The 55386-nt window shown below is 72.5% G+C and carries 58 protein-coding genes, 1 tRNA gene and 1 pseudogene (2 of these 60 cut by a window edge); 22 read left to right on the top strand and 38 right to left on the bottom strand.

Annotation, left to right across the window (positions count from 1 at the left end; translation table 11 throughout):
- The 4 genes from ACYVID_RS05105 to ACYVID_RS05090 form a co-directional block, all read right to left on the bottom strand.
- On the bottom strand, window positions 1–469 hold the 5' portion of the coding sequence (locus tag ACYVID_RS05105; RefSeq protein ID WP_460735054.1) for a type IV toxin-antitoxin system AbiEi family antitoxin. It extends 536 nt beyond the left edge of the window; only the first 469 of its 1005 coding nucleotides appear in the window; its start codon is at window positions 467–469; its stop codon lies off the left edge, out of view.
- 117 nt (window positions 470–586) lie between these two features.
- Entirely contained in the window at window positions 587–886 is a 300-nt protein-coding gene (locus ACYVID_RS05100) for a DUF1416 domain-containing protein (protein ID WP_300643750.1), read from the bottom strand.
- A complete protein-coding gene (locus ACYVID_RS05095) occupies window positions 886–1740 on the bottom strand; it encodes a sulfurtransferase (protein WP_460735052.1) in 855 nt (284 codons plus the stop codon). Before ACYVID_RS05095 ends, ACYVID_RS05100 begins: the two co-directional genes overlap by 1 nt.
- Window positions 1741–1834: 94 nt before the next feature.
- Window positions 1835–2314 (bottom strand): DUF4395 domain-containing protein, encoded by a 480-nt coding sequence (locus ACYVID_RS05090; protein ID WP_460735050.1) that lies wholly within the window; start codon window positions 2312–2314, stop codon window positions 1835–1837.
- Window positions 2315–2667: 353 nt separating this feature from the next.
- On the opposite strand from ACYVID_RS05090, the gene ACYVID_RS05085 reads away from it, so the two are divergent.
- The 8 genes from ACYVID_RS05085 to ACYVID_RS05050 all read left to right on the top strand — a co-directional run bounded on the left by ACYVID_RS05085 (window position 2668) and on the right by ACYVID_RS05050 (window position 8933).
- Window positions 2668–3423, top strand: coding sequence for a hypothetical protein (locus ACYVID_RS05085; RefSeq protein ID WP_460735048.1), 756 nt, complete (start codon window positions 2668–2670; stop codon window positions 3421–3423).
- A complete protein-coding gene (locus ACYVID_RS05080) occupies window positions 3420–3857 on the top strand; it encodes a phage holin family protein (RefSeq protein ID WP_460735046.1) in 438 nt (145 codons plus the stop codon). Before ACYVID_RS05085 ends, ACYVID_RS05080 begins: the two co-directional genes overlap by 4 nt.
- Window positions 3833–4444, top strand: a complete 612-nt coding sequence (locus ACYVID_RS05075) for a DUF3618 domain-containing protein (RefSeq protein WP_460735044.1) — start codon at window positions 3833–3835, stop codon at window positions 4442–4444. The genes ACYVID_RS05080 and ACYVID_RS05075 overlap by 25 nt, the downstream gene beginning before the upstream one ends.
- 119 nt (window positions 4445–4563) lie before the next feature.
- Complete coding sequence (locus tag ACYVID_RS05070) at window positions 4564–5613, top strand: GDP-mannose 4,6-dehydratase (RefSeq protein WP_460735042.1); 1050 nt, start codon at window positions 4564–4566, stop codon at window positions 5611–5613.
- 96 nt (window positions 5614–5709) lie between these two features.
- Window positions 5710–6303: a DUF6318 family protein gene (locus tag ACYVID_RS05065; RefSeq protein WP_460735040.1), complete on the top strand. Its 594-nt coding sequence runs from the start codon at window positions 5710–5712 to the stop codon at window positions 6301–6303.
- 251 nt (window positions 6304–6554) lie between these two features.
- A complete protein-coding gene (locus ACYVID_RS05060) occupies window positions 6555–7127 on the top strand; it encodes a hypothetical protein (protein ID WP_460735038.1) in 573 nt (190 codons plus the stop codon).
- Between the two features lie 72 nt (window positions 7128–7199).
- Window positions 7200–7826: a flavodoxin family protein gene (locus ACYVID_RS05055; RefSeq protein WP_460735036.1), complete on the top strand. Its 627-nt coding sequence runs from the start codon at window positions 7200–7202 to the stop codon at window positions 7824–7826.
- 207 nt (window positions 7827–8033) lie between these two features.
- Window positions 8034–8933, top strand: coding sequence for an endonuclease domain-containing protein (locus ACYVID_RS05050; RefSeq protein WP_460735034.1), 900 nt, complete (start codon window positions 8034–8036; stop codon window positions 8931–8933).
- A 70-nt stretch (window positions 8934–9003) separates the two neighbouring features.
- On the opposite strand, the gene ACYVID_RS05045 is transcribed toward ACYVID_RS05050, so the two are convergent.
- Window positions 9004–9486 carry a TlpA family protein disulfide reductase gene (locus tag ACYVID_RS05045; RefSeq protein ID WP_460735032.1) on the bottom strand — a complete coding sequence of 161 codons (483 nt, stop codon included), beginning with the start codon at window positions 9484–9486 and terminating at the stop codon, window positions 9004–9006.
- 228 nt (window positions 9487–9714) lie between these two features.
- Window positions 9715–10029 (bottom strand): MerR family transcriptional regulator, encoded by a 315-nt coding sequence (locus ACYVID_RS05040; protein WP_460735030.1) that lies wholly within the window; start codon window positions 10027–10029, stop codon window positions 9715–9717.
- Window positions 10030–10157: 128 nt separating this feature from the next.
- Between ACYVID_RS05040 and ACYVID_RS05035 the strand changes: the two genes are divergently transcribed.
- On the top strand, window positions 10158–10586 hold the full coding sequence (locus ACYVID_RS05035) for an Hsp20/alpha crystallin family protein (protein ID WP_300642660.1): 429 nt from the start codon (window positions 10158–10160) through the stop codon (window positions 10584–10586).
- 163 nt (window positions 10587–10749) lie between these two features.
- Window positions 10750–10878: a hypothetical protein gene (locus ACYVID_RS05030; protein ID WP_460735028.1), complete on the top strand. Its 129-nt coding sequence runs from the start codon at window positions 10750–10752 to the stop codon at window positions 10876–10878.
- Window positions 10879–10916: 38 nt separating this feature from the next.
- Here ACYVID_RS05030 and ACYVID_RS05025 read toward each other — a convergent pair whose 3' ends face one another.
- Window positions 10917–11192 (bottom strand): MoaD/ThiS family protein, encoded by a 276-nt coding sequence (locus ACYVID_RS05025; protein WP_460735026.1) that lies wholly within the window; start codon window positions 11190–11192, stop codon window positions 10917–10919.
- Between the two features lie 121 nt (window positions 11193–11313).
- Between ACYVID_RS05025 and ACYVID_RS05020 the strand changes: the two genes are divergently transcribed.
- Together ACYVID_RS05020 and mshD are read left to right on the top strand one after the other, a co-directional pair.
- On the top strand, window positions 11314–12054 hold the full coding sequence (locus ACYVID_RS05020; RefSeq protein WP_460735024.1) for a response regulator transcription factor: 741 nt from the start codon (window positions 11314–11316) through the stop codon (window positions 12052–12054).
- A gap of 171 nt (window positions 12055–12225) precedes the next feature.
- Complete coding sequence (mshD, locus tag ACYVID_RS05015) at window positions 12226–13104, top strand: mycothiol synthase (protein WP_460735022.1); 879 nt, start codon at window positions 12226–12228, stop codon at window positions 13102–13104.
- Between the two features lie 116 nt (window positions 13105–13220).
- Here the strand turns inward: mshD and ygfZ are convergent, their stop codons facing one another.
- Window positions 13221–14189, bottom strand: coding sequence for a CAF17-like 4Fe-4S cluster assembly/insertion protein YgfZ (gene ygfZ, locus ACYVID_RS05010; protein ID WP_460735020.1), 969 nt, complete (start codon window positions 14187–14189; stop codon window positions 13221–13223).
- A gap of 1 nt (window position 14190) precedes the next feature.
- A complete protein-coding gene (locus tag ACYVID_RS05005) occupies window positions 14191–14685 on the bottom strand; it encodes a heme-binding beta-barrel domain-containing protein (protein ID WP_300642647.1) in 495 nt (164 codons plus the stop codon).
- Window positions 14686–14733: 48 nt separating this feature from the next.
- Here ACYVID_RS05005 and ACYVID_RS05000 point away from each other — a divergent pair, with 48 nt between their 5' ends.
- Together ACYVID_RS05000 and ACYVID_RS04995 are read left to right on the top strand one after the other, a co-directional pair.
- Window positions 14734–15096, top strand: coding sequence for a DsrE family protein (locus ACYVID_RS05000; RefSeq protein ID WP_300642645.1), 363 nt, complete (start codon window positions 14734–14736; stop codon window positions 15094–15096).
- 160 nt (window positions 15097–15256) lie between these two features.
- Window positions 15257–18127: a coiled-coil domain-containing protein gene (locus ACYVID_RS04995; RefSeq protein ID WP_460735017.1), complete on the top strand. Its 2871-nt coding sequence runs from the start codon at window positions 15257–15259 to the stop codon at window positions 18125–18127.
- Between the two features lie 91 nt (window positions 18128–18218).
- On the opposite strand, the gene ACYVID_RS04990 is transcribed toward ACYVID_RS04995, so the two are convergent.
- A complete protein-coding gene (locus ACYVID_RS04990; protein WP_460735015.1) occupies window positions 18219–19265 on the bottom strand; it encodes an alpha/beta hydrolase in 1047 nt (348 codons plus the stop codon).
- A 119-nt stretch (window positions 19266–19384) separates the two neighbouring features.
- On the opposite strand from ACYVID_RS04990, the gene ACYVID_RS04985 reads away from it, so the two are divergent.
- From ACYVID_RS04985 to ACYVID_RS04975, 3 genes are all read left to right on the top strand, one after another.
- A complete protein-coding gene (locus tag ACYVID_RS04985; protein WP_460735013.1) occupies window positions 19385–21553 on the top strand; it encodes an RNA degradosome polyphosphate kinase in 2169 nt (722 codons plus the stop codon).
- A 122-nt stretch (window positions 21554–21675) separates the two neighbouring features.
- Window positions 21676–22293, top strand: a complete 618-nt coding sequence (locus ACYVID_RS04980) for a DUF47 domain-containing protein (RefSeq protein WP_460735011.1) — start codon at window positions 21676–21678, stop codon at window positions 22291–22293.
- A gap of 2 nt (window positions 22294–22295) precedes the next feature.
- The gene (locus tag ACYVID_RS04975) at window positions 22296–23297 is read left to right on the top strand and encodes an inorganic phosphate transporter (RefSeq protein WP_460735008.1); all 1002 of its coding nucleotides are present in this window, start codon (window positions 22296–22298) and stop codon (window positions 23295–23297) included.
- A gap of 119 nt (window positions 23298–23416) precedes the next feature.
- On the opposite strand, the gene ACYVID_RS04970 is transcribed toward ACYVID_RS04975, so the two are convergent.
- The 6 genes from ACYVID_RS04970 to ACYVID_RS04945 all read right to left on the bottom strand — a co-directional run bounded on the left by ACYVID_RS04970 (window position 23417) and on the right by ACYVID_RS04945 (window position 29951).
- Window positions 23417–24160 carry a hypothetical protein gene (locus ACYVID_RS04970; RefSeq protein ID WP_460735006.1) on the bottom strand — a complete coding sequence of 248 codons (744 nt, stop codon included), beginning with the start codon at window positions 24158–24160 and terminating at the stop codon, window positions 23417–23419.
- 561 nt (window positions 24161–24721) lie between these two features.
- Window positions 24722–25501, bottom strand: coding sequence for a phosphate ABC transporter ATP-binding protein PstB (gene pstB / locus ACYVID_RS04965; protein ID WP_460735004.1), 780 nt, complete (start codon window positions 25499–25501; stop codon window positions 24722–24724).
- A 47-nt stretch (window positions 25502–25548) separates the two neighbouring features.
- Entirely contained in the window at window positions 25549–26646 is a 1098-nt protein-coding gene (gene pstA, locus ACYVID_RS04960) for a phosphate ABC transporter permease PstA (protein WP_460735002.1), read from the bottom strand.
- 9 nt (window positions 26647–26655) lie between these two features.
- Window positions 26656–27609: a phosphate ABC transporter permease subunit PstC gene (gene pstC / locus ACYVID_RS04955; RefSeq protein WP_460735000.1), complete on the bottom strand. Its 954-nt coding sequence runs from the start codon at window positions 27607–27609 to the stop codon at window positions 26656–26658.
- A 136-nt stretch (window positions 27610–27745) separates the two neighbouring features.
- Entirely contained in the window at window positions 27746–28864 is a 1119-nt protein-coding gene (locus ACYVID_RS04950; protein WP_460734998.1) for a phosphate ABC transporter substrate-binding protein PstS, read from the bottom strand.
- A gap of 202 nt (window positions 28865–29066) precedes the next feature.
- Window positions 29067–29951 carry an NUDIX hydrolase gene (locus ACYVID_RS04945; protein ID WP_460734995.1) on the bottom strand — a complete coding sequence of 295 codons (885 nt, stop codon included), beginning with the start codon at window positions 29949–29951 and terminating at the stop codon, window positions 29067–29069.
- A gap of 47 nt (window positions 29952–29998) precedes the next feature.
- Here ACYVID_RS04945 and ACYVID_RS04940 point away from each other — a divergent pair, with 47 nt between their 5' ends.
- Window positions 29999–31042 (top strand): hypothetical protein, encoded by a 1044-nt coding sequence (locus ACYVID_RS04940; RefSeq protein WP_460734993.1) that lies wholly within the window; start codon window positions 29999–30001, stop codon window positions 31040–31042.
- Between the two features lie 178 nt (window positions 31043–31220).
- Here ACYVID_RS04940 and ACYVID_RS04935 read toward each other — a convergent pair whose 3' ends face one another.
- The 5 genes from ACYVID_RS04935 to ACYVID_RS04915 form a co-directional block, all read right to left on the bottom strand.
- Window positions 31221–33425: a heavy metal translocating P-type ATPase gene (locus ACYVID_RS04935; protein WP_460735088.1), complete on the bottom strand. Its 2205-nt coding sequence runs from the start codon at window positions 33423–33425 to the stop codon at window positions 31221–31223.
- Between the two features lie 53 nt (window positions 33426–33478).
- Window positions 33479–33685, bottom strand: a complete 207-nt coding sequence (locus ACYVID_RS04930) for a heavy-metal-associated domain-containing protein (RefSeq protein WP_460734991.1) — start codon at window positions 33683–33685, stop codon at window positions 33479–33481.
- Between the two features lie 24 nt (window positions 33686–33709).
- The gene (locus tag ACYVID_RS04925) at window positions 33710–34009 is read right to left on the bottom strand and encodes a metal-sensitive transcriptional regulator (protein ID WP_300640378.1); all 300 of its coding nucleotides are present in this window, start codon (window positions 34007–34009) and stop codon (window positions 33710–33712) included.
- 58 nt (window positions 34010–34067) lie between these two features.
- On the bottom strand, window positions 34068–34262 hold the full coding sequence (locus ACYVID_RS04920) for a hypothetical protein (RefSeq protein WP_300640375.1): 195 nt from the start codon (window positions 34260–34262) through the stop codon (window positions 34068–34070).
- 260 nt (window positions 34263–34522) lie between these two features.
- Window positions 34523–34726 (bottom strand): cold-shock protein, encoded by a 204-nt coding sequence (locus ACYVID_RS04915; RefSeq protein WP_300640371.1) that lies wholly within the window; start codon window positions 34724–34726, stop codon window positions 34523–34525.
- Window positions 34727–35063: 337 nt separating this feature from the next.
- Between ACYVID_RS04915 and ACYVID_RS04910 the strand changes: the two genes are divergently transcribed.
- A tRNA-Lys gene (locus ACYVID_RS04910) sits at window positions 35064–35136 on the top strand.
- Window positions 35137–35270: 134 nt separating this feature from the next.
- Here ACYVID_RS04910 and ACYVID_RS04905 read toward each other — a convergent pair.
- From ACYVID_RS04905 to ACYVID_RS04895, 3 genes are all read right to left on the bottom strand, one after another.
- Window positions 35271–35918 carry a response regulator transcription factor gene (locus tag ACYVID_RS04905; protein ID WP_460734987.1) on the bottom strand — a complete coding sequence of 216 codons (648 nt, stop codon included), beginning with the start codon at window positions 35916–35918 and terminating at the stop codon, window positions 35271–35273.
- A 182-nt stretch (window positions 35919–36100) separates the two neighbouring features.
- Window positions 36101–36769, bottom strand: a complete 669-nt coding sequence (locus ACYVID_RS04900; RefSeq protein ID WP_460734985.1) for a helix-turn-helix transcriptional regulator — start codon at window positions 36767–36769, stop codon at window positions 36101–36103.
- Window positions 36770–36786: 17 nt separating this feature from the next.
- A complete protein-coding gene (locus ACYVID_RS04895; RefSeq protein ID WP_460734983.1) occupies window positions 36787–37059 on the bottom strand; it encodes a DUF7218 family protein in 273 nt (90 codons plus the stop codon).
- Window positions 37060–37216: 157 nt separating this feature from the next.
- On the opposite strand from ACYVID_RS04895, the gene ACYVID_RS04890 reads away from it, so the two are divergent.
- Entirely contained in the window at window positions 37217–37822 is a 606-nt protein-coding gene (locus tag ACYVID_RS04890; RefSeq protein ID WP_460734981.1) for a TetR/AcrR family transcriptional regulator, read from the top strand.
- Here the strand turns inward: ACYVID_RS04890 and ACYVID_RS04885 are convergent.
- Window positions 37819–38604, bottom strand: a complete 786-nt coding sequence (locus ACYVID_RS04885; RefSeq protein ID WP_460734979.1) for a hypothetical protein — start codon at window positions 38602–38604, stop codon at window positions 37819–37821. The two genes, ACYVID_RS04890 and ACYVID_RS04885, sit on opposite strands and share 4 nt — an antisense overlap.
- A gap of 83 nt (window positions 38605–38687) precedes the next feature.
- Here ACYVID_RS04885 and ACYVID_RS04880 point away from each other — a divergent pair, with 83 nt between their 5' ends.
- Window positions 38688–39560, top strand: coding sequence for an HhH-GPD family protein (locus ACYVID_RS04880; RefSeq protein WP_460734977.1), 873 nt, complete (start codon window positions 38688–38690; stop codon window positions 39558–39560).
- 106 nt (window positions 39561–39666) lie between these two features.
- On the opposite strand, the gene ACYVID_RS04875 is transcribed toward ACYVID_RS04880, so the two are convergent.
- From ACYVID_RS04875 to ACYVID_RS04820, 12 genes and pseudogenes are all read right to left on the bottom strand, one after another.
- On the bottom strand, window positions 39667–42234 hold the full coding sequence (locus tag ACYVID_RS04875; RefSeq protein WP_460734975.1) for an ATP-dependent Clp protease ATP-binding subunit: 2568 nt from the start codon (window positions 42232–42234) through the stop codon (window positions 39667–39669).
- Window positions 42235–42499: 265 nt separating this feature from the next.
- Window positions 42500–43191: pseudogene (locus ACYVID_RS04870) on the bottom strand (response regulator).
- Window positions 43184–44443: a sensor histidine kinase gene (locus tag ACYVID_RS04865; protein ID WP_460734973.1), complete on the bottom strand. Its 1260-nt coding sequence runs from the start codon at window positions 44441–44443 to the stop codon at window positions 43184–43186. The pseudogene ACYVID_RS04870 and the gene ACYVID_RS04865 overlap by 8 nt, the downstream one beginning before the upstream one ends.
- 169 nt (window positions 44444–44612) lie before the next feature.
- On the bottom strand, window positions 44613–44951 hold the full coding sequence (locus ACYVID_RS04860) for a histone-like nucleoid-structuring protein Lsr2 (RefSeq protein WP_460734971.1): 339 nt from the start codon (window positions 44949–44951) through the stop codon (window positions 44613–44615).
- A 192-nt stretch (window positions 44952–45143) separates the two neighbouring features.
- A complete protein-coding gene (locus tag ACYVID_RS04855; protein ID WP_460734969.1) occupies window positions 45144–45956 on the bottom strand; it encodes a type III pantothenate kinase in 813 nt (270 codons plus the stop codon).
- A 3-nt stretch (window positions 45957–45959) separates the two neighbouring features.
- Window positions 45960–46886 carry a carboxylating nicotinate-nucleotide diphosphorylase gene (nadC, locus tag ACYVID_RS04850; RefSeq protein WP_460734967.1) on the bottom strand — a complete coding sequence of 309 codons (927 nt, stop codon included), beginning with the start codon at window positions 46884–46886 and terminating at the stop codon, window positions 45960–45962.
- The gene (locus ACYVID_RS04845) at window positions 46883–48637 is read right to left on the bottom strand and encodes an L-aspartate oxidase (RefSeq protein ID WP_460734965.1); all 1755 of its coding nucleotides are present in this window, start codon (window positions 48635–48637) and stop codon (window positions 46883–46885) included. The genes nadC and ACYVID_RS04845 overlap by 4 nt, the downstream gene beginning before the upstream one ends.
- A 50-nt stretch (window positions 48638–48687) precedes the next feature.
- Complete coding sequence (gene panD / locus ACYVID_RS04840; protein ID WP_460734963.1) at window positions 48688–49122, bottom strand: aspartate 1-decarboxylase; 435 nt, start codon at window positions 49120–49122, stop codon at window positions 48688–48690.
- 24 nt (window positions 49123–49146) lie between these two features.
- The gene (gene panC, locus ACYVID_RS04835) at window positions 49147–50031 is read right to left on the bottom strand and encodes a pantoate--beta-alanine ligase (protein ID WP_460734961.1); all 885 of its coding nucleotides are present in this window, start codon (window positions 50029–50031) and stop codon (window positions 49147–49149) included.
- On the bottom strand, window positions 50028–50984 hold the full coding sequence (locus tag ACYVID_RS04830) for a Rossmann-like and DUF2520 domain-containing protein (RefSeq protein ID WP_460734959.1): 957 nt from the start codon (window positions 50982–50984) through the stop codon (window positions 50028–50030). Before ACYVID_RS04830 ends, panC begins: the two co-directional genes overlap by 4 nt.
- Before the next feature lie 236 nt (window positions 50985–51220).
- Entirely contained in the window at window positions 51221–52135 is a 915-nt protein-coding gene (locus ACYVID_RS04825) for a hypothetical protein (RefSeq protein ID WP_460734958.1), read from the bottom strand.
- A gap of 15 nt (window positions 52136–52150) precedes the next feature.
- A complete protein-coding gene (locus ACYVID_RS04820) occupies window positions 52151–53272 on the bottom strand; it encodes a sulfotransferase family protein (protein ID WP_460734957.1) in 1122 nt (373 codons plus the stop codon).
- 67 nt (window positions 53273–53339) lie between these two features.
- Between ACYVID_RS04820 and ACYVID_RS04815 the strand changes: the two genes are divergently transcribed.
- A complete protein-coding gene (locus ACYVID_RS04815; protein ID WP_460734955.1) occupies window positions 53340–54461 on the top strand; it encodes a glycosyltransferase family 2 protein in 1122 nt (373 codons plus the stop codon).
- A 200-nt stretch (window positions 54462–54661) separates the two neighbouring features.
- Here ACYVID_RS04815 and ACYVID_RS04810 read toward each other — a convergent pair whose 3' ends face one another.
- A protein-coding gene (locus ACYVID_RS04810) for an ABC transporter substrate-binding protein (protein WP_300640312.1) crosses the window boundary here: on the bottom strand, window positions 54662–55386 show its 3' portion. It continues 244 nt past the right edge of the window; the window shows 725 of its 969 coding nt (coding positions 245–969); its start codon lies off the right edge, out of view — the gene reads right to left on this strand; its stop codon occupies window positions 54662–54664.

Below are 55386 nucleotides of genomic sequence, written 5' to 3'. Positions count from 1 at the left end.
AGGACAAGAGAACTGCGAGGACCTGGGCTCGTCCAGCACTGTAGAGGTTGGTCGTCGGCGCGCCGGAGGCTCCTGTTCGCCCCGACTTCAGAGGCGTGCGCGGCGTACCGGTTCCACTCAAGGCGACCACCACTTCATCGAAGGCGATGCTGGCGCCGCCGCACGAGTCGACGTAGTCGATGCCCGCGCGCCGCAACATCGAGCCTGTCTTCGTGGTGATCTTGTCGCTGATGAGGAGGAGGGGGGTGCCGAGCGCAGCACCGCTCGTCGGCAGATGCTTGGCCTGGGCTGCAGGCATCACGACGGCGTCGTACACGCGGCTGTGCTGGCGAACTGCGAGGCGGGCTTGGCCGTGCCCTGTGTCCTGCAGCTGCGGCGACGCCTCGATCCGCACCTGCCAATCCGTCAGCTGCGCGGTGACCTCGCCCCAGAACTCGGGCGAAGCATGCACGCCGTTCAAGAAAGTCATTTGTTCAAGATAACTGAACGTCGACGTTAGTTGAACAAGGTTGCCGCCCTCTGGCAGCAATGGCACTGGGCCGACCCGTTGTCCACGGGTCGGCCCAGTTTAGTCACTCAACAGGCGTCAGCCGACGGAGATCTCGACCTCCGCGACGGAGCCGGTCTGCGCGGTGACCTTGCGGTCGACGGGGTCGGCCTTCGGGGCCAGGGTGCGCAGGGTCCACTCACCGTCGCCGGCGAAGAACCGGAAGTGGCCGGTGGCGGAGGTGGGGACCTCGGCGGTGAACTCGCCGGACTTGTCGAGCAGACGCACGTAGGCGCTGCCGACCGGCTCGCCGTCGCGGACCACCCGGCCTTGGATCACGGCCTCCTTGGCGACGTTGACGCCGTCGAGGGAGAGTCCGCCCTCGGTCGCGCCGCACATCAGGCGTCCGCCGATCCGGCGTCGTCACCGAGGACGACCGGGACGCCGACGAGCGAGCCGTACTCGGTCCACGAGCCGTCGTAGTTCTTCACGTTCTTCTCGCCCAGCAGCTCCTTGAGGACGAACCAGGTGTGGCTCGAGCGCTCGCCGATGCGGCAGTAGGCGATGGTGTCCTTGCTCCAGTCGACGCCGGCCTCGGTGTAGATCTGGCGCAGCTCCTCGTCGGACTTGAAGGTGCCGTCGTCGTTGGCCGCCTTGCTCCACGGGACGTTGGCCGCGGTCGGGATGTGGCCGGCGCGCTGGGCCTGCTCCTGGGGCAGGTGGGCGGGGGCCATCAGGCGACCGGCGTACTCGTCGGGGCTGCGGACGTCGACCAGGTTCTGCGTGCCGATCGCGGCCACGACCTCGTCACGGAACGCGCGGATGCTCGAGTCCTGCTCGGTCGCGGTGTAGGAGGTCTTCTCGCGGGTGGGGAGCTCGTCGGTGAGCTCGCGGGAGTCCAGCTCCCACTTCTTGCGGCCGCCGTCGAGGAGCTTGACGTCCTGGTGCCCGTAGAGCTTGAAGTACCAGTAGGCGTAGGCGGCGAACCAGTTGTTGTTGCCGCCGTAGAGCACGACGGTGTCGTCGTTGGCGACGCCGCGGTCGGAGAGCAGCGCCTCGAACTGGGCCTTGTTGACGAAGTCGCGGCGGACCTGGTCCTGAAGGTCGGTCGTCCAGTCGAGCTTGATGGCGCCCTTGATGTGGCCCTTGTCGTAGGCCGCGGTGTCCTCGTCGACCTCGATCAGCACCACCTTCGGGTCGTCGAGGTGGTCCTCCACCCACTGGGCGGAGACGAGGGTGTTCTCGCGGGTCATCGGTTGAGCCTTTCGTCGGGTACGGCGGTACGTCGGTGATGTCTGGTCGGTCGGCCCGGGTGTGGGCCTGGTCGAGGTGGGGTGCGGCGGTCGCTCAGGCGGCGGCGCGGCGGAACAGGAGGAACATCTCGCAGCCGAGGCAGAAGCGGAACACGGCGTTGAGCAGCGCGGCGACCAGGGCGAACCCGATCGCGGTCTGGGCCACGACGACCCCGCCGGCGGCGCTGAGCCCGATCGAGTAGCCGACGAGGGCGACGAGCGTGAAGCCGAGACCGACCGCCTGGGCGAAGCGCGGCGGGGCCGGGTCCTCGAGCTCGGTCGGGGCCGAGAGCCGCGGCCGCACGAGGGTCTTGAACAGCCAGGCGTGCGGGGTGCGCTGGACACCGCGGGTGGCACCGAGCGCGAAGAGCGCCGCCTGGACGGCGGTCAGCACGAGCGCCGCGGCCGGGGGCAGCAGCAGCACCGCGACGAGCACGACGGCGGTCAGGCTCGCGGCGAACTGCGGGCCGCGGGGGTCGATGCCGGCGGGCGCCTGCTGGGCGGCCTGGGCCTGGGGGTCGAACGTGGTGGTCATGTCTCTCCTGGGCGACTCGTCGTGGGTGCGTCGGAGGACGCGACGAGGCGGTCGAACGGCTGGACGGGGAAGGGTCAGCGCATCGACGTACGACACAGGCTGGAGCGGGAGCGGCAGTAGTCGACTGCGCGCCGCTTCGTGAGCCAGGTCGTGGACATGACAGGAACAGTAGGTTCGGCGGCCGATCTATTCCCAATCCATGTCCCACATCGTGGAACGTGCATCCACCATGTGGGATGGCGGTCCGCCGCTCCTCCGTCGTCCGGCGCCCGTCGGGGTGAAGTCGGCCCTTGCCGCGCATGGACCCCGCCGATCCGGTCACCTGCAGCGGGTTCCCGACAGCAGGAGGTTCCATGACCACCACGCACGAGACCGGCCCCAGCGCCGGCGCCACCGGCGCGGGCACCACCGACCAGGCCAAGCAGGCTGCGTCGACCGCCGCCGAGCGGGCCCAGGACGTCGCCGGCACCGCCACCCAGGAGCTCGGCTCGGTCGCCGGCGAGGCCACCGCCCACGCCCAGGACCTCCTCGGCGAGGTGCGCGGCCAGGCCGGCCAGCTCCTCGGCGAGCAGGCAGGCACCCAGCGCGACAACCTCGTCTCGACCCTGTCCAGCGTCAGCTCCGACCTCCGCTCGATGTCCGAGGGCGAGGGTGGCGCCGGGCTCGCCGGCACCCTGGCGCGCGAGGTCGCCGACCGCGCCCAGCAGCTCCAGCACCGCCTCGACGGCCGTGACCCCGCCGAGCTGCTCGACGACGTACGCCGCTTCGCGCGGCAGCGTCCAGGGCTGTTCCTCGCCGGGGCGCTCGTCGCCGGCATCGCCGCCGGGCGGCTGGCGCGCGGCGCGCAGAGCGCGTCGAGCAGCGGGCCTACCAGCGGCACACCGACCTCCGGCACCACGCCGGCCCAGGTCCCGGCTCCCCGCGGCACCGCCGACGGCCTCCCGGTCCCGACCACGCCCACCCCGCCGGTGACGCCGGCCGTGGGTGGCCACGGTGACCCGCTGACCGACCCGCTGAACGACCCGCTCAGCGACCCGATGGCCGACCCCGCCGGCGGCGGGCCGCTCGGCGAGCCGGGCCACGGCCTGCGGAGGGGGCCGCAGGGATGACCACGACACCCGCAGGCACCAGCGCCACCGACGTACCCACCCCTCGTGGGGCCGAGGACGAGCGCAGCCTCGGCGAGATCGTCCAGGCGCTGACCCAGGACACCACCACCCTGCTCAAGCAGGAGCTGGAGCTGGCCAAGGTCGAGCTCAAGGCGGAGGCGACTCGCGCCGGCAAGGGCGCGGGGATGCTCGGGGGCGCCGGCCTGGCCGGCTACCTCGTGCTCCTCTTCCTCTCGTTCACGTTGATGTTCGGCCTCGACACGGTGCTGCCCCTGTGGGCCGCCGCGCTCATCACGGCGGGGGTCTGGGCGGTCGTCGCCGCCCTGCTCGCCGTCACCGGCCGCACCGCCCTGAAGAAGGCCAACCCGCAGCTGCCGAAGACGCAGCAGACCCTCAAGGAGGATGCACAGTGGGCACGAGCACAGAAGAGCTGAACCGCGAGATCGAGGCCACCCGCACGCGGATGACCCAGGATGTCGACGCCCTGCAGGACCGGGTGAGCCCCTCGGCGATCGTCGAGCGCCGCAAGGCCGCCGCCAAGGGCCGGCTGTCCTCGATCAAGGACTCCGTCATGGGCACCGCCGGTGACGCCGCCACCAGCGTGCGCCACGCGGGGGGCTCGGTGGGAGGCTCTGTGAGCGGGACGGCCAGCGGTGCCGGCGACAGCATCGCCTCCGCCGCCGGGTCGACCGTGGACTCGGGTCGGGACGCCGTCCAGGGCAGCCCCCTGGCGGCCGGCCTGGTCGCCTTCGGCGCCGGGTTGATCGTCTCCGCCCTCGTGCCGGCCACGCAGAAGGAGGCCGAGGTCTCCCAGCAGGTCGTGCAGACAGCCAAGGAGAAGGCGAAGCCGGTGCTCGAGGACGCTGCCACCAGCGCCCAGGAGGCCGGTTCGAACCTCAAGGACGAGGTCGCCCGCGTCGCCGGGGAGGTCAAGGACAGCGCAGCGGAGTCCTCGCAGCGGGTCCGCGACGAGGCCGCCTCGTCGGTCGAGGAGGTGCGCGACCAGGCCCCGGGGACCTGAGTCGACGCCACGTCCCGGCCGGACCGTACCGAGACCGTCCGGCGGGACGCTGGGAGCAGAGCGAGGGCCCGTCGTGATCGCACGACGGGCCCTCGACCGTCTCCCGCTAGGGTGCGGCGGTGGTCACGACACCTGCGCCCGGCGCGGCCGGCCCCCGGCGTACGGCGCTGATCACGGGGGTGGCCGGCCAGGACGGTGTGTACCTGGCGCGGCACCTGCTGTCGCTGGGGTACGCCGTGGTCGGCACGCTGCGGCCGGGCTCGCGGTGGGCGGCCTCGACACTAGGCCGGGCCTACGCCTACCTGGACGGAGTCACGCTGGTCGACCTCGACCAGCGCGACCACGAGGGCTGGGCGGCCGTGCTCGAGGGGCTGCGGCCCGACGAGGTGTACAACCTCGCCGGCTTCACCTCCGTCGGTGCGTCGTGGGGCGCGGCCGAGACCGTCGCCGAGGCCAACGGCATGGCCGTGCTGCGGATGCTGGAGTCGCTGCGCGCGTTCCGCGACCGCCACGGCTGGGCGCCGCGCTTCTTCCAACCGTCGTCGTCGGAGATGTTCGGCGTCACCGACCAGCAGCCGCAGACCGAGAACACCCCGCACCACCCGCGCTCGCCGTACGCCGCCACCAAGTCGTTCGCGCACCACCTGACCGTGAACTACCGCGAGTCCTACGGCTTGTTCACCGCCACCGGCACGCTCTACAACCACGAGTCGCCGCTGCGGCCCGCCCACTTCGTGACCCGCAAGATCTCGTCGGGCGTGGCTGCCATCTCGCTCGGCCGCGCCTCGTCGCTCACGCTCGGCAACCTCGACGTACGCCGCGACTGGGGCTGGGCCGGCGACTACGCCCGAGCGATGCAGCTGGTCCTCGCCCAGGACGAGCCGGGCGACTTCATCATCGGGACCGGGGTCTCGCGGTCGCTGGCCTCCGTGCTCGACCTGGCGTTCTCCTCGGTGGGGCTCTCCTCCGCCTCCTACGTGGCCCAGGACCCGTCGCTGATGCGCCCGGCCGACGTCGCCTCGCTGGTCGGCGACCCGACCAAGGCGCGGGAGCAGCTGGGGTGGGAGCCGTCGGTGCCGTTCGAGGACGTGATCGCGCACATGGTGCGGGTGGACGTGGAGCGGCTGCGGACGGGCGTCGAGGAGTCGGCGGGGTACCTGCAGCCGTAGGGCGCGCCGCCCCGCTTCCCCCTCCCCGCTGTCCCGCGCTGTCCACAGGTCGCGGGATTCGGGCTGGCGCGCTCGGGGGTAGTCCTTCTAGCGTTCGTGGCGCGCCCGCTGCCGGGCGCGAAGCTCTCGGGAAGGCAGCAGATGAGACGAACGATCGGCCCCCTCGCGTCCGGCCTCGCGCTCGTGGCGGCGCTCTCGGCGTGTGGCGGCGACCCTGCGCCGCAGTTCGAGGCGGAGCCATCGGCGGAGCCGACCACTGCCTCGCCCTCCGCGTCGGCCGAGCCGGAGCCGTGGCAGGAGCGGACGCCGGAGGGGGCGGTTGCCTTCGCTAAGCATTGGACCGCGACCTTCAGTGAGGCGTTCAAGACAGGTGAGACAACTGCCCTCGACGAGATCAGCGCGAAGCAGTGCGAAGGCTGCAACTTCTTCGTCGCGCTGATCCGCGAGGTGTATGACGGCGGGGGATCTATCGATGGGGACGCTTGGCAGTTCGTCAATGCTGGCTGGTCTTCACCAAAGGGCAACGAATCGATCGTTGCGGTCACCGGAACGATGCGAATCCCGGCGCAGACAATTCGACGGAGCGGCGAGGAACCCTCCGTAGCGGCGCCCCTAACGGAGCGGTACATCTTCACGGTCTCCTGGACTGAGGGTCGGTGGCAGACGACCGAGCTGGTGCGCCAGGCATGAAAGCTCTCTTGAGTGCCGCTCTCTCGATTCTGATCTTCGTGCTATCCAGTGGACCCGCGATCGCTAGCGGGGAAATCGACGCGGAAGCGGGAGCCAACGAGTTCAACGCAGGACTAGGCATCTCCACTGGCCCCACTTCGACGAGCAGCACCAGCCCGACGTCCAGTCAAGACATCGACTGGGTCCCAGAGCCAATTTGTGTCAGAGGCGAGGGCACGCCAGGCGACGCCTACTACGGCTGCGGCTCTCAGATGACTTGTGGAGAGAATGGACTGCTCTTCAACATCTGGGGCGTCAGCGCGGATGGGTCGGTGGAACTGGGCGGCACTTACTGCGACGAAAGCGGCAGTCCCCAACCCGCCGACGTCTTGACCCCCGGCCGCATCCTCGAAGCCTTCCGCCGCATCCCGGTCCCCGAATCCCCCATCGGCGTCAACCCGGTCGGTGGGCGGACGCTGGTCAACTTCGACACGATCCTGCACACCGAGGCCGAGCCGTTCACGGAGACGGTGCAGCTGCTCGGTCGGAGCGTCACCTTCGACATCGAGCCCTCGGAGTTCGCCTGGAGCACCGGCCAGGGAGACGGGTTCACCACGAGCGACCCGGGCCAGCCGTACCGGGAGTCGCTGCCCATGTCGGCGTACGTCACGCACCGCTACCTCCGAGCCGGCGACGTGCGGCTCGGACTGCAGACCACGTGGACCGCTCGCTGGCGCGTCGGCAACGGACCGTGGCGTCCGGTCGACGGCGTCGTCACCATCGACAGCGACCCGGTGCCGCTCGAGGTCGTCACCGCGCGGCCGCAGCTCGTCACCTACGACTGAGTCGGGCGCCCTGACCGGCACCCTCCCCGGGCGGGGTGGGGTGCCTCGGGGCGGACTGGGTACCCGCACCCCATGTCGACTCGCATCCGCGCCCTCGCCCTGGTCTGCACGCTGAACCGCTCCCCCGAGCCGTCCAGCTCCGACAAGCTCGCCCGCCAGGTCCTCACCGCCCTGGAGGACCACATCGACCCCAGCCAGCTCGAGCACGAGGTCGTGCGCGTGGTCGACCACGACGTCCGCTTCGGCGTCAGCACCGACGAGGGCGACGGTGACGAGTGGCCGTCGATCCGGGAGAAGATCCTGGCCAGCGACATCGTCCTGCTCGCGACCCCGATCTGGATGGGCCAGCCGTCGTCGGTGGCGAAGATGGTGCTCGAACGGCTGGACGCCGAGATCTCCGAGACCGACAACCAGGGCCGGCCGATCCTCTTCGACAGGGTCGCCGGCGTCGCGGTGGTCGGCAACGAGGACGGCGCGCACCACGTGGCGGCGGAGTGCTTCCAGGCGCTCAACGACGTGGGGTTCAGCATCCCGCCCAACGCCACGACGTACTGGGTCGGCGAGGCGATGCAGGGCACCGACTACCAGGACCTCGACGAGACACCGGAGAAGACGGCCGGCACCACGGCCGTGCTCGCCGCCAACCTCGCCCACCTCGCCCGGCTGCTGCGCGAGATGCCGTACCCGCCGCAGGACTGATCCGGACGCCGGACCGTAGCCGGGCTGGCGTAGCCACCACCTGGCCCCAGGGCCACCACCGCCGGCCGGGACCGCCAAGCAGCCGCCTGCTGTGCCTACGACGCGCAACGGGACTGCGGCCTGCGGCTGCCCGCGCAGGCACACGACGCCACCGCCTCCTGTGGATGAGTCGGAGCGCGACCCGCCGATCCGACCGATGCTGGAGCAGTGGACGACCTGCCCGACGTGCTGACGGCGCTGACCGCGCTCGGCGGCGTCGCGCGGCGCGGCGCACTCGTCTCCGCGTGCGGCCGGACCGCGGTGGACGCAGCGGCGCGGGGCGGGGTCATCCTCCCGGTCGCCCGCGGCACGTGGACCTCGGCGCTCGAGTTCGACCGAGCGCGTGCCGAGGCACTGGCGCTGCGCGCCGTGCTCGCCTACCGCAGCGCTGCCCTCGACCGGGGCTGGGCCGTGTGGACGACGCCGGACCGGCCCGAGGTCATCGTGCCCAAGAGCCGCCGCGTGTCGTCGGAGCGTCGGCGCGCCGTGTCCTTCCACCGCACCGACCTGGCGGCCGATGACGTCGACGGTCATCGGACCAGCGCCGACCGCACCGTGCTCGACTGCCTGCGGGCCCTGCCCTTCCCCGACGCCCTCGCGGTCGCCGACTCGGCGCTGCGCGCCGGGATGACTCGCTCACACCTCCTTGCCGTCACTCGGGACGCGCGCGGTCCCGGCGCCCGCCGCGCTCGAGAGATCGCGGCGTCGGCCGACCGCAGGGCGGCCAACCCTTTCGAGTCGGCGCTGCGGGCGATCTGCCTGCAGGTCGAGGAGCTGCACGTCGTCCCCCAGGTCGACATCCACGACCCGCACTTCCTCGGCCGGCCGGATCTCGTGGACTCCCGGCTCCGCATCGTCCTCGAGGCCGATTCCTTCGAGTGGCACGGGAGCAGGGAGGCCCTGGTCCGGGACGCGCGCCGCTACAACGCCTTCGTCGCGGCAGGTTGGCTGGTCCTGAGGTTCACGTGGGACGACGTGATGCACCGACCCGAGCAGGTGGCGGTCACGCTGCGCAACGTCGTCAAAAGGCGGACCGAGATGATGTGCCTCGGGTGCGTCGCCGCCTGAGACGCGGCGATCGGCGCCCTCGACGACTCATTCGGTCTGCGTTCCGACGAGGTCTGGGACCGAGCGGACGTCAGACGATCCCGTCGAGGGTGGCGAGCACCGTCTCCTTGCGAGGAGCACCCGCCGCGCGAGTGGCCTCGCGGCCGCCGGCGTCGAGGATGAGGGTCGTGGGGGTGCGCAGCACGTCGAGGCGGCGCACGAGGTCGAGGTGGTGCTCGGCGTCCACCTCGAGGTGGACCACTCCGGGGACGACCGCAGCGACCTCGGACAGCACCTGGCGGGTCGCGCGGCAGGGGGCGCAGAAGGCCGAGGAGAACTGCAGGAGCGTCGCCCGCTCGCCCAGCTCGGCGTCGGGGAGGGCGGCGACGACGTCGTCCCAGGCGCGGGGACCGGGCTCGGACGCCTCCGGGGCTCGACCCACCGTCGTGCCGGACGTGTCCCCGTGCTCGACCGCCGGGGCAGCCCGGAAACGGCCGTCGGTGCGGGCACGGTAGAGGCCGAACCCCAGCGCCAGCACGACGGCGACGAGCGCGATCACGACTCCGGTGGACACGCTCCCAGAACAGCATCCCCCCGCAGGGAATTCCGCGGCGGGGGCACCTGGCGCAGCGTCAACGCGATCGCGTCCGCCAGGCGCTGCTCCTGGGTGGCGTGCCACTCGCGGTGGAAGTGCATCAACGTGCGCGGCACCGACGCCCAGCACGCGACGCAGCTGTCGTGGGCCGACATATCCGCGGACTGGCCCGAGTCCATGCGCGGAACCTAGCGGCGATGAGCGCTCTCAGGAGCGCGGCGCGCGCAGCCGAGCCTCGAGGCGGCGTACCCGCTCCTCCAGCTCCAGCACCTTCGCGATACCGGCGATGTTGAGCCCCTCGGCCAGCAGCTCGCGGATGCGGTGGAGCACCTCGATGTCGGCCTGGGAGTAGAGCCGGGTGCCCCCATCGGTGCGGTCGGGGGTGAGCAGCCCGCGCCGCTCGTAGACGCGGAGGTTCTGGACCTCCATCCGCACCATGTCGGCCGCCACCGAGATCGCGAAGACCCCGCGCCGGCGCTCGGTCGGCCGGTCGTCGCGCGGGGCGTCACCAGGTGGGGTCATGGGGTTGATCTTCGCTGATCGATGGAATACAACAAACCTGTATCCGTTGATACAGGTACGACGGACTTACGCAGACCCCGGCGTACCACCCGTCCTGACCGATCGACCCGAAGAACCAGGAGGACCCCATGCTGCTCCGCACCACCGACCCGTTCCGCGACTTCGACCGCCTGACCCAGCAGCTGCTGGGGACCACCAACCGCCCGGCCGTCATGCCGATGGACGCCTGGCGCGAGGGCGACCGCTTCGTCATCGAGTTCGACCTGCCGGGCGTGGCCCGCGAGTCCATCGACCTCGACGTCGAGCGCAACGTCCTGACCGTCCGCGCCGAGCGCGTCGCCCGCAACGGCGACTGGGAGCGCCTGGCCTCCGAGCGTCCGACGGGCGTCTTCAGCCGCCAGCTCGTCCTCGGGGACAACCTCGACCTCGACCGGATCGAGGCGACGTACGACGCCGGCGTGCTGCGCCTGGTCGTCCCGGTCGCCGAGAAGGCCAAGCCGCGCAAGATCCAGGTGGCCGCCGCTCCCGAGCAGGAGACCGTCGCGATCGAGTCCTGACCGTCACCCGAGCCCGACCCGAGCCCGGTCCGCCCACGCGCGGGCCGGGCTCCGGCGTACCCGGGAGCGACCGCTGGTCCGGACCACCTCAGGTGCGCGCCATCCGGGTCGATCCGGAGGATCGAACTCGGAGCACGGACTCCGGAGAGACCGTGGAGGAGAGATGGTGACGACCCTCGTGGTGGCGCTGGCCGTGTCGGCGTGGTTGTTGCTGCCCCTGCCCCTGGCCGTCGCGTGCGGACGGGCCTTCGACCTCGGTAGCCGGTCGGACGACCCGGCCGGCGGGGCCTGAGCCTCAGTCGCCCGCACGCAGCGCGGCAGCGCCGCGGCTCAGCCGCCGGCGAAGGGTGGCAGGAACTCCACGGTCTCCCCGGGCCGCACGACCACCTCGCCCGGATCGGCGGAGCCCACAGGCAGGTCGCCGACCAGCGCGGAGCAGACCGCGAGCACCTCGCCCAACCGCGTGCCCGGGTGCAGCGCGACCGCACGCTCCCGCAGCTCGCTGAGCGTCAGCGGGCCCGCGGACGCGACCTCGTCGAGGTCGGTGCCGGCGGCGTGCTTGGCGCCCGCCCAGTACCGCACCGTGATGACCTGCGTCTCACTCACCTGGAGAACCTTCCATCGTGTCCGGGAGGTGTCGATAAGGTAAGCCAAGCACGCAGCTGCACCCGGCCGGAGCCCGACGACGCGTTTCGGTCCCCGCCCCCGCCCGGGAGGAGACCACCACATGAGCACCCTGCTGCTCCTGACGAGCGCCCTGCAGCCCTCCGCCGAGGTCCTCCCCGGCCTCGCGCTGCTCGGCCACCAGGTCAAGATCCTGCCCGCCGAGGGCAGCGCACTGCTCGAGGCGCCCGACTCCGACCTGCTGCTCGTCGACGGTCGCCAGGACCTCGCGCACGCACGCGACCTGTGCCGCCTCATCCGTACGACGGGCACCGACGTCCCCGTCCTCCTGGTCGTCACCGAGGGCGGGCTGTCCGTGGTCACCCACGACTGGGGCATGGACGACGTCGTCCTCCACACGTGCGGCCCGGCCGAGCTCGAGGCCCGGATCAAGCTGGCCATCGGCCGGCTCGCCGCCCAGCGCGACGCCGCCGACCCGGACGCGCACCTCATCCGCTCCGGGGAGGTGCTCGTCGACGAGGCGACGTACACCGCGAAGGTCAGCGGACGACCGCTGGACCTGACGTTCAAGGAGTTCGAGCTGCTGAAGTTCCTCGCCCAGCACCCGGGCCGGGTCTTCAGCCGCCAGCAGCTGCTCCAGGAGGTCTGGGGCTACGACTACTTCGGCGGCACCCGCACCGTGGACGTCCACGTGCGGCGCCTGCGCGCCAAGCTCGGCCCCGAGAACGAGACGCTCATCGGCACCGTGCGCAACGTCGGGTACCGCTTCGTCCTGCCTGCCAAGGAGAACCGGGCCGCCGCGGACTCGCGGATCTCGCGGGACGAGGACGCGGTCGAGGCCTGAGCCGGCGCGTCGGGTCCCCCTCGAACGAGTGCCGACCCACCGTCGAGGTGGCGACGAGTCACGCTCGAACCAGCGCCGAGTCACCGTCGAAGCAGCGCCGAGTGAGCGGCACAGCACCTCGAGTCGGAGGTCCCTGGGCCGGCTGCTCGGGGGCGGGCTAGCCTCGAGCAGGTGACTCCCGAGGAGACCCGGCAGGTCCTGCACACCGCGGCGCGGGCCGAGGAGGCCGACGGCACCGCCCCGCTCGACGAGGCCACGCTCCTCGAGCTCCGCAACCGTCCCGAGGGGATCCGCGGGTGGGTGCAGCCGGAGGGTTTCGCCCTGCTCGTCGAGGACCAGGTGCACCTGTGCGTCGACCCGGAGCACCGCGGCAGCGGCGTCGGGGGCGGGCTGCTCAAGGCCCTGCTGGGTGACGTCTTCCCGCCCCGACCGCTCGAGGCGTGGTCGCACGCCGACCACCCGGCTGCGCGGGCGTTGGCGGCACGGCACGGGTTCGCAGCGGTCCGCGAGCTGTGGGTGATGCGCCGGCCCGCCACGCTCGAGCTCGAGCCGCTGGACGCGCCCGGCTCCGGCGTACCGGACGGGATCGAGGTCCGCGGCTTCCGTCCCGAGGACCCGGCCGAGACGGCCGAGCTGCTGGCGCTCAACGCCGCCGCCTTCGCCAGCCACCCCGAGCAGGGGCAGATGGACGAGGAGGCCTTCGCGGAGCGCTGTGCGGAGTCGTGGTTCCGGCCCGAGGGCCTGCTCGTGGCCATCGACCACCGACCCGGCTCCCCCACCGAGGGCCGGATGCTCGGCTTCCACTGGACCAAGGTCGCCGAGCGCGACACCGGCGAGGTGTACGTCGTCGCCATCTCCCCCGAGTTGCAGGGACTGGGCCTCGGGCGGCTGCTGACGCTCGCCGGCCTGCACCACCTGCACGCGCGCGGGGTGCGCGAGGTGATCCTCTACGTCGAGTCCGACAACGCCGCGGCAATCCGGGTGTACCGCGACAAGCTGGGGTTCACCCACGACCCCCGGGACACGCACGTGATGTACCGGCGGGGCTGAGCCGGAGGCGGACTGCGCGTCGGCTCAGGCCCACGTGTCGCTCACGCGGTCTCGACGACGCCCTCGCTGACGCTCGGGCTGCTCGACCACCTGCGCTGGCCGACCCTTGACGTCGGTCAGCCCTTGAGGTTCGGGCGCACGTGCAGGCCGACCTCGGGGTCGACGACGACCTCCTGCGTGGCGGGCATCCCGTCGACCTCGAGGGTCACCTCGAGCGGGACGTTGCGCTTGACCATCGCCAGGGCGATCGGGCCGAGCTCGTGGTGGCGGGCCGAGGAGCCCACGAACCCGACGGCCTTCGTCGAGCCGCCCCCACCCAGGAGCAGCTCGGCGCCGCGCGTGGGGAGGCGGTTCTCGGTGCCGTCGAGGTGCAGCAGGGTCAGCCGGCGCGGCGGCCGGCCGAGGGTGTGGACCCGCGCGACGGTCTCCTGCCCGCGGTAGCAGCCCTTGTCGAGGTGCACGGCCGGCCCGACCCAGCCGACCTCGTTGGGGATCGTCCGCTCGTCGGTGTCGACCAGGTGCCGCGGCTCGCCGCGCGCGATGCGCAGCGCCTCGAAGGCCCACATCCCGCAGGCGGGGCCGGCCGCATCGGCGTACGCCATGAGCTCGCCGCGCGGCACGAGGTCGTACGTCGGGCCGTCGCTGCGGCCGCGCCAGGCGACGGCCCAGTCGTCGGTGACGTCGGCGAGCTCGACGCGGGTCATGAAGACCATCCGCTGCAGGAACTCCAGCATCGACCCGGACGCGCCGGGCTCGGTGTGCGCCCAGAACGACTCCCCGTCGTCGTACCCGGTCATCGCGTGCTCGACGTGCCCCTGCGGCGACAGGATCAGCGCGCTGGTCCACTCCCGCGGCTGCAGCGCCAGGAAGTGCTGGGTGGTGAGCGAGTGCAGCCAGGTCAGCCGGTCGGGGCCGCTGATCCGCACCACGTCGCGGTGGGAGAGGTCGACGAAGCCGGCACCGGACTCCAGGGTGCGCTGCTCGGCGTTGAAGGAGCCGTAGTGCGCGGCGACCGGGGCGTCGACGCCGTCGCCGGCGACCGCGCCGGGGAGACTCAACAGTGGGCTGGGCAGTGGGGAGCGCACGTCAGCCCCGCTTGAGCCGCGCCCACAGGTGCGGCTGGAGGTCCTCGCCGACCGCCCCCATGTCGTAGGCGTAGAGCAGGTCGCCCTCGACGTTGCCGTAGAGCCGGTGCCCGGAGGTGACCTCCTTGGCGGTCTCGGTGTAGCCGACACCGGCGGTGCGCAGCTCGAGCTTGCCGTCGGCGGCCTCGCCGTACCAGATCTCGGAAAAGCCGATGTTGTGCGCGAGCACCATCTCGACCTTGCCGGGCTCGGGGCAGCGCAGGAAGCCGGTCTCCTGGGCGGCGTCGCGCACCTTCTCGCCGTTCTCGTCGATCACCCAGGACCGCGCGAAGTAGTGGAAGAAGGGGCGACCGTCCTGCTGGAAGACGATCTCCTGGCCGTACTGAAACGGCTCGATCGTCGGGTAGTCGCCGTGGCCGTTGCCGATCCAGCTGCCGAGCAGCCAGGCGACGGGACCACAGTTCGGGTGCAGGTTGGGGGGGAGCTCGAACGCCACCCCTCCACCGTACGCGGGCGGCGCGCCCGCCGACCTAGGGTGGGGGACGTGACCCGGACACTCGTGGTGAAGGTGACCTGCGCGGAGGACGCGCCCGAGCGGGCGAGCCAGGCGTTCACGGTGGCGGCCTCGGCCGCGGCGGCGGGCGCCCAGGTGTCGCTGTGGCTGACCGGCGAGGCGTCCTGGTGGGCGGTCCCCGGCCGCGGCGCCGACCTCGGGCTCGAGCACGCGACCCCGGTCGAGGACCTGTTGGGCGTGGTCCTCGCCACCGGCACCGTCACCCTGTGCACCCAGTGCGCCGCTCGGCGCGGGATCGGTGAGGCCGACGTGCGCGAGGGCGTGCGGGTCGCGGGGGCCGCGACCTTCGCCGAGGAGGTCCTCGCCGAGGGGGCGCAGGCGCTCGTCTACTAGCCGTTCGGGCGGGGAGGTTCGTCACAACGCAGACCGAACGGGCCCTGCGGCGCGCCCGCTCCGCGGGGACCGCTGGCTGGCCGACGTGTTCGGTCTGTCTTTCGACGAGCGGTTTCCGTCCCCCGTGAGAGGGCTGCACCTGAGTAGGCTGCTGCCCGCGATGACCTCCCCCGACGTGCCGCCGACCGACTCCCCCACTGGCGGGGAAGCCGGCCGCCGTTGGCTGCGCCGCAAGGACACCGGCCCGACGGTCGAGGAGCTCGAGGCCCGGGTGGCCGAGCAGACCGCGGCCGCGGAGCGGTTCGCGGCGCTGCGGGCCGCGGCCGAGAAGGCGGCCTCCGAGCAGGCCGCCGTCCGGATCATCGCCGAGGAGCAGGCCGCCGAGGCACTGCAGGGTCGTAGCGAGTCCGACGCCCGGCTGGCCGAGGCCGAGGACCGGCTCGCCGAGGCGCTCGCCGCCCGGGAGTCTGCGGAGACGGCGCTGGCCGAGGCGCTGGCCGCGCGGGAGGCGGCGGAGTCCGCGCTGACCGAGGCGTACGCCGCGCGCGAGGCCGCCGAGACCCTCGCCGTGGACGCCCAGGAGCTCGCGGCCGAGCAGGCGCGTCGTCGCGCGGCCGCGGACACCAGCGCCGCGGCGGCGGCCAATGCCCGCGAGGCCGCCGAGGTGCTGGCCGCGGAGGCGGCCACCGCCGCCGAGGAGGCGCACGCTGCACGGACGGCTGCCGAGGAGGCCGCCCGGGCCCGCACCGAGGAGGCGGAGGCTGCGCAGCAGGCGCGTACCGCCGCCGAGGAGGCGACCCGCGCCCACGCGGAGGCCGCCACCCACGCCCACTCCGACCGTGAGAACGCCGAGCACGACGCGCGCACCGCACTCGAGGCCGCCACCGCCGCGCACGCTGCCCGGGAGACCGCCGAGCAGGCGGCTGCCGCCGCCGCCGAGGCCCGCGCCGAGGCCGACCGGGTCGCCGCCGAGCACGCCGAGGCCCGCGCCGCCGCCGAGGAGGCCGCGGCTGCCGCGGTCGTCACGGCCACCGAGGCGCACCGCGCCCGCACCGAGGCCGAGCAGGCCGCCGCGGTCGCCGCGAGCACCGCCACCGAGGCCCAGGCCGCCCGGGAGGCGGCCGAGGAGGCGGCGCGGCTGGTCGGCGAGTTCGCCGAGCTGGCCCAGGCCGATCGGCGTGAGGCCGAGCAGTCCGCGAGCACCGCCCAGGAGACCGCTGCCGCCGCGCACGCCGCCCGCGAGGCCGCCGAGCAGGCCGCCGCCGCCTCCGCCGAGGCACGTGCCGAGGCCGACCGGGTCGCCGCCGAGCACGCCGAGGCCCGCGCCGCCGCCGAGGAGGCCGCCCGGGTGGCGGTCGAGGAGGCCCGCGCTGCCACCACCGCCGCCGAGGAGCGGGTGCACGCTGCGCTCGCCACCGGTGAGGAGCAGTCACGACTGGCGATGGAGGCCTCCGACGCCCGTGCCCTGGCCGCGGCCGAGGAGGCGCGGGCCGCCACCGTCGCGGCCGAGGAACGGGTGCAGGCTGCGCTGGCCGCCGCCGAGGAGCAGTCCCGCGCGGCCCTGGCGGCAGCGGAGGAACAGGCCCGGACCGCCCTCGCCGAGGCGCAGGCGACCTCCGTGGCCGCCGAGGAGCGTGCCCGCGTGCTCGCCGAGGAGGCCGAGGAGCGAGCCCGTGCGGCGATGGCGGAGGCCGAGGCGGCCAGGCTCGCCGCCGAGCAGGCCGTCACCGAGCAGACCCAGGTGGCGCTGGCCGCGCACACCGCTCGCAGCGAGGCCGAGGAGGCGGCGCGTGCCGCCGCCCTGCACGCCGGGGAGGCCCAGGCGCTGCGCGAGCAGGCCGAGCAGGCGGCCCGGGTCGCCGCGGAGGAGGCCGCACAGGCGACCGCCACCCAGGCCGCAGCCGTGGCCGAGGCCCACGCGGCCACGCTCGCTGCCGAGGAGGCCCTACGGGTCGCCCTCGAGGGCCGCACCGCCGCCGAGGCGCTCGCCGCCGAGCAGACCCGGCTCGCGGAGGAGGCCGTCGCCGCCCGGACCGCCGCCGAGCAGGCCGTCGCCGAGGCCCTGGAGGCTCGCGCCGTCGCCGAGGCCGACGCCCAGGAGCACGCCCGACTGGCTGCGGAGGCGGTCGCCGAGCGCGAGGCTGCGGAGCGTCGTACCCAGGAGGTGCTGGCGGGGCTCGCGGAGCAGGTCGCCGCCCGCGAGGCCGCCGAGGCGAAGCTGGTGGAGGCGATCACCGCCCGTGCGGACGCCGAGGAGGCCGCCAGCCAGCGTGGCATCGACCGGCAGTCGGTCGAGGCGTCCGTGCGCCACCAGGCCGAGATCGCCGAGGCCGAGATCGCGGCCCGGCTCGAGGCCGAGCGGCGCGCCACCGAGCTCGCCGTCGCGCTCGCCGAGGCGCGCGAGGAGCTGCTCGAGGGGACGGGGAGGCACAAGCGGTTCTCCCTCGGCGCGACCACGGGGTCGATCCCGCGGATCACTGCTGAGCTGGCGTCGGACCCCCCGACGTCGGTTCCGGCGTCGGCCCCGGTGTCCCACCCGGCCGCCGCCACGTCAGCGTCAGCACCAGCGTCCGGGGCTGCTTCCGCCGTCGCGCCTGCGCCCGCCCCGACCGGTCCGGTCGCCGTGGCCGCTCCCCCGCACCGGGTGCCCCTGGTCGCGGGCGGCTTGGCCGTCGTCGCCGCCCTGGCCGGCGGCGGGTTGCTCGCGGCCGGTCTGGGAGGAGCGCGGGTGGGCGGCGGCCTGCTGCTGCTCACGCTGCTGCTGCTGTTCGTGGCGGCCCGCTCCCGGCGTACGACGGCGCACGTCATGATCGACGACCACGGCGTCGTCGACATCCGCTCCGGGGAGACCCACCACCGCTTCGACGTCTACGACACCGGCACCGACCTCGAGGTCGTGGGCGAGCCGGGGCAGCGCGGCTGGCAGGTGCGGTTCCTGCGCCGGGCTCTGCCGCCGGTGGTGGTCGATGCCTCCATGGTCGAGCCCGAGGCGTTCCTGCGGGAGTTGCGCCGGTGGCGCCCGGGGCTCTGAGGCGGGTCGCGGGGTAGTCCGCATCATTATTGATACTCAGCGCGCGCCGAGCATCAATATCGATTCGGAGTACCCCGGTCGGCCCCCGGACTCAGTGCAGCCCGGCCCGGACCGCCTCGACGACCTCGGCCACGGCGGCAGGCGCCGAGCGGCCGGCGCCGGTGACGTTGAAGAACCCGTGGATGGCGTCCTCGAAGCGGCGCATCGTCACGGGCACGCCGGCCTTCTCCAGCAACCGCGCGTAGTGCTCGCCCTCGTCGCGCAGCGGGTCGAAGCCGGCGGTGCAGAGGTAGGCGGGGGCCAGGCCCTCGGGGAGGTCGGCGTACGCCGGGGACAGCCGCGGGTCGCGCAGGTCGGTGCCGGGCCCGACGTAGGCCTCGTTGGCGCGGTCCATGTAGGCCTTCGAGAGGTAGAAGCCCTCGCGGAACAGGTGCAGCGACCGGTTGTCCGGGTCCTCGTCACGGGCGCTGTCGGTGGCCGGGTAGACCAGCAGCTGCAGGCGGCACGGCAGCCCGGTGCGCGCGGCGTGGATGGCGGTCGCGGCGGCGAGGTTGCCGCCCGCGGAGTCGCCACCGACACCGATCCGGTCGGGGTCCGCACCGAGCTCGCGCGCGTGATCGCAGGCCCAGTGGTACGCCGCCTCCGCGTCGTCGTGCGCCGCGGGGAACGGGTGCTCCGGGGCGAGCCGGTAGTCCACCGCGAGCACCCGCACCCGGGCACGCTCGGCCAGGACGCGGCACGGTGCGTCGTGGGTGTCGAGGTCGCCGACGTAGAACCCGCCGCCGTGGAAGAAGACCAGCAGCGGCTCGCCACCGGCACTGGAGGTCGGCACGTAGAGCCGCGCCGGCATGCCGGCCGCGGTCAGGTCGCGGACCTCGCCGATCGGCTGGTCGCCGCCGGCCATCCCCGCCTCGTGCCGGGTCGCGACCCGGGCCTCTTCCAGCGGCAGGGACTCCGCGGGAGGGATCCGGGCGACCTTCTTCAGCCGCAGCAGCAGCTGGGTGTCAGTGGCCAGCTGCTGGCCGTCGAGCACGACCGGTGCACCTGCCAGGCGGCGCTGGACCGGCTCGGGCAGGCCGAGGGTGGTGACGAGGAGGCGACGCTCGACGGCGTCGCGGACTCGGGCGAGGGCGCTCACGTCCGGGACAGTAGCCCGCCGTCGTACGCCGTGGGACGGGTCTCGTGGGGCGGCGTCCGTCGCGGGTGGACCCCGTCGGGTGACACCCGCCGTTCACCGAGCGGTGGGAGACTCGGGCCATGTCCGCCGAGATCGTCCCGACCCGCGAGGAGAGCAATCCCGACGGCGCGCCCGAGGAGTCGTTCGACGTCGAGCCGCCCTACGTGGCCGACCACGAGGCGCTGGCCGAGGTCGAGGAGTTCGAGGACCGGTTCCTGGACCGCGAGGTCTCGTGGCTGCGGTTCAACCAGCGGGTGCTGGAGCTGGCCGAGGACCCGGGCCTCCCGCTGCTGGACCGGGTGCGGTTCCTGGCGATCTTCACCAGCAACCTCGACGAGTTCTTCATGGTGCGGGTGGCCGGTCTGAAGCGGCGGATCGCTGCCGGGGTCGCGGTGAAGGCTGCGAGCGGCCTGATGCCGCGGGAGGTGCTGGAGCAGATCCTCACCACCACCGGTGAGCTCAGCCAGCGCCACGCCCGGCTCTTCCGCGACGAGATCGTGCCCGCGCTGAAGGCCGAGGACATCGAGATCGTGCGGTGGACCGACCTGGACCGCGACGAGCAGAAGCAGTGCAAGCGGATGTTCAAGGAGCGGATCTTCCCGGTCCTCACCCCGCTGGCCGTCGACCCCGCGCACCCCTTCCCCTACATCTCGGGGCTCTCGCTCAACCTCGCGGTGCTGCTGAAGAACCCCAAGACCGAGAAGCAGCACTTCGCCCGCGTGAAGGTGCCGCCGATCTTCAGCCGGTTCGTCGCGCTCGGCGGCCACCGGTTCGTGCCGCTCGAGGACGTCATCGCCGAGCACCTCAACCGGCTCTTCCCCGGCATGGAGATCCTCCAGGTGCACTCCTTCCGCGTCACCCGCAACGAGGACCTCGAGGTCGAGGAGGACGACGCCGAGAACCTGCTCGCCGCGCTGGAGAAGGAGCTGCTGCGCCGCCGCTTCGGCCCGCCGGTGCGCCTGGAGGTCGAGGAGCACATCGACGCCGCGGTGCTCGAGCTGCTGGTCAGCGAGCTCGGGGTCAGCGACGAGGAGGTCTACCGCCTCCCCGGCCCGCTGGACCTGCGCGGGCTGCACTCGATCGCCGACATCGGTCGCGAGGAGCTGAAGTACCCCGCGTTCGTCCCCACCACCCACCACCGCCTCGCCGAGGTCGAGTCGTCCGCGCCGGTCGACGTCTTCAAGGCGGCCCGCCGCCACGACGTGCTGCTGCACCACCCCTACGACTCCTTCGCCACCTCGGTGCAGCGCTTCATCGAGCAGGCTGCCGCCGACCCGCACGTGCTGGCGATCAAGCAGACCCTCTACCGCACCTCCGGCGACTCCCCGATCATCGACGCCCTCATCGACGCCGCCGAGGCCGGCAAGCAGGTGCTGGTGATCGTCGAGATCAAGGCCCGCTTCGACGAGCAGGCCAACATCCGCTGGGCGCGCAAGCTGGAGCAGGCCGGCTGCCACGTCGTGTACGGCGTGGTGGGGCTCAAGACCCACTGCAAGCTCGCCATGGTGGTCCGCGACGAGGGCGCCTACCAGGGCGGGATCCGCCGCTACGCCCACATCGGCACCGGCAACTACAACCCCAAGACCTCCCGGATGTACGAGGACCTCGGCCTCATCACCACCGACGAGCGGGTCACCGAGGACGTCGCCCACCTCTTCAACAACCTCTCCGGCTGGTCGCGCAACGCCTCGTACGCCGAGCTCCTGGTCGCCCCCGACTCGGTGCGTTCCGGGCTGGTCGAGGCCGTCCACGAGGAGATCGCCCACCACCGAGCAGGGCGGCCCGCGCGGATCCGGCTCAAGGCCAACTCCGTCGTCGACGAGACCGTCATCGACGCCCTCTACCTCGCCTCGCGCGAGGGCGTGCCGGTCGAGCTGCTGGTCCGCGGCATCTGCGCCCTGCGCCCGGGGGTGCCCGGGCTCTCGGAGAACATCCGGGTCCGTTCGATCCTCGGGCGCTTCCTCGAGCACAGCCGGATCTTCTGGTTCGAGAACGGCGGGGAGCCGCAAGCGTGGATCGGCTCGGCCGACATGATGCACCGCAACCTGGACCGACGCGTCGAGGTGCTGGTGCGGCTGCCCGCGACCGAGTCGGTCGCCGAGGTCGGCGAGCTGCTCGACCTGGCCTTCGACGACCGGACCAGCGCCTGGGTCCTCGACCCGGACGGCACCTGGCACCGCAACGCCGGCGAGGTGCACCTGCAGGAGGAGCTGATCGAGCGGCAGCGGCGGCGGCGTACCGGCTCCTGAGGGGCCCGGCGCCGACGTCCGGACCCCTGTGATCCACCTCCCGGACGCCTGACTTTCACGCGACGGTCACCTGGGCCCTAGTCTGTCGGGCGGTCCTGTCGTCCGAGCTGAAGAGGTCCCCCGTGGGTCTGCGCTTCCGACCAGTCGAGCACGCCTTCTACGACATGTTCTCCGAGTCCGCCGCGCACCTGGTCACAGGTGCCGGTCTGCTGGCGGAGATGTTCACCGTCGGCGCGGACCACGAGAGCGTGGCCCAGCGGATGCGCGACGCCGAGCACGCCGCCGACGAGACGACGCACGACATCGTCAAGAAGGTGAACTCGACCTTCATCACGCCCTTCGACCGCGAGGACATCTACGCGCTGGCCTCCGGCCTCGACGACGTGATGGACATGATGGACGAGGTCGTCGACATGGTCCTGCTCTACGAGGTCAAGACCATGCCCGAGGCGCTGTCGGGGCAGGTCGAGCTGATCCATCGCTGCGCCGAGATCACCGCCGAGGCGATGCCGCGGCTGCGGTCGATGAGCGAGCTCTCGGAGTACTGGATCGAGATCAACCGGCTCGAGAACGCCGGCGACAAGAACCACCGCCGCATCCTGGCCGACCTGTTCTCCGGTGAGTACAAGGCGATGGAGGTCCTCAAGCTCAAGGACATCACCGAGACCCTCGAGAGCGCGATCGACGCCTTCGAGCGGGTCGCGAACACGGTCGAGCAGATCGCCGTCAAGGAGTCCTGAGCGTGGAGCTGGCGATCATCGTCGCCGTCGTCGTCGTCGCTCTCGTCTTCGACTACACCAACGGCTTCCACGACGCCGCCAACGCGATCGCGACCTCGGTCTCGACGCGCGCCCTGACGCCCCGGGTGGCGCTGGCCATGGCGGCCATCATGAACTTCATCGGCGCCTTCCTCGGGCAGAAAGTCGCCACCACGGTCTCGGACACCATCGACCCCGGGACGGGGTCGCACGCCCTGGTGATCGTGCTCGCCGGCCTGGTGGGCGCCATCGCGTGGAACCTCATCACGTGGTGGTTCGGCCTGCCGTCCTCCTCCTCCCACGCCCTCATCGGCGGTCTCGTGGGGGCAGCGGTCGCGGCCGGCGCCACCGCCAACTGGGACGTCGTGGTCTCCAAGGTCGTCATCCCCATGCTGCTCTCGCCGCTGGTCGCCTTCTCCCTCGGCTTCGGGGTGATGCTCGCGATCATGTGGGGGTTCCGACGCTCGCACCCGGCCAAGGCGCAGCGCGGCTTCAAGCTCGCCCAGACCGTGTCGGCCGCCGCGATGGCGCTGGGTCACGGCCTCCAGGACGCCCAGAAGACGATGGGCGTGATCTTCCTGGCGCTGCTGGCCGGCAACTACGTCCAGCCCGGCGACCCGCTGCCGTTCTGGGTGATCTTCTCCGCCGCAGCCGCCATCTCGCTCGGCACCTGGGCCGGCGGCTGGCGGATCATGCGGACCCTCGGTCGTCGCATCATCCACCTCGACCCCGCGCGCGGGTTCGCCTCGGAGTCGGTGGCCGCGTCGGTGCTCTACACCACGGCGTACGTCTTCGAGGCGCCGATCTCCACCACCCACACCATCACCTCCGCCGTCATGGGCGCGGGCGCGACCAAGCGCTTCTCCGCCGTGCGGTGGGGTGTCGCCCGCTCGATCGTCGCTGCCTGGGTCCTCACCTTCCCCATGGCCGGCGGGATGGCGGCGTTGACGTATCTCGCGTGTCGGTATGTGTTCCAGCTGCCGTGATGGCGGGGGCCGGCGTTGGGGGTAGTCCGAATCAGATCTGATGCACTGCGCGCGCTGAGGATCAGATCTGATTCGGAGTAGCCCGGCTCCGGCATGACGGATCCTGGCAGACCCCGACGTCACGCGGCCCGACTCATCTGGCGATGGGCCAGCAGCGCCCGCCGCTGGTGCGGAGTGAGCGCGCGTCGCTGTTCGACGGTGTTGGTGGGGACCCAGTCCTTCGGCGGCTCGAGCGTCCACTGACGGACGTCGGCGGGCTGACGTGCGGCGCGGGCGTACGCCGAGCGCAGCCGGATGAGGAACCTGGTCGGGTCCTCGCCAGCGACGCGCTCGACGTACTCCAGGCCCAGATCACGCATCAACGTCTCCCTGGCGATGTCCCGACGACGTTGGTCACGCTCGAAGTGGTGGGGACCCTGGTGCTCGCCGACCACCCCCACGACCGGGTCCAGCAGGTCGGTCGTGAACAGAAAGCGGCCGTGGAGGTCGAAGACGGGGACGTTGCACAGCACGGGACCCAGCCCGCCGATGCGCGTCCAGAGCCACCGCATCGCGACCTCGGCCGGTGACCATGCATTTTCGTCGGCCAGCGCCACTGCGTCGCGTACCTGCTGGATCCCGGTCCATCCCTTGTTCGCCTCGAGCCACGCGGTCACCTCAGCGACGGAGACGAGGTCGTTGTAGCAGGCCATGTCGAGGTGCGTGAGCGCGGACAGCAGCGTCGGGGCGTGGCGCATCTCGAAGAGGACCGACCTCACAGCAGTCGTGATCCTCAGGTCATCGACGGTCACCAGCTCCGCCGGCGTGAGGCGCTCCTTGGTGTGCACGACGCCGGGCGTGCTGCTGCGGCACGCTCCCAGCATGGTGACGGGAACAGGTAGGGGTGCACCGTCAGCCGCCGCGCCCTCGAACCAGCGCCCGCCGAGCCAGCGGAGGGCAGCCCATCCCGTCACACCACCGTCCGCCGGTGCACGGTACGACGCCTCGACGATGCGCTGCTCCACCGTGGCTGGCCCGCCGGCTGGCCTGAACCAACCCGGCGCGACGGCCCGCCACCTCCCGCTGCGCACCTGCCCCCTGGTCGGCCCGTCGCGGCCGAGAGGGTCGATACGGAGGGCCTTCTCCAGCCCCGGGCGCGCTGTGTGCCACGGTGCAGGTCGCGGTCGACCCGAGGTGATGTTGGTCGGGGTGCTCGTGCGGGTGCTGGAAGTCCTCATGCCGAGGACGGTGCCTCGTACAGCCGCCCCTGAGCGCGGCCGAGCCGGCCGCTGGGGACAAGCCGCTCCAGCCGTCCGCCTGTGGGCCGTTGGTGGGTCGGTCGAGACGCACAACCTGCCGGATCTGCGTTAGTCCGAATCAGCATTGATGCTCAGCTGGCGCTGAGGATCAATCTTGATTCGGAGTACCCCGCCCCCGCCCCAGCCTCAGCCGAACCGACCCGAGATGTACGCCTCGGTCGCCTCGTTGTCGGGGTTGGTGAACATCTTCTTGGTCGGGTTGAACTCCACGAGCTGGCCCGGCTCACCGGTGGCCTTGAGGTTGAAGAACCCGGTGTCGTCGGAGACCCGGGCGGCCTGCTGCATGTTGTGGGTGACGATGACGATCGTGTACTCGGACTTCAGCTCGTGGATGAGGTCCTCGATCGCCGACGTCGAGATCGGGTCGAGCGCGGAGCACGGCTCGTCCATCAGCAGGACCTGCGGGCGCACGGCGATGGCGCGGGCGATGCACAGGCGCTGCTGCTGACCGCCGGAGAGACCCATGCCCGGCTTCGAGAGCCGGTCCTTGACCTCGTTCCACAGGTTGGCGCCCCTGAGGGAGCGCTCGACGATGTCGTCGGCCTCGGACTTCTTCATCTTGCGGGCGTTGAGCTTGTTGCCGGCCAGGACGTTGTCGTAGATCGACATCGTCGGGAACGGGTTGGGCCGCTGGAAGACCATGCCGATCTGCCGACGCACGGCCACGGGGTCCACCGAGGGGTCGTAGAGCGACTGGCCGTCGACGACGACCTTCCCCTCCACCCGCGCCCCGGGGATGACCTCGTGCATGCGGTTCAGGGTCCGCAGCACGGTGGACTTGCCGCAGCCCGACGGTCCGATGAACGCGGTGACCTGGCGTGCCTTCACGGTCATGTTGACCCCGGAGACGGCCAGGAAGTCGCCGTAGTAGATGTTCAGGTCGGAGACGTCGATGCTCTTCGCCATGGGTGGTAGCTCCTTGCGCTGTCTGGTCGCTGGTGGTCGGTGCGGTCTCAGCGACCGGTCTTGGGGCTGAAGAGGCTGCCGACCACGCGGGCCAGCAGGTTCAGCAGCATCACGATCATGATCAGGACGAGCGCGGCACCCCAGGCACGCTCGATCTGGAACGGGACGTACTCGGCGAGCCCGCCGCGGGTCGCCTCGCCGAAGATCAGCACCGGCAGGGTCTGCATGGCGCCGTCGAAGGGGTTGAAGTTCGTGCCGCGCAGGGTGCCGGCGATGAGCAGCAGCGGCGCGGTCTCGCCCGCGACCCGTGCCACCGCCAGGGTGGCGCCAGTGACGATGCCGCCGAGCGCGGTGGGCAGCACGACCTTGGTGATGGTGCGCCACTTGGGTACGCCGAGCGCGAGCGCGCCCTCGCGCAGCTCCTCCGGCACCAGCTTCAGCATCTCCTCGGTGGAGCGCACCACGATCGGGATCATCAGCACCGACAGGGCGATCGAACCGCCGATGGCGATGCGCGGCAGGGGCCCGAGCAGCAGCGTGAAGAGCGCGAGCGCGAAGAGGCCGGCCACGATCGAGGGGATACCGGTCATGACGTCGACCAGGAAGGTCAGCGTCCGCGAGAGCCGGTTGTTCTTCCCGTACTCCACGAGGTAGACCGCCGCCATGATCCCGATGGGGATCGAGATCACCGACGCGATCACCGTGATGATCAGGGTGCCCATGATCGCGTGGTAGATGCCGCCGCCCTCACCGAGGACGCCCTGCTGGGAGGCGGTGAAGAACTCCACCGACAGCGCCCCGGCGCCCCGCTCGACGACGGTGTAGATGACGGCGACGAGCGGCAGCATCGCCAGCGCGAAGGTGCTCCACACCAGGATCGTGACCAGGCGGTCCACCGCCTTGCGACCGCCCTCGATGAGGCCGGACCAGGTGGGCAGCGCGAGGACGAACAGGATCCAGCCGACCACCACCCAGCCTGCGATCGGCCAGGACAGCAGGAGGGCCGGCAGCCCGGCCAGGCCCCAGGAGACCGCCGCGGCCAGGGCGGTCGCGATCGACGGCAGCTGCGGCTTGGTCAGCGGGACGTGGGTGCTGAGGTCGGTGCTGGGGTCGGTGTGGAAGGGCTCGTGCAACGTGTCGGTCATGACTCCTCCTCAGGCCTTCGCCCGGCCCCGGGCCGCGAGGTAGCGGCCCAGGAAGTTGACGGCGAAGGTCACCAGGAACAGCACCAGACCGCCGGCGATCAGGACGTTGACCTTGGTGCCGGAGGCGTTGGCGTAGTTGAGGGCGATGTTGGCAGCGATGGTCGAGGGGTTCTGCGAGGAGATGAGGTTGAAGGTCACGATCCCCGACGCGGAGAGCACGAGCGCCACGGCCATCGTCTCGCCGAGCGCACGGCCCAGGCCGAGCATGACCGCCGACGTGATGCCGGAGCGGGCGTAGGGGAAGACCGCCATCCGGATCATCTCCCACCGGGTGGCGCCGAGCGCGAGGGCGGCCTCCTGGTGCATCACGGGGGTCTGCAGGAAGACCTCGCGGCACAGCGCCGTGATGATCGGCAGCGCCATCACCGCGAGGACGACACCGGCGGTGAGGATCGTGCGGCCGGTGGTGACCGGGCCCTCGAAGAACGGCAGGAAGCCCAGGTTGTCGTGCAACCAGTCGTAGATCGGGAAGACCCAGCCCTGCAACGTCTCGCGGCCCCAGAGGCCGTAGACGACGCTGGGCACGGCCGCGAGCAGGTCGATGATGTAGCCCAGGAGCCGGGCGATGCGCCGCGGGGCGTAGTGGCTGATCACCAGCGCCACACCGATGGACAGCGGCGCGGCGATCACCAGGGCGATGACGGCCGCCAGGACGGTGCCGAACAGCAGCGGCCAGATGTAGACGACGATGTTGTCCGCGCCGTACGCCTGCTCGCCGCTCGCACCGAGAGCCGGGATCGACTGCAGCACCAGGAAGATCGCGACGCCGGCCAGGGCCAACATGATGATCATCCCCGCGCCCGTGGCGAGGCCGCGGAAGATCGAGTCACCGGCGCGGCCGGTGGATCCCTCCTCCTGCAACGGGTCGCTCGGCGGGGCCGGGTCGGCCTGGATCGTGGACAAGGGTTCTCCCTCTGCTGCCGTGGGGGATGTGGTGCGGTGTGCTCGGTGCAGTGGTCGCGGTGAAGGCCCCGGACCGTCCCAGGTGTCTACCTGGGCGGCCGGGGCCTCCGACGCTAGCGGCTCGGCCGCTCTTTCGTCAGCCCGCCGAGATCGTCTCGACGATGGCCAGCGCCTCCTCCTGGAGGCTGTCGGCCAGCGGCGCGGAGCCGGCCTCGCTGGCGGCGAAGTCCTGACCCTCGTCGCTGAGGATGTAGGAGAGGTACGCCTTGGCGACGTCGGCCTCGGCCTGGTCCTCGTACGACGGGCAGGCCAGCATGTAGCTGGTCAGCACGATCGGGTAGGTGCCGGACTCCTCGGTGTTGTAGTCGAGGTCGAAGATGAGCTGCTGCTCCCCGGCGTTGTCGGCCTGCGGGGAGACCTCGAGGATGTTGGCGGCCGCCTCCGGGGTGGGGCCGACGAACTCGTCACCGACACCGATGTTGGCCACGGCCAGGTCGCCGGCCTGCGAGGCGTCGGCGTAACCGATGGCGTTCTGACCGTCGGTCACGGCCGAGACGACGCCCGAGGTGCCCTGCGCGCCCTCGCCGCCGAACTCGCTCGGCCAGGTCTCGACCTCGCCGGCGGACCAGGTGTCCGGGGTGCGCACCGAGAGGTAGTTGGTGAAGTTGCCGGTGGTGCCGGACTCGTCGGAGCGGTGCACCGCGTTGATCGGGGCGTCCGGCAGGTCGGCGTCGGCATTGGTCTCCGCGATGGCCGGGTCGTTCCACTCGGTGATGTCACCGGCGAAGATCGCGCCCAGGGTCTCGGGGGTCAGGTTGAGCTCGTCGACGCCGTCGACGTTGAAGACGACCGCGATCGGCGAGACGTAGTTGGGGATCTGGATCGGGGCGTCGCCGCCGCACCGCTCGGTGGCGTCCGTGAGCTCACCCTCGTCATCGGTGAGGTAGGAGTCGCTGCCCGCGACGATGTAGCCGCCGGCGATGAAGTTCTCGCGGCCGCCACCGGAGCCGACCGGCTCGTAGGTCATCGTCACGTCGGGCTGGACCTCGGTGAAGCCGGTGGTCCACGCCAGCTGGGCGGCCTCCTGCGAGGAGGCGCCGCCGATCGTGTACTGACCGGACAGCGAGCCCGCCTCGACGCCGCCGCTCGCCTCCTCGGCGTCGCCACCCTCGTTGGAGGCGGCACAGCCGGAGAGGGCCAGGGCGAGGGCGGCCACGCCGGGGAGGACCGCGCGACGGATGGTGTGGGTCTTCACGAGAGTGTTCTCCTGAGGGATGTTCGTGGGGGTGTCGGCGGCGACGCTAAGCAGGCCAGGTGACCGGCTCCGTGGCCGTCGGTGAACGCGGGGTGAACCCGGCCGACACGTTCGATGACGCGGCACCGAGGTCGAGACGTACGTCACGTGAACTCGCCCCGGGAGCGCCCTCCGGGTCTTGACGGCTCGTGCGTCCGGTGGGTCAGCCGACCAGGTGCTGCTCGGTGGCCACGACCCGGCCCTTGCGCAGGTGCACCACGACCAGCTCGCCCGGGTCCAACCCCGGGTCCGGGAGCCCGAGGGCCGCGAAGACGCCCGGCAGCACGGGTCGGTGGCTGCACAGCACCGCTCCCCCGCCGTCGGCCTGCACGGCCTCGGCCAGGCGTCGGACGGTGCGCGTCACCCGGGTCGGGTCGTTGCCCTCCTCGGACAGCTCGGGGCGCACCTCCAGGTCCAGGCCGACGGTCTCGACGTACGGCCCCACGGTGTCGTCGCAGCGCGTCGCGCCCGAGCTGACGACCCGCTCGACGTCGTACGCCGCCAGCACCGGCACCAGGCGGAAGGCCTGGTCCATGCCCGAGCGCAGCAGCGGGCGGGCGCGGTCCTCGCCGCGCCAGGCCTTGCGGGAGCGGGCCTGGCCGTGGCGCAGGACCACCAGCGCCTGCGTGGGCTTGCGGAGGGTGAGCGCGTCCTCGAGCAGCGCCCGGTCCCGGGCATAGCTCAGCAGGCCCGTCGCCTCCGCGGCCGGCACCCAGGCGACCCGGTCGATCTCCGCGTTGGGCTCGTACGCCGTCACGTCGTCGTCCCCGACCACGCGACCCTGCCAGTAGTGGACGGTCTTCATCCGCCCGGCGTTCTCGTAGCGCATGGTCGTCAGCGGCGGCCCCAGGCGCACGTGCAGCCCGGTCTCCTCCATCACCTCGCGCACCGCGGCGGTGGTGGCGTGCTCCCGGGGGTCGAGCTTGCCCTTGGGGAAGGACCAGTCGTCGTACTTGCTGCGGTGCACCAGCAGCACCTCGCGCCCGGGGCGGAAGACCACGGCACCGGCGGCGACGACGTCCGCGAGGCGACGGGGCTGCGAGGCCATGCCCGTAGTCTCACACCCGTCCCCGAGGCAGGAGAAAACCGACCCTCATGCGCAGCCGCATCCTCATCACGTCCGCCGTGGCGCTCGTGCTGGTCGTCGGTGGGCTGGTCGCGGCCCGCCTGCTCCAGGGCCCCGGGTCCCCGCTGGAGCAGGCGGTCGCCCTCGCCCCGGCCGACGCCCAGCGCTACACCTTCACCGACTGGGCCGCGGTGCGCGACGAGCTCGGGCTCGGCGCCTCCGAGGACGAGCTGCAGGCGCTCCTCGACGAGGGTTTCGACGCCGACCTCACCGCGGCCTCCGGGCTGGTGGAGTCCGCGCCGCTGCTCTCGGCGCAGTTCGGCTGGTCCCCCGCCACGGTCGCCTGGGAGCTGCTGGCGCAGTCGCCCCAGGGAGCGGTCGAGATCGTGGCTCTCGGCGGCGTGGACCCCGAGACCGTCACCGACCGCCTCGCCGCCCTGGGCTACCAGGCCCCGGCCGAGGAGGGCGGCGTGTGGGTCGGAGGCGCCGAGCTGCTGGCGCGGCTCTCCGCGCAGACCGGGCTGGTCGGCACCCCGACGCTGCAGTTCGTCGCCGTCGACGCCGAGGCCGGACTCGTGCGGGCCAGCGACCGCCAGCCCTTCCTGGAGCAGGTGCTCGCCGAGGACGCCGAGCCGACCGAGGGCGTCGAGCAGGTCGTCTCCGCCGTCTCGGAGCCGCCCACCGCGGCCGTGGTCTACACCGCCGACCAGGCCTGCGAGTCGCTGGCGATGGGCCAGGCCGACGAGTCCGACCAGGCGACCGCCGACGAGCTGGTCGCGCGCGCCGGAGAGCTCAACCCGGTCACCGGCTTCGCCATGGCGGTGCTGCCCGGCGGCGCCGTCGAGGTGCTGCTCGGCTTCGAGAACGACGAGCAGGCCCGGACCAACGCCGACACCCGGGCCGTCCTCGCCGCCGGCCCCGCGCCGGGCCAGGGCGGGGAGTTCGGCGACCGGTTCACCGTCGACGAGGTGAGCGCCGAGGGGTCGCTCGTGCGGCTCGCGCTCGACCCGGTCGACGGGGCGTACGTGCTGTCCGACCTGTCCTCGGGGCCGGTGCTGTTCGCGTCTTGCTGAGGCCCTCGCTGATGGCGTTGCGGCCGGGTTTGTCGGCTACCCGACAAACCCGGCCATCCCACGACAGAACTTCGTCGTCGAGCTGCCGGGTATCGACCACAACCCCCGGGGCACCCGGAAGGTTCGTCGGCTACCCGACAAATCTCGCGACGTCGGACCCTCCCCCGCCCGCCGACCCTCAGCGGAACCCCCGCAGCCGCAGGCTGTTGCCGACGACCACGAGCGAGGAGAGCGCCATGGCACCGCCGGCGATCATCGGGCTGAGCAGCCCGGCGACGGCGACCGGGATCGCGGCCACGTTGTAGGCGAAGGCCCAGAACAGGTTGGCCCGGATCGTGCCGAGCGTGCGGCGCGACAGGCGAACGGCGTCGGCCGCGACCCGCAGGTCGCCGGAGACCAGCGTGAGGTCCGAGGCCTCCATCGCCACGTCCGTGCCGGTGCCGAGCGCGATGCCCAGGTCGGCGGCGGCCAGGGCGGCGGCGTCGTTGACCCCGTCGCCGACCATCGCCACGACCCGGCCCTCCGCCTGCAGCCGGCGGACCTCGGCGAGCTTGTCGCCGGGCAGCACGTCGGCCACGACCCGGTCGATGCTCACCGCGGCGGCCACCGCGCGCGCGGCCCGCTCGTGGTCGCCGGTCAGCAGCACCGGCTCCAGCCCCAGCGCCCGCAGCCGCTCGACGGCCTCCGCGGAGGTCTCCTTCACGGTGTCGGCGACGACGAGCACGCCCCGCGCCTCGCCGTCCCAGCCGACCAGCACGGCCGTGCCGCCCCCGACCCGCGCGTCCTCGATCGCGTCCGCCGCGGCCTCGCCGACGACCAGGCCGCGCTGCTCCAGCAGGGCCGGCTTGCCGACGACGACCGCCCGCCCCTCGACCGTGCCCGTGACCCCCAGCCCCTCGTGGTTGGCGAAGCCGGTGACCTCGGGCCGCTCTCCAGGCCAGCCGGCGGCCACCGCGCGGGCGACCGGGTGCTCGGACGCCGACTCCAGCGCCGCCGCGATCCGGCGTACGTCGTCCTCGGCCGCCCCGACGGGCACGACGTCGACCAGGCTCATCACGCCCGTGGTCACGGTGCCGGTCTTGTCGAGCACGACGGTGTCGACGCGCCGGGTCTGCTCGAGCACCTCCGGCCCGCGGATCAGGATGCCCAGCTGCGCCCCGCGGCCGGTCCCGACCATGAGGGCCGTCGGGGTGGCCAGACCGAGCGCGCAGGGGCACGCGATCACCAGCACCGAGACCGCCGCCGACAGCGCGACGGTCCAGCCCTCGCCGGCGACCAGCCAGCCGACGACGGTCAGCAGCGCGAGCCCGACCACGACCGGCACGAAGACCGAGGAGACCCGGTCGGCCAGCCGCTGGACCTCCGCCTTGCCCTGCTGGGCCTCCTCGACCAGGCGTGCCATCTGTGCGAGCGCGGTGTCGGAGCCGACCCGGGTGGTGCGCACGAGCAGGCGTCCGGAGGTGTTCAGGCACCCTCCGCTCACCTCGTCGCCGGGACCGACGTCGACCGGGACGGGTTCGCCGGTGAGCATCGAGGCGTCCACGCCCGAGGCGCCGGACTCCACGACCCCGTCGGCGGCGACCCGCTCCCCGGGCCGCACCACGAGCAGCTCGCCCACGCCGAGCTCCTCGGCGCCCACGCGCACCTCACGGCCGTCGCGCAGGACGGTGGCCTCGGAGGCCGACAGCGCGAGCAGGGCCCGCAGGGCGGCGCCGGCCCGGCGCTTCGCCCGCTTCTCGGCGTACCTGCCGGCGAGCAGGAAGGTCGTCACGCCGGCCGCGACCTCGAGGTAGACCAGCGACAGCCCGTCGCCGCGCTCGGCGGTCCAGGAGAAGCCGTGGGTCATGCCGAGGTGGCCCGCGTCGCCGATCGTGAGCGCCGCGACCGACCAGGAGTACGCCGCGGTCACACCCAGCGAGACGAGCGTGTCCATCGTGACGGCGCCATGGCGCAGGTTGGTCCACGCGGCGCGGTGGAACGGCCAGGCCGCCCAGGTGGCAACGGGGGTCGCCAGGGCCAGGGACCACCACTGCCAGGCGTAGACCTGCAGGGCCGGCACCATCGCCATCGCGATCACCGGCACCGACAGCACGGCGGCCGCGACCAGCCGCACCCGCAGCGCAGCGGTCTCGTCCGGGCCGTCGTCGACCTGGGAGGCGGGCCGCGGGAGCGCCGCCGAGTAGCCGGCGGCGGCCACGGTCTCCAGCAGCACGTCGGTCGCGAGCGCGGCCGGGTAGACGACGTGCGCCTTCTCCGTGGCGTAGTTGACGCTCGCCTCCACACCCTCGAGCTTGTTGAGCTTGCGCTCGATCCGGTTCGCGCAGGAGGCGCAGGTCATGCCCGTGACCTGGAGGTCGACCTGGCGGACCTGGTCGGAGAGCAGGTCGGGGACCGCGCCGGTGTCAGCGCCGGTCCGGGTGTCGGTGGCCACGGGGATCAGGCCAGCTGGTAGCCGGCCTCGGTGACCGCGGCCTCGACGGCCTCCCGGGTCAGCGGCTCGGCGCTCGTGACGACGACCTCACCGGTCTCCAGGGTGACGGCGACGTCCTGCACGCCGTCGACCTCCTGCAGCTCCTCGGTGACCGAGGCGACGCAGTGGCCGCAGGTCATCCCGGTGACGGTCCAGGTGCTGGTGTTGCTCATGAGAGTTCCCCTCGTCGTACGTCGTCAGGACCGGACCAGGCGCGCGACGGCGTCCATGGCCTCGGTCACCTTCTGCTCGGCCTCCTCGTCGGAGGAGCGGGCGGCCTGCACCACGCAGTGCCCCAGGTGCTCCTCCAGCAGCCCCAGCGAGACGGCGTGCAGCGCCTTCGTCATCGCCGAGACCTGGGTGAGGATATCGATGCAGTACTGCTCCTCCTCGACCATCCGCTGCAGGCCGCGGGCCTGGCCCTCGATGCGGCGCAGGCGCTTGAGGTAGTCGTCCTTGCGCTGGATGTAGCCGTGCTGGTGCTCGCTCACACTCATAGGGTACCCCCCTATGGTATTCACGCAAGCCGCGGACGGCCCGACCGGCTCGGAGCGGTCAGGCCTCGGTGCGCGGCTGCGGGACGACGCCGAGGATGGAGTCGATCTCCGCCTGGCTCAGGTGCTCGTCGCACTCGGAGGCAGCGATGATGAGGTTGGTGGTCAGCTCGACCTCGCCGAGCAGGTCGGCGTCCTCGAGAGACACGTCGAACTGGTCGTGCACCCGGCCCTCACCTAACTTCTGGACGTCCATCGGCACCAGACTGCCCGAGCCACCACCCGGCCAAACACGGCATAGGCAAAGTGATCCGTCCGGGGCCCTGCAACCACCCAGACGGACTACCAGGAGGTACGGACCACCCCGGTCCGCGAAGGTCGCGCACGGAGCCACGGCCGTCGACCTCGCCGTCCACCGGCGTACGCCGCGGACGGGGCCGGGACGCGACGCGGGGCCCCAGCCGACCGGCTGGGGCCCCGCGCGTGGTGCGTCACCCGAGGGTGAGCGACCTCAGGTCAGATCGGGCGGACGTTCTCCGCCTGCGGACCCTTCGGGCCCGACGTGACGTCGAACTCGACCTTCTGGTTCTCATCCAGGGACTTGTAGCCCTGGGTCTGGATCGCCGAGTAGTGCACGAAGACGTCGTCGCCGCCGTCCTCCTGCGCGATGAAGCCGAAGCCCTTCTCGGCGTTGAACCACTTCACGGTGCCCTGAGCCATGGTGCTCGTTACTCCTTTGTCGGGGCGGGAGCCGCCACCTCGACGGCCCACAACACATGCGGTGACACGTCGCTCCGACTTGCAGTGGTCTGGGACCGGAAAACACGAAGGAACGCCGTTGGATCACAAACTCCGCGGGCGTCTACCAGCTGGAACTTGCATCTGCTGCGAGCACGACATTACCGGTTCCGCGGTCCGCGCCAAGAGGACCGGCGGGTGAATTTCGCTGCGCCGGGGTGAAGATCTCGTGTCACCCGCGTGACCCGCGCCGCGCCCGGCGCGGTGGCCCGCGGCGCACCCCGTCTAGGCTGACCACGGAGCGGCCCGTGGCCGCCCCGGGCCCCTAGCTCAATGGGCAGAGCAGGAGACTTTTAATCTCTTGGTTGTGGGTTCGAGTCCCACGGGGCCTACCGATCTCCTCACGGCCGCTGTCGCTCGCCCAGCGCAGGCGCACCTGTCGTGCCGGCCGACCCGGGGCCGGGGACGTCATGCGGAATCCAGTCGCGACGTCCGGGGCGCTCCCGCCGGTCGGCCGGCGATGCGTTCAGCCGCCGGTGACGTCGGACTCCGCGAGGGGCGCGAGCCCGTGCTCCATGCCCCAGGCGACGGCCTGGGCGCGGCGGGTGACCTCGATCTTGCGGTAGGCCGCCCGGATGTAGGTCTTGACCGAGTTGATCGACAGGTAGAGCTGCGCGCCGATCTCGGCGTTGGTGAGGCCCTGCGTGACCAGCGAGAGGATCTCGGCCTCGCGGGGGGTGAGCTCGTAGTCGCGCTGCCGGGTCCTCTTGATGACGTTGAGCGGACCGTGGTCGCTCGGCATCCGCCGCATCGGGGAGACGTCGCCACCGTCGGCCAGGGCCTCGATCGCCGACACCAGGTCGGAGGCCGGCAGGGCCTTGGACAGGTGGGCGGCGAAGGAGCCGGTGGAGTCACCGTCGCGGTCACGCCAGGAGTAGACGACCGCGGACTTCTGCGAGGCACGCACGAGGTCGCGGAGCATGCCCTGCGAGGTCGGGGTCTGGCGGACCGGCTCGTAGAGGATCACGTCGACCGAGGACGGCTTGGTCATCGCCGTACCGAGGTCCAGGAGGGCGACCCGACCACCGAAGGGTGCGAGCAGGCTGCGCAGGCCCGCCACCGACACCTCGAAGTTGTCGATGAGGGCGACACGCACGGGTCTCGAGCCACTCACCCTTCGAACGTAGCCGTGCATCTGCCGATAAGCCCGGTCAGAACAGCGTTAATACGGGGTCAGTCACCCAGAATGATGAGGTTTCCACTACTTGTGGAATGCCTGTGCAAAGACGTGTGGAATGTCGGTCGAAGGTTATGCGTATTCACGTGCCACACGGACGTCGGACCGCGCCAGGGACCTCAGCCCCGAGGTGCGGCGACCGACGTCATCCCGCGGCCGGTGTCGGTGCGCCGGGGCTCGGGTGGCAGGAAGCCGTGCTGGATGCCCCAGCTCACCGCCTGGGAGCGACGGGTGAAGCCGAGCTTGCGGTAGGCGGTGCGGATGTAGGTCTTGACCGAGTTGACCGACAGGTAGGCCCGCTCGGCGATCTCGAGGTTGGAGAAGCCCTGCGTGATGAGCGCGATCATCTCCGCCTCGCGCGCTGAGAGCCCGTGCTCCTGGCCGGGCCAGGCGCCGTGCTCCCGCCCCTGGCTGTCCCCCGGCAGCACCCGCTGCCCCTCGGCCACCCGCACGATCGCGTCGGCCACTCCCTCGCCGTCCAGCGTCTTGGACAGGTAGCCGGCCGCACCGCGGCGCAGCGCCTCCGAGACCAGGCTGGGCGCGAGGTTCCAGCTGTAGAGCACGACCTGTGCGCCGGTCATGGCCGCGACCTCCTGCACGTCCAGCACGTTGCCCTGGGACTGGCTGAAGGTGTCGTAGAGGACCACGTCGCAGTCCCCCATCGGCGGCACGCCGGTCGCGGTCTCCACGACGCGCACCCTGTCGGCGTACGGCGCCAGCATCCGCGCCACCCCGGCGACGACGATCTCGTAGTCGTTGAGGATCGCCACCCGCACCGGACCCGCCATGCGCGGAAGCCTACGGCCTAGTGCTCGCGGAGGGCCTCGATGAGCTCACTCTTGTCCATCGAGGAACGACCCTCGATCTCCAGCTCCGAGGCCCGCTGGCGCAGCTCCTCGACCGTCCACTCCTCGTACGCCGGTGAGCCCCCGCCCTTCTTGCCCACCTCGCTGCGCGAGGAGGCCGCTGCGGCGTTGGCGATGCGCGCCGCCTTCTCCTTGCTGTTGCCCTCCTCGCGCAGGCGCTCGTAGAACTCGGGATCCTTGACGCTGGGGCCGGGCGACTTCTTCTCGGGCACGGGAGCTCCTCCTCGAGTGGCGCTGCTGTCCGTTCCAACGTAGGACCGTGCGAGCGCCCCCTCCCACGCCCGGGCGGGTGGCCGCGCACGTGCGGCGTCCACAGGGTCTTTACCTGGGCCTCCCCACGGGGGGTCCCGGCGTGCGACACTCCCGCGCATGGACCGCCCGGAGTCTCGGCCGGCTGGTCGTCCCCGCGACGCCGACGCCGACGACCGCATCATCGACGCCGCCCTTGCCGAGTACGCCGCCCACGGCCACGCGGGGTACTCCCTCAACGGGGTCGCCCGTCGTGCCGGCGTCGGCAAGTCCTCGATCTACCTGCGCTGGGCCGACAAGGAGTCGCTGCTCGTCGACGCGGTCCATGCACGGGCCGAGGCACCCTGGATCGACACCGGTTCGCTGCGTGGCGACCTGGAGGCGGTGGTCACCTGGCTGCTCCGGCACTTCCTGACCGAGGTCGGCTGGGTGGCGGTCCGGATCGCCATCGACGGCGTCCAGACCGATACCTCCGCGCCGCGACCCGAGAAGGTCGGGGCCCAGCACGCCCAGGTCATCCACGACGTCTGGGAACGTGCCCTGAGCCGCGGTGAGGTCGACCCCGGAGACGCCGGGACGTGGCTGAGGGTGACCCGGATGATGTACGGCGACCTGCTCATGAACGCGATGCTGGACCGCGCCCGGCTGCGCGGCCTCGACGACGACGAGCGCGCCCGCGAGGCCCGCGACCTCGTCGACCTGATGATGCTACTGCTCCAGCGCTAGCGGTCGGCCCTCTTACGGCGGGGCTGCGGGCTCGCGGTGACCGTCGCCGGCGTGGGGCTGGCCAGCTCGAACTGGGTGTCCTTGGGCTCGCCGGCCAGCGGGGCGACCGTCGCGTGGTACCAGCCCGGCAGCGCCCACTCGGTCAGCCGGCTGCACTCGGTGTCCGAGCGACGCCCGCCCCAGACCAGGTCGGTGGTCGTCTCGGTGTCGCGTCGTACGACGAGCTCACGGGTCGGCACCGCCCGCGGGCACTCCCGGCTCGTCCAGATCTCGTCCGGCCCGGAGGTGATCTTCCAGGTGAAGGTCTTCGGGGAGAGCTCCCACGTGCAGGCCTCGGCCACGCGGGTGCGCAGCCGCAGCGTGACGGTCACGGGTCGCCCGGCGACCGCGGAGGCCACCTCGGGCCGAGCCAGGACGTCCTGCTCCAGGCAGCTGCCCTGGGGCTCGGGGAGCGCGGGCGTCCTCTCCCGCCCCTTGCCCCTGCCCTTCGCGTCGCCGCCCCGACCGGTCGAGGGCGCGGCGTCGGCGGCGTCGTCGGTGGGGAGGGAGGAGACCGGTGCGTCCCCGGTCGCGCCGGCGGTCGGCTCCGCGGCGGTCGGCTCCGCACCGGAGGTGGCCGCGCCGCTCAGGGAGACCTGGGCCGGCTCGTCCGCACCGCCGGTCACCGAGCGGGTCACCCCGGCGACGAGCGAGACCACCGCGCAGAGCGTCAGCAGCGCGTAGGCACGCCGCCGCCAGTAGACCGAGGCGGGGAGCGGTCCCCGGGTCATCTGCTGGCTCATGGGGCGCAGGCTAGCCAGCCGGCGCCGTCGTACCGGGGTGCCACTCCGGGGGCCACCCACCTCGCGCCAGAATGACCTCTGCCATGCCGACCAGCCCCCTCCACGCGCCCGTCCTGGAGTGGTACGCCGTCGCCCAGCGCGACCTCCCGTGGCGACGCCCCGAGGCCTCGCCGTGGTCGGTGCTGGTGAGCGAGCTGATGCTGCAGCAGACGCCCGTGGCCCGGGTGCTGCCGGTTCACGAGGCGTGGCTGGAACGGTGGCCGACGCCCGCCGACCTCGCGGCCGAGCCGACCGGGGAGGCCGTGCGGATGTGGGGGCGACTGGGCTACCCCCGGCGTGCGCTGCGGCTGCACGCCGCGGCGGTGGCGATCGTGGCCGACCACGGCGGCGAGGTGCCGTCGTCGCACGCGGACCTGCTGGCGTTGCCGGGCGTGGGCGAGTACACCGCGGCCGCGGTCGCGTCCTTCGCCTTCGGCCAGCGGCACGCGGTGCTCGACACCAACGTGCGGCGGGTGCTGGCCCGCGCGGCGTCGGGGGTCGCGCTGCCGCCCCCGTCGATGACGCGGGCCGAGCGGGCGCTCGCGGAGTCGTTGCTGCCCGACGAGGACGCGGTCGCGGCGACCTGGGCGGTCGCGGTGATGGAGCTCGGGGCGCTCGTGTGCACCGCGACCTCGCCGCGGTGCGCCGCGTGCCCGTTGCGGGAGCAGTGCGCGTGGGTGCTCGCCGGCTCCCCGGCGTACGACGGGCCGCCGCGGCGCGCGCAGGCCTGGGCCGGGACCGACCGCCAGTGCCGGGGCCGGCTCATGGCGGTGCTGCGCGAGGCGCTCGGCGCGGTGCACGTCTCCGCGCTCGAGGCGGCCTGGGGACCCACCGAGCAGCGCGAACGCTGCCTGGCCGGGCTGGTCGCCGACGGGCTGGCCGTGCAGGTGGGTCCGGAGACCTACGCGCTGCCCTGACCCACCGCCGAACCGTCAGGAAAGAACCCTCGACCCGTCACTTCCGAACCGGGGTGAGGTTCGGAGATGACGGGTCGAGGGTTCGGAACTGACGGTTCGGCGGTGCCTACTCGGTCGGCCCGGACTTCTTCACGTCCGGGGCGCCGCCGCCCTCCTGGCCGGGCTCGGAGGCACCGGCGGGCTCGAGCGGGGGCACGTCGGGCAGGGCCGCGACCTTCTGGCCCTTGAAGGTGAAGGTGCGCGCGGCGCCCTCGCCCTCCACGTCGACCAGCACGATCTGGCCGGCCCCGACCTCGCCGTACAGCATCTTCTCGGCCAGGACGTCCTCGATCTCGCGCTGGACGGTGCGGCGCAGCGGCCGGGCACCGAGCACGGGGTCGAAGCCCTTCTCGGCCAGCAGGTCCTTGGCGGACTGCGTGAGCTCGAGCTGCATGTCGCGGTCGCGCAGGCGCAGCTCCACGGCGGCGATCATGTTGTCGACCATGTGGATGATCTGCTCCTTGCTCAGCGGCGGGAACACGATCACCTCGTCCACACGGTTGAGGAACTCGGGCCGGAAGTGCTGCTTGAGCTCGTCCTGGACCTTGCCCTTCATCCGCTCGTAGGAGCCGGCCGCGTCGCCACCCTGGTTGAAGCCGAGGTGGACCGACTTGGCGATGTCGCGGGTGCCGAGGTTGGTCGTCATGATGATGACGGTGTTCTTGAAGTCGACGACCCGGCCCTGGGAGTCGGTCAGGCGACCCTCCTCCAGGATCTGCAGCAGGCTGTTGAAGATGTCGGGGTGGGCCTTCTCGACCTCGTCGAAGAGGACCACGGAGAACGGCTTGCGGCGCACCTTCTCGGTGAGCTGGCCGCCCTCCTCGTAGCCGACGTAGCCCGGGGGCGAGCCGAAGAGCCGCGAGACGGTGTGCTTCTCGCTGAACTCCGACATGTCGAGCTGGATCAGCGCGTCCTCGTCGCCGAAGAGGAATTCCGCGAGCGTCTTGGACAGCCAGGTCTTACCGACACCGGACGGGCCGGCGAAGATGAACGAGCCGCCGGGACGCTTGGGATCCTTCAGGCCCGCACGCGTGCGCCGGATGGCGCGGGAGAGCGCCTTGACGGCCTCGTCCTGGCCGATGACGCGCTTGTGGAGCTCGTCCTCCATCTTGAGCAGCCGGGTCGACTCCTCCTCGGAGAGCTTGACGATCGGGATGCCGGTCGCGACCGCCAGCACCTCGGCGATCAGCTCCTCGTCGACCTCCGCGACCTCGTCCATGTCGCCGGAGCGCCACTGCTTCTCGCGCTCGGCCTTCTTCAGGATGAGCTGCTTCTCCTCGTCGCGCAGGCGCGCGGCGGCCTCGAAGTCCTGACCGTCGATCGCGGCCTCCTTGCGCTGGCGGACCTCGTCGATCTTGTCGTCGTACTCGCGCAGGTCGGCCGGCGCGGTCATCCGACGGATCCGCAGGCGCGAGCCCGCCTCGTCGATCAGGTCGATCGCCTTGTCCGGCAGGAACCGGTCGGATATGTAGCGGTCGGCCAGGGTCGCGGCCGAGACCAGCGCCTCGTCGGTGATGGTGACGCGGTGGTGGGCCTCGTAGCGGTCGCGGATGCCCTTGAGCATCTCGATCGTGTCGGCGATCGAGGGCTCGGGGACCTGGATCGGCTGGAAGCGGCGCTCGAGCGCGGCGTCCTTCTCGAGGTACTTGCGGTACTCGTCGAGGGTCGTCGCACCGATCGTCTGGAGCTCGCCGCGGGCGAGCATCGGCTTGAGGATGCTGGCGGCGTCGATGGCGCCCTCGGCCGCACCGGCACCGACGAGGGTGTGGATCTCGTCGATGAACAGCACGATGTCGCCGCGGGTGCGGATCTCCTTCAGCACCTTCTTCAAGCGCTCCTCGAAGTCACCGCGGTAGCGGGAGCCGGCGACCAGGGCGCCGAGGTCGAGGGTGTAGATCTGCTTGTCCTTCAGCGTCTCCGGCACGTTGCCCTTGACGATGTCCTGGGCCAGGCCCTCCACGATCGAGGTCTTGCCGACACCGGGCTCGCCGATGAGGACGGGGTTGTTCTTCGTACGCCGCGACAGCACCTGCATGACGCGCTCGATCTGCTGGCCGCGACCGATGATCGGGTCGAGCTTGCCGTCGCGGGCGTCCTGGGTGAGGTTGCGGCCGAACTGGTCGAGCACCAGGCTCGAGCTCGGGGACTCGCCGCCGCCGGTCGTCGCGGCCTGCGCGGACTGGCTGGACTCCTTGCCCTGGAAGCCCGAGAGCAGCTGGATGACCTGCTGGCGGACCCGGTTGAGGTCGGCGCCGAGCTTCTGCAGCACCTGGGCGGCGACGCCCTCGCCCTCGCGGATCAGGCCGAGCAGGATGTGCTCGGTGCCGATGTAGGAGTGGCCGAGCTGCAGCGCCTCGCGCAGGGACAGCTCGAGCACCTTCTTGGCGCGCGGGGTGAAGGGGATGTGGCCGCTGGGCGCCTGCTGGCCCTGGCCGATGATCTCCTCCACCTGGGCCCGGACGGCCTCCAGGCTGATGTCGAGGCTCTCCAGGGCCTTGGCGGCGACGCCCTCGCCCTCGTGGATCAGGCCGAGCAGGATGTGCTCGGTCCCGATGTAGTTGTGGGAGAGCATGCGGGCCTCTTCCTGGGCCAGCACGACCACCCGGCGGGCCCGGTCGGTGAACCGCTCGAACATGCGCATCGCTCCTCAAGGATTCGGGGTCCCACGCGTGGTGGGGGACGTTCCTTCCAACCCCGCAGACAGCCTACGCGTTCCCTGTTGGCCCGAAAGGGCGTCTGCTGTGAGCGAACAGGCGCGCGGGGGCAGGTCACCCGCGGGCGTGCCGCACGGGTCGAGGTGCGGGTCGAGGTGCGGGTCGAGGTGCGCGTCGAGGCCTGGTGACGCGGACCTGCGCGTGCCCGCACCTCGACTCGTACCTCGAGGCACACCTCGACCCGGCTCAGCCCTCCCCGGGCGTGACCAGCCCGTGCTCGTACGCCCAGACGACGGCCTGGACTCGGTCGCGCAGGGAGAGCTTGCGCAGCACCTCGGCCACGTGCGACTTGACCGTCTCGGTCGACAGCACGAGGGAGGCGGCGATCTCGGCGTTGGACCAGCCGCGACCGAGCAGCCCGAGCACCTCGCTCTCGCGCGGCGTGAGCCCGTACGTCGCCGGGTCGGTCGGCCCCGCGGCGCCGGCTCGTGCGGGGAGCTCGGCGAAGTCGGCGACCAGCCGCCGGGTGACGCCGGGGCCGAGGAGCATCGAACCCTCGGCCACCATCCGCACCGCCTCGACGAGCCGCTCGGCCGTGACGTCCTTGAGCAGGAACCCGCTGGCGCCGGCGCTCAGGGCCGCGAAGACGTACTCGTCGAGGTCGAAGGTGGTCAGCACCAGCACCCGGGTGCCGCCGCCCGCGGTGACCTGCTCCGTGGCGGCGATCCCGTCGAGCACCGGCATCCGCACGTCCACCACGGCGACGTCCGGGACGTCCGGGCGACGAGCTCGACCAGCTCGGCGCCGTCGGCAGCCGTGCCCACGACCTCGATGCCCACGGCGGCCGCCAGCACGGCGGCGAACCCGGCCCGCACGACGGGCTGGTCGTCGGCGACGACCACCCGGAGCGGACCCGGCTGGATCGAGGACTCAGCCACGTGCGCCCGCGGGGATCTCGGCCTCCACGACGAAGGAGTCGGCGACCGGCCCGGGGACGAACCGGCCCTCCAGCGCCTCGACCCGCTCGCGTGCGCCGGTCAGCCCCCGTCCCGGTGTCGGGCTGCCGAGCGGCCGCCCGACGTCGGTGACCACCCGCAGCCACATGCCGCGCCCGCCGGGGCGGCAGGTCACCTCGACCGGTCGCCCCGGAGCGTGGCGGCGGGCATTGGTGAGCGCCTCCTGGACGACGCGGTACCCGGCGTACCCGATGGGCGGCGGGATGGTGTCGAGACCGTCCGGCTCGTGGGTCCAGCGGACCTGCTCGCCGGAGGCCGCGGCACGCGCGACCAAAGCAGGGATGTCGGCGGCGGTCGGCTGCGGCGCCAGGGCAGGGTCGTCACTGGCGCGCCGCAGCACCCCGAGCACCCCGCGTAGCTCGTCGAGAGCACGGCGGGCGTCCTCGGCGATGTCCGCCAGGACCTGCCGGCCGCCGGCGCCGAGGTCCTCGACGGCGTACGGCGCGGTCTCGGCGCGGACGGCGATGAGGCTGACGTGGTGGGCGACCACGTCGTGCAGGTCGCGGGCCAGGCGCGCCCGCTCGTCGAGCACGGCGGCGTCGCGGGTCACCGCGCCCTCGCGGACGGCGAGCGCGGTCGCGCGCTCCGCGGTCCGGCGGGCCGCCTCGGCGAGGCCCAGGACGAGGGCGGCCGCGACCGCGTAGGCGGCGAGCTCGACGTGGCCGCTGGAGTCGTAGGTCCAGTCCACTGAGATCGTCCCGTAGACCCCGAGGCCCGACCAGGGCACGAGCATGACAGGGACGCAGACCGCGACGCCGAGCCCGGCCAGGAGCAGCCCGCCCGAGCGGGAGCGCTGCCAGGCGATCGCCCCGGCCAGCACCAGTGACACGTAGACGGTGATCGGCACCGTGGTGTCGGCGACCACGGAGAGCAGCAGCGGCGCCAGGCCGAGGCCGGCCGCGACGACCGACCACCTCAGCGCGACCAGAGGGACGGCGGCCAGGGACAGCGCGACCAGGTTCAGCAGGCGCTCGCCGAGCACGTAGAAGTCGGTGCTGCCCGTGGAGCGGAACGGCAGCTGGTCGATGCCGGTGGTCCACAGCAGGAGCAGCACCGCGAAGCCGAGTGCGAAGCCGACGCGGATCGGGTGGTCTGGCAGCCGCAGGGGCGAGACCCGGCTGGAGGGCCGCTGCGGGGCCGGGGGTGCGGCGTGGGTGCCCGAGAGGGAGGTCATGGCAGCAGTCTGGGTCGTCGTGCGCCGGTGGCGGCACCCTCGCCGGAGCCGACCTGCTCCCCCGCGAGAGGGAACCGGCCCCCTGGACGCACGACGCCCGCGGAACCGGGTGGTCCCGCGGGCGGTGCGGAGCTGACGCCTCGGCGGTTCAGAAGTGACGCCTCGGCGGTCAGTGGGCGGCGTCGTACGCCTCGCGGACCTCGGCGGGGATCCGGCCGCGGTCGGGGACGTCGTGGCCGTTCTCCCGGGCCCACTCCCGGACCTCCTTGGGGCTGGGGCCCGAGCCGCCGGCGGAGGACTTCGCGGCCGAGCGACGGGCGCCGCCGCGCGAGCCGGTGACCTTGCGGGCGTGGCCGACGTACGGCGCCAGCGCCTCGCGCATCTTCGTGGCGTTGGCCTCGTTGAGGTCGATCTCGTAGGAGGTGCCGTCGAGCGCGAACGAGACGGTCTCGTCGGCCTCGCCGCCGTCGAGGTCGTCCTCGAGGATGATCTGGACCTTCTGTGCCATGGGAATCCTTTTCCTTCAGCAATCCGTGTGCGCTATCGCAGCGCGACGTCTGGTGACAGCGGCCGCGGAATACATAGGGCCGCCTTTGCAGCATGCCACGCGATATCGGGCTCGACACATTCGGAACTCGTTTATCGGCGCATTCTCGGAAAAGTTTTGCGAACCGGCACGTAATAGCCGACCGATAACGAGTCACGAAAGGCGCGCATTGCGCGCGAAGACCAGCCCGAGACCCTGCAGGGTCAGCCACGGCGCGTGGTCGGTGAAGCAGCCGCACTCGCCGACGACGAGGGGGGCGAGGTAGCCGGTGGAGATGACGCGTACGTCGGAGGCCGGCACGTCGAGCTCGGCGACCATCCGGGCGACGAGCCCCTCGACCTGGGCGGCGGTGCCGAAGACCATCCCCGACTGCAGCGCCTCGACGGTGTTGCGGGCGACGACCGTGCGGGGGCGGGCGAGCTCGACCTTGCGCAGCTGCGCACCGCGACGCCCGAGCGCCTCCAGGGAGATCTCGAGGCCGGGGGCGATCGCCCCGCCGACGTACTCCCCCTTCGCGCTCACCACGTCGAAGGTCGTCGCGGTGCCGCCGAAGTCGACGACCACGGCCGGGCCGGAGAAGAAGGTGGCGACGGCCAGGGCGTTGAGGATCCGGTCCGAGCCCACCTCGCGGGGGTTGTCGACCAGGATCGGGATGCCGGTGCGCACCCCGGGCTCGACCACCACGTGCGGGACGTCGGGGAAGTGGCCGGTGAGCATGTCGCGCCACTCGTGCAGCACCGCGGGCACCGTGGAGCAGACGGCGATGCCGTCGAGGTCCTCGCGCGCCCGGCCGAGCAGCCCGCGCAGGAGGACGGCCCACTCGTCGGCCGTGCGCCGCTCGTCGGTGGCGATCCGCCAGTCCTGTGCGACAGTGCCCTGGGCGGGGCCACCGGCAGCCTCCGGGCCGGGCTCGAGCAGACCCAGGACCGTGTGGCTGTTGCCGATGTCGGCGACGAGGAGCGGCACGGCTCAGGCCCCGGGCCGGGCGGGCTCGGGCTCGCGGAAGTCCAGGCCGAGGTCGAAGACGGTGACCGAGTGGGTCAGTGCGCCGACGGAGACGAAGTCGACGCCCGTCGCAGCGATCCGGGGGGCCCGCTCCAGCGTGATCCCGCCGGAGGCCTCGAGGGTGGCCCGGCCGGCGACGAGCCCGACCGCGCGGGTCATCTCCTCGTCGGTCATGTTGTCCAGCAGCACCTCGGTGCAGCCGGCCTCGACGACGGCGAGGAGCTGGTCGAGGTCGGTCACCTCGACCTCGATCCGCAGGTCGGGGTTGGCGGCGCGGACGGCCTCGTAGGCCTCGACCACTCCCCCGGCGGCCACGACGTGGTTGTCCTTGACCATCGCGCGGTCGGCGAGGGAGAAGCGGTGGTTGACCCCGCCGCCGCAGCGCACGGCGTACTTCTGCAGGGCGCGCCAGCCGGGGAGGGTCTTGCGGGTGTCGAGGACGCGGGTGCGCGAGCCGGCCAGCGCGTCGACCCACGCGGCGGTGGCCGTCGCGACGCCGGAGAGGTGGGAGGCGAAGTTGAGCGCGGTGCGCTCCCCGGTCAGTACGCCGGCGACCGGCCCGGACACGGTCATCACGACGTCCCCGGGCGCGACCCGGGTGCCGTCGGGCACACGGTGCTCGACGACCAGCTGCTCGCCCAGGGCGTAGCGGAAGGCGACCTCGGCGACGACCAGGCCCGAGACGACCCCGGCCTCGCGGGCCGCGACGTCGGCGACCGCCGTGCCCATCGGCGGCATGGCCGCGCTCGTCACGTCGACCGCACCGTCCGGCAGGTCCTCCTCGAAGGCGGCGACCACGTGCTCGTAGACGGCACGGGCGTCCAGGCCGGCCTCGGCCAGCTCGTCGACCAGCGGGCGCGGGAGGGCGGCGAAGGAGAGGCGGGCGATCACGAGGTTGCCTCCGGGAGGTCGGTCGCCGGGCTGCCGGTGGGCCCGTCGCTGGGGGCTGCGGGCACGAACGTGCAACCGGTCGTCCCCTCGCGCATGGTGGTGTCGAGGTGGCCGGACCAGGCCGCGTCGTCGCGCTCGGGGAAGTCCTCGCGCCAGTGCGACCCGCGGGTCTCCTCGCGCAGCGCCGCGGCGTCGGCGAGCGCCGAGGCGAGGGTCAGCAGGTTGGTGGTCTCCCAGGCGTCCAGGTCGACGGTGTCCGTGGACGTCCCGGCGAGCCGCTCGAGCCGCTCGGCGGCCTCGTCGAGACCGGCCGCGTGGCGCAGCACACCGACCCGCGTGGACATCACGTCCTGCAGCTCGCGCCGGATCGAGCCGGGCACCAGGCCGACCGGCCTGTCGTCGTACGCCGGCTCGGACCAGGGGCGCAGCTCGCCGGGCAGGACCGCGGCGATGCGACGGGAGAAGACCAGACCCTCGAGCAGGGAGTTGGAGGCCAGCCGGTTGGCGCCGTGCACCCCGGAGCAGGCGACCTCGCCGGTGGCGTAGAGGCCCGCGACGTCGGTGCGGCCCCACAGGTCGGTGAGGACGCCGCCGGAGGCGTAGTGGCAGGCGGGCGCGACCGGGATCAGGTCGGTGACCGGGTCGACGCCGTGGGAGCGGCAGGTGGCCAGGATCGTGGGGAAGCGGCGCTGCCACTTCTCCTCGCCGAAGTGCCGGGCGTCGAGCCACATGTGCGGGCGGCCGGTCTCCATCATCCGCCGCATGATCGCCTTGGCGACCACGTCGCGCGGCGCGAGGTCGGCGAGCTCGTGCTGGCCCTGCATGAAGCGGGTGCCCGCGTCGTCGACCAGGAAGGCACCCTCGCCGCGGACCGCCTCGGAGATCAGCGGCTGCTGGCCCACCGAGTCGGCACCCAGCCACATGACGGTGGGGTGGAACTGGACGAACTCCAGGTCGCGCAGAGTCGCGCCGGCACGCAGCGCCAGGGCCATGCCGTCACCGGTGGAGACGACCGGGTTGGTGGTCTGGGAGAAGACCTGGCCCAGGCCGCCGCTGGCCAGGACGACCGCCCGGCAGCGGACCATGCCCACGCCGTCGCGCTGGCCCTCGCCCATGACGTGCAGGGTCACGCCGGCGACGCCGCCGTCGGCGGACAGCACCAGGTCGACGGCCAGGGCGCGCTTGATGATCTCGATCTCCGGCGCCCGGCCGACCGCCTCGATCAGCGCCCGCTGGATCTCGGCGCCGGTGGCGTCACCGCCGGCGTGGGCGATCCGGTCGCGGTGGTGGCCGCCCTCGCGGGTCAGGCTGAGCTCGCCGGCCGGGTCTCGGTCGAACTGCGCGCCCAGCGCGATCAGCTCGTGCACGGCCGCCGGGCCCTCGGTGACCAGCGCACGCACGGCTGCGGCGTCGCAGGCGCCGGCGCCCGCGACGAGGGTGTCGAGCTCGTGCTCCTCGGGGGTGTCCCCCGGGCCGAGCGCGGCGGCGATGCCGCCCTGCGCCCAGCGGGTGGAGCCGGCGGCGAGCCGGTCCTTGGTGACGACGAGGACCTTGCCCCCCTCGGGTCCGAGCTCCTCCTTCAGCCGCAGCGCCGCGGTGAGCCCGGCGATGCCGGAGCCGATGACGACGACGTCGGCGGTGACGGTCCACCCCGGGTCGGGCGCGGCCAGGCGGCCGGGGAGGCGGTGTCCCGCGTGCAGGGTCACGGGGGCGTCGATCACCTCGGCGGACCGAGGCGTGGGCAGCGGCATCGGGTCAGGCTAGCGCTGGGTGCGGAGAGGGGTACGTCGCCGGGCGGGTGTCAGCGACCCGCGCCCGTGCTCGAGGACACCGTGTCGCCGCGGACCAGGTCGGTGCCGCCGAAGGTCTCGGCCGGGTCGAAGCCGGTCGCCATGATCTTGTTGTCGGCGTCGACGAAGACCACGTGGGGCTTGAGCTCCTTGGCCTCCTCGGTGGTCATCTGCGCGTACCCGATGAGGATCACCAGGTCGCCGGGGTGGACCAGACGGGCGGCCGCGCCGTTGATGCCGATCACGCCCGAGCCGCGCTCGCCGGCGATCGTGTAGGTCTCCAGGCGGGCGCCGTTGTCGATGTCGACGATGTGCACCAGCTCGCCGGGCAGCAGGTCGGCGGCGTCGAGGAGGTCCTCGTCGACGGTCACGGAGCCGACGTAGTGCAGGTCGGCCTGCGTGACGGTCGCGCGGTGGATCTTGCTCTTCATCATGGTGCGCAGCATGGGACTGCCCTTCGGTGTCGTTCCTCAGGCGCGGGGGGCGCCGAGGATCAGGGGGAGGTTGTCGATGAGGCGGGTGGAGCCGACCCGGGCGGCGATCAGGATCCGGGCCTCGTAGCCCGGCGGCGGGTCCTCGGGGAGCGGGCCGAGGTCGGGGGTAGTGATCTCGAGGTAGTCCAGGTCGACCCCGTCGGACTCGCGCAGCACCGCCCGCGCCGCGTCCAGCGCGGGACCGGGTCCGTAGGGGGCGGACTCGACGGCGGCGTACAGGGTGCGGGAGAGGGCGGTGGCCTGGCGGCGCTGGTCGGCGTCGAGGTGCACGTTGCGGCTCGAGAGCGCCAGGCCGTCGGGCTCGCGGACGGTCTCGGCGCCGACCACCTCGACGCCGAGGCAGAGGTCCTCGACCATCCGGCGGATCATGACGAGCTGCTGGTAGTCCTTCTGGCCGAAGACCGCCACGTCGGGGCGGACCAGGCCGAAGAGCTTGGCGACGACGGTCAGGACGCCGCGGTAGTGCCCCCTGCGGGTGCGGCCCTCCAGCACGTTGGCCAGCGGGCCGGGGCGGACCATGACGCCGTCGTCGGCCCCCACGCCGTGGGGGTACATCTCGGCGACCTCGGGGGCGAAGACGACCGCGACGCCCTCCCGCGCGCAGACCTCCAGGTCGGCCTCGAGGGTGCGGGGGTAGCGGTCGAGGTCCTCGCCCTCCCCGAACTGCGTCGGGTTGACGAAGACGCTCGCCACGACCGGGCCGCCCGCCACCCGCTCGCGGGCCTCGCGCAGCAGCGAGGCGTGGCCCTCGTGCAGGGCGCCCATGGTCGGCACGAACCCGGTCCGCGAGCCCGCGCGGCGGTGCGGCTCCAGCAGGGCGGCGAGCTCGGTGCGGGTGGTGACGACGGCCGGGCCGGTCACCGGCTCCCCCGCAGCCGGCGGTCGGCCGGGTCGGTGTGCCCGACCCGTCCGGCGGTCCACCCGGCGGCGCGGGCGGTCGCCTCGGCGTCGTCGAGCAGCTCCTTGATCTTTAGTGCCCGGATCGGCAGCAGCCGCCCGTCGGTGACCGCGCGGCCGAGCGTGGCCCGCGCCAGGGCGACGTACGACGCCAGCGTCTGCGGCGCGGTGGTCCGCAGGTCCTCGAGGTGCGCGGCCACCGTGCCGGCGTCGCCGCGCACGATCGGGCCGGTGAGGGCCGCGTCGCCCCGGTCGAGGGCGTTGTCGAGGGCGGCGGTCAGCAGCGGGCGCAGCGTGCCGGCTGGGTCGGTGGCCCCCGCGGCGGTCAGGATCTCCATCGCCTCGGTCACCAGCGTGACGAGGTGGTTGGCGCCATGGGCCAGGCCCGCGTGGTAGAGCGTGCGCATCTCCTCGGGCACCCACATGGGGCGGCCGCCGAGGTCGGCGACCAGCGCCTCGGCGAAGGGCCGCTCGGCCTCGGGCGCGGTCAGGCCGAAGACGCAGCCGGAGAGCCGGTCGAGGTCGACGGCGGTGCCGGAGAAGGTCATCGCCGGGTGCACCGCGGCGGTGCGGGCCCCGACCGCGGCGGCCGGCTCGAGGACGGCCAGGCCGTGGCGGCCGGAGGTGTGCACGACGTGCTGCCCCGCGTGGAGGGCACCGGCGTGGGCCAGCGTCGTGACGACGTTGGCCAGCATGTCGTCGGGGACGGTCAGGAGCAGGACGTCGCACTCGCGTGCGACGGCCGTGGGCTTGGCGTTGGGGACCCCGGGCAGCAGGGTCGCGATCCGCTCCAGCGTGGCGTCAGAGTCGCCGGCGGCAGCCACGACGTGGTGGCCGGCGGCGCGCAGCCGGGCGGCGAGGACGGCCCCGACGCGACCCGCGCCGACGACGCCCACCCGCAGTGCGGGGTGAGGCATGGTCTGAACCTTTCGTTCCAGTCCCTCCGACCACCCGGGGGTCCCGGGCCGGGGTGGGTACCGGACGTCGTGCTCGTCTGGTGTGTGTGGCTGTCCTGCAGCGTCAACGGTACGCACAGGCGGCCGCGCCCGTCACCGGTCCTTTGGTGTGACCTGTCCGACACGGCTCGGGGTGGCGTGGGTCGACCCTGTGTCGCCGAGCCGGCTCGTCGGAAGAAGGGTCGGTGCAGGCTCTCTCAGCCCACCTCGAGGGGGCGGGGGGCGCGGGGCAGCCAGGTCCGGGTGACGTGGTCCACGATGTGCACGCCCTCGGGGGCGGTGATCTCGTGGACGCCTGGGGGCACCGTGCCCTCCTTGAGGGCGTGGAAGACCGCCCACTCGCGGCGCTTGCGGCGGTTGCGCCAGGAGGTCGCGAAGGACTCCGGGTCGGTCCAGTGCGCGAACTCGTCGCCGTGGAGGTACTTCAGCTCCACGCACAGGCCCTGCGGCAGGCCGATCGAGCGGCAGCCCTCGGGGGTGGAGCGGATCTCCCACTCGAAGGCCTTGGTGAACACGAAGTCCGGGCCGACCGGGTAGCCCCACTCCTCGGCGTTGCGCAGCCCGAGGTCGAGGTAGCCGTGGGAGTCGGAGTCGAGGTAGAGACCGTGCCGCGGGACCCGGATGATCGACTGCACGCCGCCGACCTGCCAGGTCAGGTCCGCCATCGAGATCTCGCCCTCGGTGGTGAGGACCATGTCGCCGTCCCACTTCCACGAGTAGCGGGTCTGCACCTGCGCGAAGCACCAGTTGTAGAAGTACGAGAGCGAGTGCACCGACAGCTCGTGCTGGTCGAGGTGCTCGGCGCCGGCACGGGCGACCTCGAAGGGGTAGGAGAGCTGGGTCAGCTTGTGCGCCAGCCCCGCCTTCGCCGCGGCCTCCGCCGTGACCTCCGGCGTGCCGTCGGTCGAGCCGTTGTCGACCACGACGACGTGGTCGGTCGCGCGCAGCAGCGGCGGCAGGACGAACGGCAGCGAGGGCGCCTCGTCCTTGACCCGCAGCACCGCGGTCGCCCCGGCGCGCAGGCCGCCGGGGCGGTTCCACGGCCAGGTGATGTCGAACTCGGTGTGGCCCTCGAGGTTGGTGAGGCCCTCGGGGTTGCGGATCGCGTTCACGTCGTCAGCCGGTGCTCAGCGCTCGCGGCCGACGGCCTTGCGCAGGCCGCGACGGACCCCCGGTGGGATGGCGGCGCGCAGGCCGTGCGGGATCCTGTCGGCGACGTACGCCGGGTCCGCGGCGTCCTTGGGACCGGGCTCGCCCGCGGGGCCGTCGCCCTTGTCGCGGCCACGACGCGTCTTCTGCTCGGCGGCCACGACCGAGGAGCGCGAGATCGCCTCGGACTCCTCGTAGAGCTCGACGTAGCCCTCGCGGAGCTGGTCGAGCGCCTCGTGCACGGCCGGGGTGTCGCCGTCGTGGTCGGCGAGCTTGTTGAGCTCGTTCCAGGTCTCGGCGACCAGCTCGTGCAGCCGCTTCGGCAGCCCGAGGTCGTCGAGGGTGCCGGAGACGCGGCGCAGGCCGGGGTCGACGAAGCGGTGCGCGTCGCGGATCCGCTCGGACTTGGCGTGCAGGATGTGCTGGAGGCCCAGCTGCTCGCCGGTGTACATCACGGCCTTGGTCCAGTCGTCGAGCAGGTCGGCGTACCGGATGAACACGCGCCCGCCGTCGGCGACCGACTCGCGGGTGGCGCGCTCGGTGTGCAGCAGCATGTTGAGCCAGGAGGCCGCGAGGTGCGCGGAGCCGAGCCGGTTGGCGTAGTACTTCTGCTTGGAGCCGACGACCTCGCTCGGCGGGCGCAGCATCGTCGCGAACACGGGGGTGGCGCCGCAGCGGATCGCCGCGACCCGCCACAGGCTGAGGAACCAGGAGAGCCGCGGGTCCTTCACGACCAGCTCGGGGTTGACCGCGAAGTGCCCCTCCAGCCACTCGGCGGTCTTGATCCGCTCGGGCTCGCGGGTGGCGACCCGGCCGGTCTCGAACCACGCGTCGGGGCGGGAGTCGCTGACCTGCACGACCGCCTCGCGCAGCAGTCGCGAGTGGTGCTCGACGACCCACGCGGGCTCGGCGAAGCCCTTGGGGTTGGTCTCGTCGGGCTCGACCTCGGGCTGCGGCACGTGCAGGCCCATGATCTTCATCAGCCCCGCCATCGTGCTCGTGCCGGAACGACCGGCTCCGGCGACGAAGAGGACCTTGCGGTCGTACGACATCGGGTCGGGGTCGGCGGGCACGGTGAAGGCGTCGGGCTGGGCACTCACGGGAGGGGACTCTATCGCCGCGCAGGCCTCGCCTGGCATCGACGGGCTCGGCGCTAGCGTTCGCACCATGGTCTCCTGGCGCCGCGAGCGGCCGCTGCTGTCGGTCGTGGTGCCGGCGTACGACGTCGAGGACTACCTCGCGGAGTGCCTCGACAGCCTGCTGGCACAGACCTACGCGCCGCTCGAGGTGGTGGTCGTCGACGACGGGTCGACCGACTCCACCGGCCGGGTCGCCGACGCGTACGCCGCCGCCCACCCCGACGTCGTGCGGGTGCTCCACACCAGCAACCACGGGCTCGGCGCGGCGCGCAACGCCGGCGTCGCAGCCGCACGCGGGGCGCTGCTGGCCTTCGCGGACAGTGACGACGTCGTGCCGCCGACGGCGTACGAGGTGCTGCACAAGCAGATGCGGCGCGGCGGCTGCGACCTGGTGACCGGCTCGATCGCGCGGTGGTTCCCGCACGAGGGGGACCTCCTCGACGAGCCGCGCTGGATGCGGCGGCTGCACCCGCGACGGATGGCCTTCATCGACCAGCACCCCGAGATCCTGGGTGACGTCTTCGCGTGGAACAAGCTGTTCACGCGGGAGTTCTGGGACCGCGCGGGGCTGTCGTGGCCCGAGGGCGTGCGCTACGAGGACCAGCCGACGACGACCCGGGCGTTCCTGGCGGCGCGGCGCTTCGGGGTGGTGCCGGACATCGTCTACCACTGGCGGATCCGCGCCGACGGTTCCTCGATCACCCAGCAGCGCTCCTCGATCGAGGACCTGCGCGACCGGTGGCGCACCAAGCAGATGACCCTGGCCTCGGTCGAGGACTACGGCGACGCCAAGGTGACCCGGGTGCTGCGGGAGAAGGTGCTCGCCGGCGACATGCACCGCTACTTCACCGAGATCCCCGGCTGCAGCGACGAGTGGTGGGCACTCCTCCGCGACGGGGTGCTCTCCATCTGGGGCGGGGACCGCTCGCTGACCCTCTCGATCCTGCCGCCGGTGCACCGGCTCTGCGGGTGGCTGGTGGAGCAGGGGCGGCGCGAGGAGGCCGCGCTGCTGATGACGCGGCTGGGCGAGGGCCCGATCGGCCGGCGGCGGGCGGGGGGGCCCGACGGGGACACTGTGCTGCTGGACGTGCCGTTCCTCCACGTCGCCACGATCGCTCGGTCGGCGCTGGTGGTGCGGCCGGGCGAGTAGGGCTGGGGTGAGCGCCCGGACGGCCGGCGCCGAGGGGCGCTCCCGGCGCGTCAGGGGCCACTCATCGGGAGATTTGTCGGGTAGCCGACAAACCCGGGCGCCCGGGTTCGTCGGCTGACGTCAGAACCCGGAAGCGCCACGACAGAACTTCGTCGTCGTACTTCCGGGTTTGTCGGGTCGCCGACAAACCCGGAAGCGCCTCAGATGAGGCCCTCGGACTCCAGGAAGTCCCGGGCCACGTCCTCGGTCTGCTCACGGTCGACGGTGATCCGGCCGTTGAGCTCGGTGAGCTTCTCGGTGGTCAGCGCGGCCATGAGCGGCTCGAGGATGTCGGCGACGTCGGGGTTCTCCTCGAGGAAGTCGGTGGCGACGGCGGGGACGAGGTTCTGCGCGGGCTGGATCTCGCGGTCGTCCTCGAGGACGACCAGGCCGAGGGAGTCCAGGGTGCCGTCGGTGGTGGCGGTCAGGCCCAGGTCGGACTCGCCGTCGATGACCGACTGGTAGGTCTGGTCGGAGGCGTAGCCCAGCGGCAGGATCTCGGTGATGTCGATGCCGTACTCGTCGGTGAGGCCGCCCTCGCAGTCGAGACGACCCTCGCAGTCGGGGGCCGCGGCAAGGACGACGGACTCGCCCTCGAGGTCGGACAGGGCGGTCCAGCCCTCCTCCTCGGCGCGCTCCTGGGTGACGAAGAAGGCGTTGGTGTCGGTGGCCTCGGAGAGCTCGAGCAGGGTGATGCCCGCCTCGTCGAGCAGGTCGGCCCCCTGGTCGGCGAGCTCCTGGCCGTCGCCGGCGACGAACGGCTCGGCGTCGTCGCCGTTGGCGCGGCTGTTGAGGAAGTTGACGATGCCGCCGACGTACTCCGGCACCACGTCCACCGACCCGGGGAAGTCGGCCATGTAGGCGTCGCGGGCGTCGACGAGGTTGA

Source organism: Nocardioides ginkgobilobae (assembly GCF_054781275.1).
This window is presented reverse-complemented; position numbering and strand designations above follow the sequence as displayed.

Coding starts and splice junctions, on each gene's coding strand:
- ACYVID_RS05100 (WP_300643750.1), bottom strand. CDS start 886: ATGTGCGGCGCGACCGAGGGCGGACTCTCCCTCGACGGCGTCAACGTC.
- ACYVID_RS05095 (WP_460735052.1), bottom strand. CDS start 1,740: ATGACCCGCGAGAACACCCTCGTCTCCGCCCAGTGGGTGGAGGACCAC.
- ACYVID_RS05090 (WP_460735050.1), bottom strand. CDS start 2,314: ATGACCACCACGTTCGACCCCCAGGCCCAGGCCGCCCAGCAGGCGCCC.
- ACYVID_RS05085 (WP_460735048.1), top strand. CDS start 2,668: ATGACCACCACGCACGAGACCGGCCCCAGCGCCGGCGCCACCGGCGCG.
- ACYVID_RS05080 (WP_460735046.1), top strand. CDS start 3,420: ATGACCACGACACCCGCAGGCACCAGCGCCACCGACGTACCCACCCCT.
- ACYVID_RS05060 (WP_460735038.1), top strand. CDS start 6,555: ATGACTTGTGGAGAGAATGGACTGCTCTTCAACATCTGGGGCGTCAGC.
- ACYVID_RS05055 (WP_460735036.1), top strand. CDS start 7,200: ATGTCGACTCGCATCCGCGCCCTCGCCCTGGTCTGCACGCTGAACCGC.
- ACYVID_RS05040 (WP_460735030.1), bottom strand. CDS start 10,029: ATGACCCCACCTGGTGACGCCCCGCGCGACGACCGGCCGACCGAGCGC.
- ACYVID_RS05035 (WP_300642660.1), top strand. CDS start 10,158: ATGCTGCTCCGCACCACCGACCCGTTCCGCGACTTCGACCGCCTGACC.
- ACYVID_RS05030 (WP_460735028.1), top strand. CDS start 10,750: ATGGTGACGACCCTCGTGGTGGCGCTGGCCGTGTCGGCGTGGTTGTTG.
- ACYVID_RS05020 (WP_460735024.1), top strand. CDS start 11,314: ATGAGCACCCTGCTGCTCCTGACGAGCGCCCTGCAGCCCTCCGCCGAG.
- ACYVID_RS04995 (WP_460735017.1), top strand. CDS start 15,257: ATGACCTCCCCCGACGTGCCGCCGACCGACTCCCCCACTGGCGGGGAA.
- ACYVID_RS04985 (WP_460735013.1), top strand. CDS start 19,385: ATGTCCGCCGAGATCGTCCCGACCCGCGAGGAGAGCAATCCCGACGGC.
- ACYVID_RS04970 (WP_460735006.1), bottom strand. CDS start 24,160: ATGCTGGGAGCGTGCCGCAGCAGCACGCCCGGCGTCGTGCACACCAAG.
- pstB (WP_460735004.1), bottom strand. CDS start 25,501: ATGGCGAAGAGCATCGACGTCTCCGACCTGAACATCTACTACGGCGAC.
- pstA (WP_460735002.1), bottom strand. CDS start 26,646: ATGACCGACACGTTGCACGAGCCCTTCCACACCGACCCCAGCACCGAC.
- ACYVID_RS04945 (WP_460734995.1), bottom strand. CDS start 29,951: ATGGCCTCGCAGCCCCGTCGCCTCGCGGACGTCGTCGCCGCCGGTGCC.
- ACYVID_RS04940 (WP_460734993.1), top strand. CDS start 29,999: ATGCGCAGCCGCATCCTCATCACGTCCGCCGTGGCGCTCGTGCTGGTC.
- ACYVID_RS04930 (WP_460734991.1), bottom strand. CDS start 33,685: ATGAGCAACACCAGCACCTGGACCGTCACCGGGATGACCTGCGGCCAC.
- ACYVID_RS04925 (WP_300640378.1), bottom strand. CDS start 34,009: ATGAGTGTGAGCGAGCACCAGCACGGCTACATCCAGCGCAAGGACGAC.
- ACYVID_RS04920 (WP_300640375.1), bottom strand. CDS start 34,262: ATGGACGTCCAGAAGTTAGGTGAGGGCCGGGTGCACGACCAGTTCGAC.
- ACYVID_RS04915 (WP_300640371.1), bottom strand. CDS start 34,726: ATGGCTCAGGGCACCGTGAAGTGGTTCAACGCCGAGAAGGGCTTCGGC.
- ACYVID_RS04900 (WP_460734985.1), bottom strand. CDS start 36,769: ATGGCGGGTCCGGTGCGGGTGGCGATCCTCAACGACTACGAGATCGTC.
- ACYVID_RS04890 (WP_460734981.1), top strand. CDS start 37,217: ATGGACCGCCCGGAGTCTCGGCCGGCTGGTCGTCCCCGCGACGCCGAC.
- ACYVID_RS04885 (WP_460734979.1), bottom strand. CDS start 38,604: ATGAGCCAGCAGATGACCCGGGGACCGCTCCCCGCCTCGGTCTACTGG.
- ACYVID_RS04880 (WP_460734977.1), top strand. CDS start 38,688: ATGCCGACCAGCCCCCTCCACGCGCCCGTCCTGGAGTGGTACGCCGTC.
- ACYVID_RS04875 (WP_460734975.1), bottom strand. CDS start 42,234: ATGTTCGAGCGGTTCACCGACCGGGCCCGCCGGGTGGTCGTGCTGGCC.
- ACYVID_RS04865 (WP_460734973.1), bottom strand. CDS start 44,443: ATGACCTCCCTCTCGGGCACCCACGCCGCACCCCCGGCCCCGCAGCGG.
- ACYVID_RS04860 (WP_460734971.1), bottom strand. CDS start 44,951: ATGGCACAGAAGGTCCAGATCATCCTCGAGGACGACCTCGACGGCGGC.
- ACYVID_RS04845 (WP_460734965.1), bottom strand. CDS start 48,637: ATGCCGCTGCCCACGCCTCGGTCCGCCGAGGTGATCGACGCCCCCGTG.
- panD (WP_460734963.1), bottom strand. CDS start 49,122: ATGCTGCGCACCATGATGAAGAGCAAGATCCACCGCGCGACCGTCACG.
- ACYVID_RS04830 (WP_460734959.1), bottom strand. CDS start 50,984: ATGCCTCACCCCGCACTGCGGGTGGGCGTCGTCGGCGCGGGTCGCGTC.
- ACYVID_RS04815 (WP_460734955.1), top strand. CDS start 53,340: ATGGTCTCCTGGCGCCGCGAGCGGCCGCTGCTGTCGGTCGTGGTGCCG.